Here is a 56,333-nt window from a genome sequence, read left to right on the forward strand (position 1 = left end):
CGGATGACATCCGCTATCGCGGCGTTGACGGATTGCTCGTCGGCAACGTCCATCTCCAGGACCTGGAGCGCACGCCCTTCGGCCTTTTCGACAAGCTCGTCGCGAACACGGCTATTTCTTCCTGCGACGTCGCGCATGGCAGCAACCACCGTGTGACCCCGCCTTGCGAGTTCCGAGACGGTGAGTTTCCCAAAACCACTGCTCGAACCCGTCACAACCACAACTTTTCCGCTCATCTCACGATCTTTCTCTTAAATCCAAGGCACGACGAGCTATAGACAGACCTGTATGTCTTTGCAATCCTTAAATTGACAGAATAGTCTGTCCAGTGACGCAAACGGCTCGGTTAAGGGCGATCGATGGGCACGCTGCTTGATTTCGTGGACGTGGATATTCAACCGCTCGATGCGCTCGCCCCGCGCGAGCGCATTTTGAAGACGGCGTCAGATCTGTTTTACCGGTTCAGCATCAACTCTGTCGGAATCGACCGGATCATCGCCGAAAGCGGCGTGGCCAAGATGACGTTCTACAAGCACTTTCCCTCGAAGGCCGACCTCATCGCCACCTACCTGCGCTACAAGAGCGCCGTCTGGTTTCAGATGCTTTCGACCTCCACCGAGCGAGCCGGTCTCACGCCAGTGGAACGCGTTCTCGCTGTTTTCGACGCACTCGAACAACCGCTCCTTGCGCCCTCATTCCGCGGCTGTCCGTTCGCGAAAGGAATGGCCGAATTCGGCCCGGAGGCAAACTCCCCGGGCGTAGAGGCGACCATCGCAGCGTATTTTACAAAGTTGCACGGCTTCGTTGCGTCACTCATTGAGCCCTTGGCATTGAGCAAACCCGAAAGGGCCGTGATCCAGATCCTGTCGCTGTTCGAAGGCTCGCTCGTGATCGCACAGTCAACGCGTGATCCCGCCATCGTCCAGGCTAACCGCGAGGCAGCCAGAGTGTTGCTGGAAAACGGGATCGCCTCGTCGTTCTGATCCGTAGCCCTTGCGAAACCCATCATGCTTCGTCATCGGCGGACGGTTTGATGGGTTTCGCTGGCGCTCTACTCATCCTACGCGCTCAAGCTAAGCGCCGTCTGAATGCGCTTGGTACAGCCAAAATTTGCAATCTTGGTACTGGTTTCATGACCAGGCGCGACGCATCTAGCTGCTAGTACCGCGACCGAAGCGAACCCGATCGGCAGTCTCAATACGAGTCGGTCAATGCAGACAGCGCAGATCGCGGACACTTTCACACCGCCCGGCAGTTTGTAGATAGCCTTTGTGCTTACGCTGCCAGCAACAGTTGCATCAAGAGACAATGACCGAGGAGGTAATTCCATGAAGGCGATCGTTGTAACGGAACGGGCCGCGGGAACGGCCGGGATGAAGCTGGTGGACCGGCCCGAGCCGCAGGCATCGATAAACGACGTCATTGTTCGGGTTCATGCGTCGGGATTTGTTCCGACCGAGTTGACGTGGCCCTCGACCTGGACAGATCGCCTCGAGCGTGACCGAACGCCGTCGATCCCTGGGCATGAGTTGGCTGGAGTGGTTACCGCTCTCGGATATGGCACTACGGGGTTGTCGGTAGGACAGCGGGTGTTTGGCCTGGCGGACTGGTATCGCGACGGCACGCTTGCCGAGTATGTGGCGATCGAGGCACGCAATCTCGCGCCGCTCCCGGGCGACGTCGACTTCACGGTGGGCGCAAGCCTGCCGGTCTCGGGCCTAACCGCGTGGCAAGGGCTGTTCCAGCATGGCCGTCTCCAGGCGGGGCAGAGCGTCCTCGCACACGGCGCGGCCGGCGCAGTCGGGTCGATGGTGACGCAACTCGCACGAGAGGCCGGCGCCTACGTCATCGGCTCTGGACGCGCCGCCGACCGTCAGACAGTGCTCGACTTCGGCGCGAAGGAGTTCGTCGACCTCGACAACGATGCCCTGGAAGACATCGGCAAAGTCGACCTGGTGTTCGATGTCATCGGCGGTGACATCCAGAAGCGGTCCGCAGGATTGATTGGAGTCGGAGGAACACTGGTCGCCATCGTCGGGCCCGCAGAGGCGCGACCCTCCGACGGCCTGGCGGTCGACTTTGTCGTCGAGGCCGATCGTGCCCAACTGAGTGAGATCGTCCAGCGGGTGCGGGACGGACGATTGCGGACAAACATCGGCAACATCTCGATCTTCGACGATGCGGTCACCGCCTTAAACCCGACCAGGCGACGCAAGGGGAATACGATCATTCGCGTTCGTCCCTGAGGGAGCATGCCCATTGATGCACGCAGCGTGCAGGATGGGCTGAGCCCTTGCGAAACCCATCATGTTTCGTCATTGGCGGACAGTTTGATGGGTTTCGCTCACGCTCTAGCCCATCCTACGAGCTTAGTTGGTCCTCAAGCTCCCGGATGTGCTTCGCGGTCCGCATTAAACGTGATCACCACTCCGATCTCGGGACAATAGTGACGCTTACCAGTGGTGATGGTGCCGCCAGCCATAGTGATGGCCTCGGCCTCTGCCCCAGCCGTAATGATGACCACGGCCGCCGCGATGACCCCAGCCGTGGCCACCGCCATGTCCGTGGCCGCCCTTGACCTCGATGGTGTCAGTCTGAGACGCGCCCAGTGCGTCCGGCTTGGCAACGGGCATCGCCGAAGCAGAGGGTGAGGGTATTAGAGCAACTGACCCCGCCACAAAGCCGATCAAACAAAGCCACTTCATGCAATCGCCTCCCGATAAGAATGAACCAAGGGCCAGCCGCGGCACATTGCGGCCGCGTTCGCGCCCGCTCGTCAACAATGAAGGCGGGAAAAAGTTGCAATGAAATGTGACGCCCTGCGGTTTGGCTGGCGCTCTACCCATCCCACGATTCGAGCAAGCGCCTCGTCCTTCGAGACGACCGCTTCGCGGTCTCCTCAGGATGAGGCTGAGCTGCGTCGGGATTTGTTGCAGGTGCAGCCACGTGTTCCGCCCTCATCCTGAGGGCCCGCCAACGGCGGGCGTCTCGACGGATGTGCCGCGGGGACGCTTACGACTCCCCTAGGCCGGCACGATCACCTTGCCGATCGGCCAGAGCGCGATGCCCGCGAGCTTGAGGTGGGCCCAAGCGAAGGGAATGCCGATGATGGTGATCGCGAGGGCCAGGGCGGTGAGGAGGTGGCCGAGCGCCAGCCACCAGCCGGCCAGCACGAACCAGATGATGTTGCCGATCACCCCGAGCGGCCCGGTGCCGATATCTTCGACACCGGTGACCTCATAGCGGTTGATCGCCCGCGAGCCGAACGGCATCAGCGTGTAGACCGCAATGTTGAACGCGGCCCGCGCCCAGGGCAGGCCGACGATGGTGATCGCCATGATGACCGCGGCGACCAGCCAGCCGAGCGCCATCCAGGCGCCGCCGATGAGAATCCAGAGCAGGTTGAGCAGGATGGAAACGGGAGCCATGGGATGATCCGCGAGACGATGATCCCGCCTATATAGGCTCGGAATCCGTCCCTGCCAGGATGGTATCGACGCACGCAAAGCGTAGATCGACCGCTAGATCTTCCGCCCCGCCTGCTCCCAATAGGGATCGCGCAGGCGGCGCTTGAAGATCTTGCCGGAATCTTCGCGCGGCAGCCCGGTGCGGATCTCGATGTGTTTTGGCACCTTGTAGTCGGCGAGCGACGCCTTCAGCCGCGCGCGGATATCGCCGGCGTCGAGCGCGATGCCCGGCTGGGGCTCGACCACGGCCATCAACGCCTCGCCGAACTCGGCATCGGGGATGCCGAACACCGCGCAATCATGCACGCCGGGCACGGCGTGCAGCACAGACTCGATCTCGGCCGGGTAAATGTTGACGCCGCCCGAGATCACCATGTCGCGCTTGCGGTCGCAGATGAAGACGTAGCCCTCTTCGTCGATATAGCCGACGTCACCCGAGGTGATGAAGCCGTCGCGATCGATCTCGGCGCGCTTCTCCGGCTTGTTGTGGTAGGTGAAATCGGCCATCCCGGCCATGCGCGAATAGATCTCGCCGATCTCGCCTACGCCCAGCACGCGTCCGTCATCGCCGATGAAGCGCAGCTCGGCGCCGGGCGATATTTTGCCGACGGTGCCGGGCTTCCTCAGCGCGTCCTCGGAGGTCGCGAAGGTGACGGCGCTGGATTCGGTCGAGCCGTAGAATTCATAGATCACCGGCCCCCACCATTCGATCATGGCGCGCTTGACGTCCGCCGGACAGGGTGCTGCGGCATGGATGATATGGCGGAGCGAGGAGACGTCGTATTTCTTTCGCACCTCCTCCTGCAGCTTCATCAGCCGGATGAACATGGTCGGCACCATGAAGATGGTGTCGATTTTGTAGCGCTCGATCAGCCCGAGAAATTCCTCGGGCTCGAACCGCGGCATCAGCACCAGTGCGCCGCCGAGCTTGCCGGCGCGAATGCCGAACGAGTTCGGCGCGGAGTGATAGAGCGGACCCGGCAGGATCGTGCGGGCGCCGGGCTTCAGCCCATAGATCATCGCGCGCATGCGCTCGCCGGCAGCCGCCTGCTCCGGCGTCGGCGCATTGCGCCGTACGCCCTTTGGGTGGCCGGTCGTGCCCGAAGTGTAGATCATGTTCATGGGCTGCGGCACGATCGGGCCGCCGTAGGGCTGGTGCTGCGCGAGCCAGGATTCGAAATCGATCGCGAAATCCGGCGTCTTCAGATGATCGGGATCGATCTTGTAGTTGGACAGGATCTCCGGCGGCGTCGGCACGCTGAGCACGGTGACGCCTTTCGGGATCGCGTCGCGCAGAGCATGCAGCATGTCGGCATGGCCAATCAGCACGGATGTGCCGGTGTCGTTCAGGATGTAATTGATCTCCTCCGGCTTGAAGTGCCAGTTGATCGGTACGCCATAGGCGCCCAGCCGCATCGCTGCATAGGCAGCTTCGATGAAGGCGATATCGTTACGCATCAGCATGCAGACGCAATCGCCCTGCCCGACGCCGATCTGGCTGAGGCCGGCGGCGATGCGGTCGGCACGATCAGCGACCTCGGCATGGGAGCGGCTGCGCCCGCCGGAGACGATGCCGAGGAAATTTGAGGTTTCGCTCATTGTTGTTTTTCTTTGTTGTTGACGTTGCCCCCTCATGGTGAGGAGGCGCGAAGCGCCGTCTCGAACCATGAGAGCCCGTGGCCCATCGCTCGAGACGCCGCTTCGCGGCTCCTCGGGATGAGGTCTGCGCTAATCCGCAAACTTGGGCGCGCGCTTCTCCAGATTGGCACGCACCGCTTCGGTCTGGTTGGCGCTGCCGATCAACTTCTGCTGCTCGACGGACTCGGCGAGTAGCGCGGGGCCCGGATCGACCGAGAGATTGTTGAGCATGCGTTTCGCGGCGCGGATCGCATCGGGGCTTTTTCCCGCGATCTCGCGCGCGACGTCGAGGGCGCTCGCGCGCGGGTCGTCGCAGATGCGCGTGGCGAGACCGTAAGCCATCGCCTCCTGCGCGGAGAAGATGCGGCCGGTGTAGGTGAGATCGCGCAAGATGTCATCGCGCACGAGCGAGGCCAGGATCGGCGTGCCCGCCATGTCGGGCACCAAGCCCCATTTTATTTCCATCACCGACATCCGCGCATCCGGGGTGAGGAAGCGCATGTCGGCGCCGAGCGCGAGCTGGAAGCCGCCGCCGAAGGCGACGCCCTGGATTGCCGCGATCACGGGGACCGGAAGCTGGCGCCAGCCCCACACCGCCTGTTGCGCGAAATTCGCCTGGCCGTGCGTGCGCTTGGTGAGGTCGCGATTTTCGCCACCCGGAATTCCGTTGCCGCCCTTTTCCTTCATGGCGGCAAAACGCCCCATGTCGAGACCGGCGCAGAAGGCCCGCCCCTCGCCGGACAGCACGACGGCGCGCACACCTTTTTCCTTCGAAAGCCGATCGGTTGCAGCGACAAGGGCCTCGAACATGGCCTGATCCAGCGCATTCATCTTGTCCGCGCGCACCAGGCGCACGTCGGCGACGCCTTCCGAGATCGAGATCGAGACGCGCTCTTCCATGGATGATTCTCCCCTGGTTCCCGGCTGTTCCTGTTCGGTGCCGCTTTACAGGACGACGGCGGCCGGATTTAGTCAATTGATCAATTAACCGAAAATCGCGACAGGGGAAACTGCCATGTTCAAGGAAAATCTTCTGGCGGGACGGCGCATCCTCGTGACCGGCGGCGGCACCGGGCTCGGCAAGTCGATGGCGGCGCGCTTTCTCCAGCTCGGCGCCGAAGTGCACATCTGCGGCCGGCGCAAGATCGTCTGCGACGAGACCGCGACCGAGCTGATGGCCGAGTATGGCGGCCGCGTCACGAGCCACGGCATCGATATCCGCAACGCGCTCGCGGTCGAGGAGATGATCGAAACCATCTTTCGCGACGGACCCCTCACCGACCTCATCAACAACGCCGCCGGGAATTTCATCTCGCGCAGCGAGGAGCTGTCGCCGCGCGGCTTCGACGCGGTCGCCAACATCGTCATGCACGGCACGTTCTACGTGACGCATGCGGTCGGCAAGCGCTGGATCGCGTTGAAGCAGCCCGGCAACGTCGTCTCGATCACCACGACCTGGGTGCGCAACGGCTCGCCTTACGTGGTGCCGTCGGCGATGAGCAAGTCGGCGATCCATGCGATGACGATGTCGCTCGCCACCGAATGGGGCCGCTACGGCATCCGGCTGAACACGATCGCGCCGGGCGAGATCCCGACCGAGGGCATGAGCAAGCGCATCAAGCCGGGCGACGAAGCCGGCGCGCGCACCAAGGCGATGAACCCGATGGGCCGCGTCGGCACCATGGAGGAATTGCAGAACGTCGCCGTATTCCTGATCTCCGGCGGCTGCGACTGGATCTCCGGCGAGACCATCGCCATGGACGGCGCGCAGGCGCTCGCGATGGGCGGCAATTTCTACCAGCTCCGCGACTGGAGCGACGACGACTGGAAAACCGCGCGCGAGAGCATCATGGCGCAGAACGAGAAGGATCGTGCGAAGCGGGGGTAATTGCTGTCGTCCCGGCGAAGGCCGGGACCCATACACACCAAATCTTGTTTGGCGAAGATCGGTCATGACCAGTCTTCGCCAAATTGCGTTTGATGGTTATGGGTCCCGGCCTTCGCCGGGACGACAATGTTGAAGCCATGGCGTACCTTCCCCGTCTTGTCTTCCCCTGCGGATGACGCCACACTCCGCGACATAAGAACAAGACGATATGGGAGAAACATGACCACACAGCCATTGGCCAATCTCGCCGACATGGTGCGCGAGCGCGCGACGAGCCGCGGCAACGCGATCGCCTTCGAGTTCGAGGGGCGCGCCACCAGCTTTGCCGAATTCGACGTCAAGACGAATAAAGTGGCCAATGCGCTGATCGCGATGGGCGTGAGACGCGGCGAGCGCATCGCCTATCTCGGCAAGAACAGCGACATCTATTTCGAGCTGCTGATGGGCGCCATGAAGGCCGGCGTGGTGATGGCGCCGGTGAACTGGCGGCTCGCGGGCCCGGAGGTCGCCTTCATCGTTGGCGACTGCAAGGCGCCGGTGCTGTTCGTGGGACCTGAGTTCATCACCCAGGTCCGCCAGATCAAGGATCAGTTGCCGGGCGTGCGCAGCGTCGTCACCACCGAAGGCGGCGCGCCGGAATGGCCTGATTATACAGCCTGGCGCGATGCACAGAGTGGCGATGATCCCAAGGTGGGGATCGACACGAAGGACATCGCGATCCAGCTCTATACGTCGGGCACGACGGGCAAGCCGAAGGGCGCGATGCTGTCGCATGCGAACTTCCTCAATCTCGTGCAAACCGGCAATGCCGAGGACAAACCCGAGTGGAATCGGTGGTCGACCGACGACGTGTCGCTGGTCGCGATGCCGATCTTCCATATCGGCGGTTCCGGCTGGGGCGTGATGGGGCTCTATCACGGCGCCCGCGGCGTGATCGCGCGTGAGTTCGATCCGACAAAAGTGCTGGATTTTTTCGAACAGTCCGGCATCACCAAGCTGTTCATGGTGCCCGCGGCGATGCAGTTCGTGGTGCGGCAGCCGCGCGCGAAAACGGTCGATTTCTCGCGGTTGAAATACATGCTCTATGGCGCCTCGCCGATCCCGGCGGCGCTACTGAAGGAATGCATCGAGATCTTCAAATGCGGCTTCGTGCAGATGTACGGCATGACCGAGACCACCGGCACCATCGTCGCGCTGCCGCCGGAGGATCATATCGAGGGGCTGGAGCGGATGCGCTCGGCGGGCAAGGCGCTGCCGGGCGTCGAGATCGCGATCCTTGATGTGGACGGCAAGCCGCTGCCGCCGCGCGAGGTCGGCGAGATCGCGACACGCTCGGGCTCCAACATGGCAGGCTACTGGAACCTGCCGGAAGCGACCGTCGCGACGCTGCGCGGCGACGGCTGGCTGCGCACGGGTGATGCCGGCTACATGGACGAAGACGGCTATCTCTATATCCACGACCGCATCAAGGACATGATCATCTCCGGCGGCGAGAACATCTACCCGGCCGAGGTCGAGAGCGCGCTATGCGATCATCCCGACGTCGCGGAAGCTGCCGTGATCGGCATACCCGACGAGAAATGGGGCGAGGCGGTGAAGGCCGTGGTGGTGATGAAGCCCGGCAAGCAGGCGACCGCCATTGACATCATCAACTTCACCCGCGAGCGCATCGCCGGGTTCAAGACGCCGAAGAGCGTGGAGTTCTTGCCGGCATTGCCGCGGAATCCGTCGGGCAAGATCTTGCGGCGGCAGTTGAGGGAGCCGTACTGGGCGGGGAAGAACCGGCGGGTCAATTAGGCTCGCTTTGAGAAGCGATCGTGCAATCGGGAGTTCCGCCCAAGGCGGCATCTCTGGATTGCTTCGCTTCGCTCGCAATGACGGTGTGGAGGCAGATGCGCGCCTCTCTCCTCCGTCATTGCGAGGAGCCCTTGCGACGAAGCAATCCAGACTGTCTCTCTGGAAAGACTTTGGATCGCTCCGCTCGCGACAATCCTCTAATGCTTCCCGGGCCCCATATAACCGAACAAAAATCCCGCCACTTTGCGGATCTGGATCTCCTCGCTGCCCTCGGTGATCCGGTAGCGGCGGTGATGGCGGTAGATGTGCTCGAACGGCTTGTGGCGTGAATAGCCCATGCCGCCGTGGACCTGCATGGCGCGGTCGGCGGATTCGCAACAGAGGCGGTTTGCCCAATAGTTGCACATGGAGACGCGGTCGGAGAGCGTGCGCTCGATCTGCTCCTCGGTGAGCTTGTCCATTTCCCAGGCGGTCTTGCGGATCAACAGGCGCAGCATCTCGGCCTGGGTCGCAAGCTCGACCAGCGGGAACTGGATCGCCTGGTTCTCGGCCAGCGCCTTGCCGAACGGTTTTCGCTCGCGCGCATACTTCACGCTCTCGTTGATGCAATAAACAGCCGCGCCGAGCGAACTCGCCGCCTGCCGGATGCGGTTCTGGTGGACGAAGCACTGTGCCAGCGACAGGCCGCGGCCGACCTCACCGAACAGCGCGTCCTCCGGTACGAACACGTCGGTGAAGCTGACGCGGGGATGATCGGTCGGCATGTTGAAGGTCCACATGTACTCTTCGATCTTCACGCCGTGGCTCTTGGCCGGAACCAAGAAGCAGGTGATGCCGCGCGCATCGCCGTCATTGCCCGAGGTCCGCGCGAACAGCGCGCAATGGGTGGCGACGTGCATGCCGGTGGTCCACATCTTCTCGCCGTTGATGATCCAGCCCTTGACGTTGTCGCGGGTCGCCGGCACCGCGCGCGTTTCCATGTGGGTGGCGTCGGAGCCATGATTTGGCTCGGTCAGGCCGAAGGTGATGCGGTACTTGCCCTTGATGGAGCCATCGATCATCGCCTTCTGGTCGTCGCGCCCATAGCGATCCAGCATGGTCGCGACAGGGAAATTGCCAACGATGGAGTGCTCGTTCTGGAGATCGTTGTGCAGACCGAGCCCCTTGGCTGCAAAGTGCTCGCGGATGACGGCCATCCAGAGGTTGGAGCCATCCTTGCCGCCATATTGCTTCGGCACCGGAAAGCGCAGATGGCCGGCGGCGTCCGCGAGATCCTTGGCCTTGCGCAGCAGCGCTTCCCATTCGTGCCGCGGCAGGCCGCCATTCTCGAAATCGGTGCGCGCCCATTCGCGGCGATGGTCGAAGAAGCGGATGTTGTCGTCGGCTTCCTCCAGCGGCTTGATCTCGCGTTCGATGAAACGGTCGAGCTCCGCGAGATAGGCGACGAGATCGGCAGGCAATGAGAAATCCACGGCTCTCTCCCGGGTGTCTTTTCGTTTTGTGTTAAGGCGCTGGGCGCAGCTTTACTTCGCACGATTAAGGTGAGAAGAGCGCCGCCAAGTCAAGCAATGCGAGGCGTGTGAGAGGCGCAAGGCGCGCCCGCGCAATTCGATGGTGTTGAAACGCGCCTGCGCGCTAGTATGGCCGCAATATTCCTTCACGAGAAAATGCGGAGCGACCATGGAGCTGAAGTTCTCAAAGGTGGAACGCAAGGGGCCGATCACGATCGTCACACTGTCGCGGCCCGAGGTCTACAACGCGCTGCACACCGACGCGCATTTCGAGCTGCAAAAGGTATTTGACGATTTCTCCGCCGATCCCGAGCAGTGGATCGCGGTCGTCACCGGTAGCGGCGACAAGGCGTTCTGCGCCGGCAACGATCTGAAGTGGCAGGCGGCCGGCGGCAAGCGCGGCTGGGACAAGGGTGGCTTTGCCGGCCTCACCGCGCGCTTCGACTGCGACAAGCCGATCATTGCCGCGGTCAACGGCGTCGCCATGGGCGGCGGTTTCGAGATCGCGTTGGCCTGCGACCTCATCATTGCCTCGGAGAACGCGACCTTCGCCCTGCCCGAGCCGCGCGTTGGGCTGGCCGCGCTTGCCGGAGGCCTGCACCGGCTGCCGCGCCAGATCGGGTTGAAGCGCGCCATGGGCATGATCCTCACCGCGCGCCATGTCAGCGCCAAGGAGGGCCACGAGCTCGGCTTCGTCAACGAGGTGGTGCCGCAGGGCGAGGCGCTCACGGCCGCGCTGCGCTGGGCCGAGATGATCACCAAGAATTCGCCGATGTCGATCCGCGCATCGAAGCAGGCGATCCAGAAGGGCCTCGGCGGGTCGCTGGAGCAGGCGATCGAGGAGCAGCGGGAATATCCGGCGGTGAAGGCGATGGTGGCCTCGCAGGACTACATCGAGGGCCCGAAGGCGTTTGCGGAGAAGCGACCTCCGAAATGGGTGGGGAAGTAGGGCGGTCTCTCTCCGCCCGTCACGACTCCCAACACCACCGGTGTCATGCCCCGGCTTGACCGGGGCATCCAGTACGCCGCGGCTTCTCAGCCCAATCACTGCCGTCTCTGGAATACTGGATCGCCCGCCTTCGCGGGCGATGACCGCGGAGAATTAGGCGCCGCTTACCCGTCTCGCCCCAACTCGCGCTTGTACGATGCATAACTCGGCTGGTCGACGGCAAGTTTGTCCATCGTCGTCTGCCACAGATGCTCGGCGAGGCCCGGCGTTGCCAGATCGACCTCGCCTTTGGCGATGCGCTCGGCGAGCGCGCGGTTCAGGTCCGTGACCGAGCCGTCCATGCCAAGCAACCCGCGCAGCCGCGCCACCTCCGCAGCATCGCTCCCCTCTTCCCGCGTCAACTGCCGTGTCACGAGATCGAGGATGTTGATGGCGACGCGCAGCTTGAAGGCCTGGTGGCCGGAGATCAGCGGCCTGATGTCGTTGCGGAGGAAATCGGCGACTGACTTGGTCAGCTCGATCGGGGTCGGCTCGTCCTGCATGGTCAACTCCCCCGCGGCGCGAGCAGCCGCAACAGATCGATCTCGGTCTCGGAAGCGCGACGGCCGATCATGGCGCGTTCCATCGAATGGTCCGGACTTTCGCGAAAGCGCTGCATCATGCCGCCGCACATGATGCCCCAGCGCAGCGTGCCCATCACTTCCCAGAATTTGACACGCGATGGATCGACCTTCCGCCCAGCCGCCTCATAGCCGGCGAACAGCTCCTCACGCGAGCCAAAGCCGCCGACCGGCTTGTCGATCTCGCCAAAGCGCCAGGAGTTGACGCAGACCCAGCCGAGATCCTCCATGGGATCGCCGAGATGGGCGAGCTCCCAGTCCAGCACCGCACGCACGCCGCCGGCACCGATGATGAGATTGCCGTTGCGGAAATCGCCATGCACCAGCGTCGTCTCGCCGGCGGGACCCGGGTCCTGGTCGCGCAGCCAGCGCAGCGCCAATTCGAACACCGGCTTTGGCCAGTCCAGGCTGCGATAATCGCGTTCGAACTCGCCGATCTCCTGGGTCGCGGACCGGCTGCGCAGCTTGGGCAATTTGTCGCCTGATAGCCTGTGCAGCTTCGCGAGCACGCCGCCGATCTGCCGTGCGAGAAGCGGCCGCGCCGCGGCGAACTCGTCGTCGCGCAGGATCTTGCGCGCGATGGTTTCTCCCTCGACGCGCTGCATGATGAAGCCGGTGCCGAGATCGTCGTCCGGCACCAGCACATGCATCACGCGCGGCGACGGCACGCCGGCCTCATAGGCGAGCTGCATCAGTTGCGCTTCGGCGGCAAGACCCGCCGCGCGCGTCGGCGCCGCGCCATAGCCTTTCGGCGAGCGGCGCAAGATCGCACCGATCGGCCCGTCGGGATGCACGATGTCGAAGCGCCAGGTCTCCTGGCTGGCGCCGCCGGACAGCTTGGCCGCGCCCGTCACGCCGGTCGCCCCCTTGCACCAGCGCGCAACGCTGCGGGAGAGCTCGGGCTCGATCATTTGCCCTTGAACTGCGCAGGACGCTTCTCCAGGAACGCGACGACGCCTTCGCGGAAATCATCCGTGTCGCCGGCGCGGAGCTGGCATTGGAATTCGAGATTGAGCTGATCCTCGAAGGAATTTTCCGGGCTGTCCCAATAGAGCTTGCGGATCAGCGACAGCGCGACCGTCGGGCCGCTGGCGAGGTCGCGCGCGAGCTTCATCGCCTCCTCCATCAGCACGCCGTCATCATAGACGCGGTTGACGAGGCCCCATTCCAGCGCCTTCTCGGCGGGAAGCCGCTCGCCCATCAGCGACAATTCGATCGAGCGGGCCTTGCCGATCAGCCGCGGCAAGAGCCAGGTCGAGCCGCAATCCGGCACGAGGCCGATACGGCGGAAGGCTTGCAGGAAATAGGACGAGCGCGCGCATAAAATCATGTCGCCGAGCAGCGCGAAGCTCATGCCGGCGCCGGCCGCCGGGCCGTTGACCGCAGTCACGATCGGGCAATGCAGATTGCGGATGCGGCGCAGGAAGGGATGAAAGCCGGTCTCGAGCGTCAGGCCGGCCTTGGTCTTCTTCGACTGGTTATTGCGGCCCTGCAGATTGGCGCCGGTGCAGAACGCCCGTCCCGCGCCGGTGAGCACGACGCAGCGCACCTCGTCCTTCTTTTCCTCGATCGCGTCGAGCGCTTCCGCGAGACCGCCCAGCATGTCGACGGAGACCGCGTTCATCACCTCCTGATGGTCGAGCTTGAGGATCGCGACCGAACCATCGAGATCGAGCGTGACGTGTTTGAACTGCATGGTTTCCTCGTGAGTTGCGGCCTGCACCAGTTTCGCAGACCGGAATTGCTTTTGCCGGGGCGCATATTTGATTTTTGGCGCGGTCTTGTCCATGGTGATCGGAGCATAGCAAGCAATCTTGCGCGCAGCGGCTGATGCGCGCCAAGCAAAAACAGGAAACGCGCCATGAACCTTTTCGACCTTTCAGGACGGGTCGCCGTGATCACCGGCGGCAATGGCGGGATCGGACTCGGCATCGCGCAGGCGCTCGCCGGCCAGGGCTGCAACGTCTCGATCTGGGGCCGCAATCCTGACAAGAACAGCAGCGCTGCCGCGAGCCTGGCGGGCTTGCCCGGCAAGGTCGACGCGCGGGTCTGCGACGTCACCGACCCGGCCTCGGTCAATGCCGCGATGAAGGCCACGCTGGACACATTCGGCCGCGTCGACGGCTGCTTCGCCAATGCCGGCATCGGCGGCGGCGGCCGGCGCTCCTTCATCGAACGCACCGAAGAGGAATGGCGCACAATGTTTGCGACCAATCTCGACGGCGTGTTCCACGCGTTCCAGACGGCCGCGAAACACATGACCCAGCGCGCCGAGGCGGGCGATCCCTTCGGCCGGCTGGTGGCGACCTCGAGCCTCGCCTCGATCTTCGGCACCGCCCGCAACGAGCACTACGCGGCGACCAAGGCCGCGATCAACGCGCTGGTCCGCGCGCTCGGCGTCGAGCTGGCGCGCCACGGCGTCACCGCGAATGCGATCCTGCCCGGCTGGATCAAGAGCGACATGACGTCGGGCCTGATGGCTAACGAAAAATTCGTGGCCAACGTGATGCCGCGAATTCCGGTGCGGCGCTTCGGCGAGGCCAGCGATTTCGGCGGCATCGCGGTGTATCTGATGAGCAAGGCGTCGTCGTACCACACGGCGGATACGTTCGTGATCGACGGCGGTTATACGGCGTTTTGATTTTCATAATGAGGGGAACGAGCACATGTTTTCACACGTCATGATCGGCACCAACGACCTCGACAAGGCCAAGGGCTTTTACGACAATTTGCTGTCCACGCTCGAGGTGCGGCCGGCGCGCGTCGACGGCCATCGCATCTTCTACATCACCAAGACCGGCGTGTTCTCGGTCACAAAGCCGATCAACGGCGAAGCGGCGACGCCTGCGAATGGCGGCACCATCGGCTTTGCCGCCAACTCGCCGGAGCAGGTCAATGCATGGCATACGGCCGGCATCGCTGCCGGCGGCATTCCCTGCGAAGATCCTCCCGGCATCCGCCAAGGCCCCGGCGTCAATCTCTATATCGCGTATTTGCGCGACCTGGATGGCAACAAAATCTGCGCGATGCATCGGATGGCGAACTGAGCCAGCCGCAAGCACCACTGTCATGCCCCGGCTTGACCGGGGCATCCAGTACGCCGCGGCTTCTTCATGAATCACCGACGTCACGGAGTACTGGATCGTACGATCAAGTCGGGCGATGACAGCGAGAATGCAGCCCCATTCAAACAACATTTCAAACGCCCGCGATATTCCATCGCATGGCAGGGCTCGCGTTGAAAAAATGCGCGCTCGCACTTTGGCGACGCTGCGACTATTCTCGCGTCCAACACGATCTCAGCGCCCCCGGGAGGAACAATGACAAAACACACCTATATTCCCCGCACCACCAACTACACCCTCAATCCCGGCGACGAGCTCAACGACCTCAGGATGTCGGACCAGGTCCGGCCGCTCTATGATCACGTCAGGAAGTTCATCCGCGACACCGTCGAGCCGATGTCGATCGAGTTCGCCAAGGCCGGCGAAGGCAAGCAAGACCGCTGGAGCTTCACGCCGAAGCAGCTCGAGGTGCTGGAGAAGGCCAAGAACAAGGCCAAGCAGGAAGGCCTCTGGAACTTCTTCCTGCCCGACGACGAGACCGGCCAGGGCCTGAAGAATCTCGACTACGCCTATATCGCCTCCGAGCTCGGCAAGAGCCCGCTGGCCTCGGAGAGCATGAACTGCTCGGCGCCTGATACCGGCAACATGGAGGTGCTAGAGCGCGTCGGCACCAAGGAGCAGAAGGAGAAGTGGCTGAAGCCGCTCATGAACGGCGAGATCCGCTCGGCCTATGTCATGACCGAGCCGAACGTCGCCTCCTCCGATGCCAAGAACATCTCGACGAGTGCAAAGCTCGTCGGCGACGAATGGGTCATCAACGGCGAGAAGTATTACATCTCCGGCGTCGGCGATCCCCGTTGCAAGATCCTCATCGTGATGGTGAAGACCAATCCGGATGCGGCGCCGAGCAAGCAGCAGTCGCAGATCCTGGTGCCGCGCGACACGCCCGGCGTCGAGGTGCTCGGCCCCATGTACGTGTTCGGCCAGGACCACGCGCCGCGCGGCCACATGCATATGCGCTTCAACAATGTGCGCGTGCCCAAGGAGAACATTCTGCTCGGCGAAGGCCGCGGCTTCGAGATCTCGCAGCTTCGGCTGGGCCCGGGCCGCATCCATCACTGCATGCGCACCATCGGCAAGGCGGAGAAGGCGCTCGATTTGATGGTGCAGCGTGGCCTCACCCGCGAAGCCTTCGGCAAGAAGATCGCCCATCTCGGCGGCAATATGCAGATCATCGCGCAGGCGCGCTGCGAGATCGAGGCGATGCGGCTGATGGTGCTGAAGGCCGCCAAGGCCATGGACGTGCTCGGCAACAAGGAGGCTCGCGTCTGGGTCTCCATGGTCAAGGCCATGGTGCCGGAGCGAGCTTGCAAGATCATCGATCAGTCGATCCAGATGCACGGCGCCACCGGCATCTCGCACTGGACCCCGCTCGCCGAAATGTACCAGGATGTCCGCCATCTGCGCTTCGCGGACGGTCCGGACGAGGTGCACTGGATGGTGGTGGGACGCCACGAGCTGAGCATGGCGTAAGGCCCAGCCTCTCCCTCTCCTCGTTCTCACGGGGAGAGGGCGCTAACCGCCCTACGACGCGGCGACCTCGCCGATCTTGTCCTGCGTCTTGGTCTCGAAATCGCCGGCATCATGCCGCTCGTGGAGCTGGCTGGCGGGATCGCCGGAGACGCGGTTGACCATGCGGCCGCGCTTGACGGCCGGGCGCTTGGCGATCTGGTCGGTCCAGCGCTGCACGTGCTTGTAGTCCTGCACCGAGAGGAATTCGCCGGCGCCATAGACCAGCCCCTTGGCGAGCGCGCCGTACCAGGGCCATACCGCCATGTCGGCGATGGTGTATTCGCTGCCGGCGAGATATTCGTTGTCGGCGAGCCGGCGGTCGAGCACGTCGAGCTGGCGCTTGGTCTCCATTGCGAAACGGTCGATGGCATATTCGATCTTGGTCGGCGCGTAGGCGTAGAAATGGCCGAAGCCACCGCCGAGATAGGGCGCGCTGCCCATCTGCCAGAACAGCCACGACATCGCCTCGGTGCGGCTCTTGATGTCCTTCGGCAGGAACGCGCCGAACTTTTCCGCGAGGTAGAAGAGGATGGAGCCGGACTCGAACACCCGGATCGGCTCCGGGCCGGAGCGGTCCATCAGCGCCGGGATCTTGGAATTCGGATTGATGTCGACAAAACCGCTGCCGAACTGGTCGCCGTTGCCGATCTTGATGAGCCAGGCGTCGTATTCCGCGCCCTTGTGGCCGAGCGCCAGAAGCTCCTCCAGCATGACCGTGACCTTCACCCCGTTCGGCGTCGCCAGCGAATAGAGCTGGAAGGGATGCTTGCCGACCGGCAGCTCCTTGTCATGGGTGGGACCGGCGATGGGACGGTTGATACTGGCGAACTGTCCGCCGTTCTCCTTGTTCCAGGTCCAGACCTTGGGCGGCACGTAGGCGGGGGCGTCGGTCATGAGAAGGCTCCGGCGAAAAAGATGCGTCTGCATTAATTAGCCCACGGACGGCCGATGGCAAGCCCTGCCGGCCCTGCGTCCGGCGCGGGCCTCGAGGCCGCGTCATGCATCCGACGTTGCCGAGGACGGCCATCACGAGAATCCGCATCTGTCGAGCCGGGCGTACGGCTTCGCGCAATACGGCGTGTGCACGCAAGATGCGCTGCCGAATCCGGATTGGCATGGCGCAAGACGATGGGCTAGCTCGATGAGCCTTCGCTCAAGATTGCAACAACAGCAACGCGGGGCCGCCGGGAGAGAACGATGAAATCGCCGATCTGCGACATGCTGGGCATCGATTTCCCCCTGCTCGCCTTCAGCCATTGCCGCGATGTCGTCGCCGCCGTCAGCCGCGCCGGCGGATTTGGCGTGTTAGGTGCCACCGTGCACACGCCGGATACGCTGGAGCGCGAGCTGAAATGGATCGACGATCACGTCGACGGCAAGCCCTACGGCATCGATGTGCTGATCCCCGAAAACATCTCGACTGCGGGCGAGAAGGACGTCACCTGGAAGAGCCTTGAAGCACGCGTGCCGCAGGCGCATCGCGACTACACGCGCGATCTCCTGAAGAGATACGACATCGAACTCACGACCACCGAGGTCGCCGACAATCAGCCGCAGCCGTTCGATGGTAGGACCGCGTTGGAGCTGCTGGAGGTCTCGTTCAAGCACCCGATCCGCCTGATCGCCAATGCCTTGGGCGTGCCGCCGAAGGCCATGATCGAGATGGGCAGGAAGCACGGCGTGCCGGTCGCTGCGCTGGTCGGGGCCAAGGAGCACGCGCTGCGCCAGGTCGCGGCCGGCGTCGATATCCTCGTGGTCCAGGGTACCGAAGCCGGCGGCCATTGCGGCGAGGTCTCGACCATGGTGCTGGTGCCCGAGGTGATCAAGGCGATCAAGAATATCCGCGACGTGCCGGTGCTGGCGGCCGGCGGCATCATGACCGGACGGCAGATGGCGGCCTGCATGGCGATGGGCGCGGCCGGCGCCTGGACCGGCTCGGTGTGGCTTGCCACCGTCGAGGCCGAGACCACGGAGATCTTTCGTGAGAAGATGATCGCGGCATCGTCGCGCGATGCGGTGCGCTCGAAGGGCCGCACCGGAAAGCCGGCGCGGCAGCTTCGCTCGGTCTGGACCGACGCCTGGGACCGCGCAGCCGAGAGCCCCGGCGCATTGCCGATGCCGCTGCAAAGCATCGTCAGCCGCGACGCCTTCAACGCGATCGACCGCGCGGCGGCGGGCGGCAACGCGAAGGCCCGCGATCTCGTGAGTTACTTCGTCGGCCAGGGCGTCGGGCTGATCGACAGCGTGAAATCGGCCGGCGCGGTGGTGCAGGAGTTCAAGGAAGAGTTTGCCGAAGCCGTCGAGCACATGAATGCGCTGGTGGCGGAGTGATTGCCACATACCGTCATTGCGAGCGCAGCGAAGCAATCCAGACTACCATCGCGGAAAAACCCTGGATTGCTTCGCTGCGCTCGCAATGACGAAACAACTGACATCGTGAATTGAAGCATGACAGATAAGAAACATACCCCCGAAGACCGCATTCCCGTCATCGTCGGCGTCGGCGAGATCGCCGACCGCCCCAAGGAGATCACCGAAGGCCTCGAACCGCTCGACCTGCTCGAACAGGCGCTGCTGCGCGCGGAAGCAGATGCCGGCGCAAGGCTGCTCGGCGAGGTGCAGTCGCTCGACGTCGTCAACTTCCTGAGCTGGCGCTATCGCGATCCGGAAAAGCTGCTGGCGCAACGGCTCGGCATCTCGCCTTCGCATTGCTATTACGGCCCGGTCGGCGGCGAGAGCCCGATCCGCTACATCCACGAGGCAGCAAAGCGCATCGCGCGGGGTGAATGCAGTGTTGCCGCAGTTTGCGGCGCGGAGGCACAGTCGACGGCGACCAAGGCGGAGCGCGCCGGCGCGAAGCTGCCATGGACGCCGTTCGCCCATGACGTCGAGGAGCCGAAACGCGGCGCGGCGTTCCAGAAACCCTTAGCCGTGAAGTTCGGCGTGTTCCGACCCGTGACGGTCTATCCGTTCTATGAAGCGGCATCGTCCGCCCATTGGGGCCAGACACCGCGCGAGGCGATGGCAGAGTCGGGTACACTCTGGTCACGCTATTCCGAGGCCGCTGCGCAAAATCCCAACGCCTGGCTGAAGCGGCGCTATACGCCCGACGAAATCACGACGCCGACGGCAGACAACCGCCTGATCGCCTGGCCCTACAACAAGCTGATGGTTGCCAACCCGAGCGTCAACATGGGCGGCGCACTGCTGCTCACCAGCCTCACCAAGGCGCGTGCGGCAGGCATCGCCGAGGACAAGCTGGTCTATCCACTCGGCGGCGCCTCGGCGGAAGAACCGCGCGACTATCTCCTCCGCGACCAGTTTTACGAGAGCCATCCGCAGAACGCCGTCTTGAAGGCTGCGATGGATCTCGCCGGCGGCGACGGCAAGAAATTCGATGCGATAGAGCTCTATAGCTGCTTCCCGTGCGTGCCCAAGATGGCGCGGCGGACGCTGGGCCTGGGTGCGGACGTGAAGCCGACCGTAACAGGCGGCCTCACCTTCTTCGGTGCGCCGCTCAACACCTACATGACCCATGCCGCCTGCGCGATGGTGCGGCGTGTGCGCGACGGCGCAAAGCTCGGCCTGCTCTACGGCCAGGGGGGCTTCGTCACCAAGCATCATGCGCTGGTGATATCGAAGGTGCCGCCGCGTGAAGCGCTGGCACAGGAGACGAGCGTGCAGGCGGCGGCAGACAGCAACAAGCGCGCCGTGCCGGAGTTCGTCACGGATGTCTCGGGCAAAGGCAAGGTCGAGACCTTTACGGTGCTCTACGGCCGGGGCGGCGATGTCGAGCATGGCGTGGTGATGCTGCGGACCGAAGATGACAGGCGCACACTGGCGCGGATTCCCGCGAGCGACGCGGCGACGCTGGCGCATCTGCTCGACTTGAACAGGACGCCGGTGGGTTCGCTGGGCGAGATCGCGATGGCTGCGGATGGCGTGCCGGAGTGGCGGGTGGCGTAGCTCTCGTAGGGTGGGCAAAGGCGCTCTTGCGCCGTGCCCACCAATCTTTTTAGGACCGCAGAGAGATGGTGGGCACGCTTCGCTTTGCCCACCCTACGAAATCGAGGCTACCCCTTCGGCGCCTGCTTTTCCGACGCGGTCGCCGGCTTGCCCTTGGCGCCGGCGCCTGTCACGCGGACCTGGTCGCCGTCGGAAAGGCCGTCCGGTGGTGCCGTGATGACGCGGTCGTCCGCTGCAATTCCCGAGGCGAGCTCGATTTCCTTGCCAAGATCGCGCGCGATGGTCACCGGCTTGAACAGCACCTTGTCGTCCGGACCGACGGTTGCGACGCGCAGGCCGCTGCCGTTGAAGATCAGCGCGCTGGCGGGAATGCTGAGCGGCGCGGTGTCGCGCTGCAGGCTGAGCTTCACGCTGGCGTAGCCGCCGGGCATCAGCTCGCCTGAGGAATTATCGAGACCGAGTTGCATGCGTGTCGTGCCGGAGGCGACGTCAACCGCCTGTGAGGAAGCCTCCACCGTCGCCTGGAAGGTCCGGTTCGGATACTCCGGCAGCACGATGGCGGCCTTGGCGCCGATCTTGATCGCGGGCACGTAGTTCTGGGGCACGTTGATATAGACGCGCAGCTTGGTGATGTCGGAGACCACGAACATCGCCGGGCCCGAGCCGCCGCCTGAATTGATCAGCGCACCGACGTCAGTGTCTCGCGCCGTGACAACACCGTCAAACGGAGCGGTGATCTTCTTGTAACCGGCCAGCGCCTCGAGGCGCTCGACATTGGCCTGGCCCGAGCGAACCGCCGCGTTCTTGTTGGAGAGATCGGCGGTACGCTCGTCGATCTCCTGCGCGGAGACGAAATTGGAGGCGACCAGCGTCTTGCGGCGGTTGAGGGTGGCTTCCGACAGCCTGGCGCTGGACTGCTGGCTGGCGAGGTCGGCGCGGGCCTGAAGCAGTTGCTGGTCGAGGTCGGGCGCCTCGATCTCTGCGATCACCTGACCGGCCTTCACCCGCGCACCGATATCGGCGCTCCAGCTTTTGAGATAGCCGGGAACGCGGGCGAAGATCGGCGCGCGATAATAGGCTTCGAGACGGCCCGGCAAGTCGATGGTCGAATTGGGAGCCTTGGCATTGGGCAGCGTCACCGCGACGCTGGGAACGGCCTGGTCATCGGTCCATGCCTTCAGCCTGGAGCCCTGCTCCTCGCGGGCACGGATGCCGGTGCCCACGACCAGCCCCGCCGCGATCAGCGCCACCACGCCGAAAAGGCCCAGTTTCCGGTGCGACACCGGCGAGCGGGGTTCAGTGGGCGACATGCGGGGTCTCCAGGGAGGCGGCGGATTTGGCGCCTTGCTTCTTGTGTACCATGCTGAACACCACGGGAACAAACATCAGCGTGGCGAAGGTTGCAAAGATCAGGCCGCCGATCACGGCGCGGCCGAGCGGCGCATTCTGCTCGCCGCCCTCGCCGAGCCCCAGGGCCATGGGCGCCATGCCGATGATCATTGCGAGCGCGGTCATCAGCACCGGGCGGAACCGGACGAAGCCGGCTTCCAGCGCCGCGGCGATGGGATCGCCGAGCTCCTCGTAGCGCTCGCGCGCGAACGAGATCACGAGCACGCTGTTGGCGGTGGCAACGCCCATGCACATGATGGCGCCGGTCAGCGCCGGTACCGACAGCGTCGTCTCCGTGGCGAACAGCATCCAGACGATGCCGGCGAGCGCGGCAGGCAGCGCGGTGATGATCACGAACGGATCGGACCAGGACTGGAAGTTCACGACGATCAGGAAATAGATCAGGACGACCGCCCCGAGCAGGCCGAACAACAAGCCGGTGAAGGCGCTGTTCATGGTCTGCACCTGGCCGAGCAGCACCACGGAAGAGCCTTTCGGCACCTCCTTGGCGGTGTCGGCGATCACCTGCCGGATGTCGGTCGCGACCGCACCGAGATCGCGGCCCGAGGTCGTGGCGAAAATCTGCACCATCGACTGGATGTCGTATTGCGAGACCACCGCGCTCGAGGTCGAGCGCTTGATGTCGGCGATGCCGCCGAGGATCGGCGACTGCGAATTGCCGGCGGCCGTGATCGGCAACGTCTGAAGCGCGCTGAGCGAATCCATCTGATATTGCGGCGTCTGCATCACGATCGAATAGGACACGCCATTATCCGGATTAAGGTAGTAGGTCGGCGCCACCTGCGATGAGCCGGCAAGATTGACCACGAGACTGTTGGTGACGTCGCGCTCGGTCAGGCCGACATATTGCGCGCGGGTGCGGTCGACATCGATGTTGAAGGTCGGATTGTTCGGCGACTGCTGGATCCGCGCATCGGCGACGCCGGGAATCCTGCGGACCTTGGCCAGCAGATTGTTGGCATACGCGAAGTTGGCGCTGAGATTGGCGCCGCGGATCTGCAGGTCGATCGGCGCCGGCGCGCCGAAGTTCAGGATCTGGCTGACGATGTCGGCCGGCAGGAAGGCGAAGCTGACGCCGGGGAACAGCCGCGGCAGTTGCTCACGCAGCACGCGCACATGCTCCTCGGTCGGCTTGTGGCCTTCCTTCAGCTTGATCTGGATGTCGCCATCCTGCGGGCCGATCACGCCGGTGTTGTTGTAGGTCATGTTGATGCCGGAGATCGGCATGCCGATGTTGTCGGTCAGCGTTTCGATCTCGCCCGGGATCAGCTTGCGGATCGCCTTCTGCACGTCGGCGAGCTGGTTCGCGGTCTCCTCGACGCGGGTGCCGACCTGGGTGCGGACGTGCATCAGGATGTTGCCGGCATCGACCGCGGGGAAGAAGTTGCGCCCGAGGAACGGCACCAGCGCGAAGGACGCGCCGACCACGCAGAGGAAGCCGATCACGAACACCGGACGGTGCGCGAGCGCGAGCCCGAGGAAACTGTGGTAGCCGCCGCGAATACGCTCGAAGCGAGCCTCGAAACCGCGCTGGAACCACACCAGGGGATTGCGCGACTTCGGCGGACCGTCCTCGTGATGGACATGTGCCTGCAACAGATAGTTCGCCATGGTCGGCACCAACGTACGCGACAGCAGGAACGACCAGATCATCGCGAACATCACCGCTTCCGCCATCGGCACGAACAGGAAGCGCGCCACGCCGGTGAGGAAGAACATCGGCACGAACACGATGCAGATGCAGAGCAGCGAGACGAAGGCCGGCGTCACGATCTGGTTGGCGCCGTCGAGGATCGACTGCTCGACCGGCTTGCCCTGCTCCAGATGATAATTGATGTTCTCGATCGTGACGGTGGCGTCGTCGACGAGGATGCCGACCGCGAGAGCCAGGCCGCCGAGCGTCATGATGTTCAGCGTCTCGCCGATCGCCGACAGCATGATGATGGCGCCGAGCACGGAGAGCGGGATCGAGACCGCGATGATGACGGTCGAGCGCCAGCTGCCGAGGAACAGCAGGATCATGATGCTGGTGAGCAGCGCCGCGATCACGCCTTCGAACGCGACGCCTTCGATGGCGCCGCGGACGAACACCGACTGATCACCGATGAAGCCGATCTTGAGCCCGTCCGGCAGCTGATCCTTGACGTCGATCACCTTCTGCTTGATGCCCGCGATGATGTCGAGCGTCGAGGTCGCGCCCGCCTTCAGCACCATCATGAGCACCGAGCGGTTGCCGTCGACGTGGACGATGTTGGTCTGCGGCGGGTTGCCGTCGCGCACGGTCGCGACGTCGCGCACATAGACCATCGCGCCATTGACGGTCTTGATCGGCAGATTGCCGAGCTCGTCGATCTTCAGCGGCGAGTTGTTGAGCTGAATGATGTATTCGAACTGCCCGATCTTCTGGGTGCCGACCGGCGTGATCAGGTTCTGGGCCGCGAGCGCGTTGGCGACGTCCTGGCCGGACAGGCCCCTCGCCTGGAGCGCGGTCGGGTCGAGGTCGATCTGGACCTGGCGCTGCTTGCCGCCAAACGGGTACGGGATAGCTGCGCCAGGCACGGTGACCAGCGGCGTTCGCAGCTGGTTGATGCCGATATCGGCGAGGTTCTGCTCGGTCAGCCCGTCGCCCGACAGCGCCACCTGGACGATCGGCACGGTGGAGGCGGAGTAGTTCAGGATCAGAGGCGGCGTCGCGCCCGGCGGCATCTGCTTGATCAGCGTCTGCGAGATCGCGGTGACCTGCGCATTGGCGGTGCGAATGTCGACGTTCGGCTGGAAGAAGATCTTGATGATGCCAAAGCCGTTATAGGAATTGGCGGTGATGTGCTCGATGTCGTTGACCGTCGTCGTCAGCGCGCGCTGGAACGGCGTGGTGATGCGGCCCGACATCTGGTCGGGCGGCAGGCCGGTGTATTGCCAGACCACGCCGATCACGGGAATGCGGATGTCCGGAAAGATGTCGGTCGGCGTCCGCAGCGCCGCCAGCGGTCCGATGATCAGAAGCAGGAGCGCGAGCACGACAAACGTGTAGGGCCGGCTCAGGGCAATACGGACCAGAGCAATCATTCGCCGGAAAATTCCAGGTCAAGCGAGGATACGGAATCCGCCCCCACGGGGATCCCTCCCTCCCTTTACCCGAGCACCGCCGGAAACGCCAATTTCCGGCATTCACTTCCGTGCTACCGCACTGCGGAACGCGCACTGCGGCCATGCGGCGGCCTCATGCGGCGCGGACCGAGTCCAGGAACTTGCCGACTTCGAGCTTGAGGCGGCTCGAATCGCGAGACAGCATCTGCGCCGCCGACAACACTTGCGAGGACGCCGACCCGGTTTCGGAGGCACCGTGCTGCACCTCGCCGACATTGGCTGACACCTGCTGGGTGCCTTGGGCAGCCTGCTGCACGTTGCGAGCGATCTCCTGGGTGGCCGCGCCCTGCTCCTCCACCGCCGCCGCGATCGCCGAAGAGATTTCCGACAGGCGGGCGATCGTGCCGCTGATCTCGCCGATGGCACCAACCGATTCCTGCGTCGCCGTCTGGATGCCGCCGATCTGCTGGCCGATTTCGCCGGTGGCCTTGGCCGTCTGCTCGGCGAGCGCCTTCACCTCCGAGGCAACGACCGCAAAGCCGCGGCCGGCCTCGCCGGCACGAGCCGCCTCGATCGTCGCATTCAGCGCCAGCAGATTTGTCTGGCCTGCAATGGCGTTGATGAGCTCGACGACGTCGCCGATCCGGGACGCCGCCCGCGACAATTCGCTGACGCGTTCGGTGGTGGATTGCGCCTGGCTGACGGCCTCCCCTGCGATCCGGGCGGATTCCTGCACCTGCCGGCTGATCTCACGCACCGAGGAGGACATCTCTTCGGCGGCGGACGCCACTGAATGGACGTTGGTGGAGGCTTCTTCCGAGGCGGACGCGACCACCGTCGCCAATTCCTGCGCCCGACCGGCGGTCGAGGTCAGCGTCGAGGCCGACGCCTCGAGCTCGGTCGCAGCCGACGATACGGTCTCGACGATTTCGCCGACCGCGGCCTCGAAGCCGTCGGCAAGCTTTGTCATGTCGGCCTTGCGCTGTCCCTCGGCGCGGCGCTGCACCGCCTGCACCTCGTCGCGGCTGAAGCGGATGATCGTCTGCACCGTCTGCAGATTGCGCAGCGACTCGCCGATCTCGTCGTCACGCTCGATCAGGATGCGGTTGTCCAGCTTGTCCTGGACGAGGTTGACCAAGGTGTCGTTGAGCTGCTGCATTGGCCCCTGGACGGCGCGCATGGTCGTAAGGCCGGCAAAGCCGAGGACGGCAGCGCCGGCGACGGCCAGCAGCGCCAGGCTCAGGCTGGTCGTACCGCCGGTCGAGAGCGCTCCGCCGATGCCAAGCGCGAGCACGAACAGCAACTGGAGCGCCATCGTGGTGGCCAGGCGCGCCTTCAGCGTCCTGGTGAAGACCGCAAAATGGTCGAGCAGCGAGCGGCGGCGGATGATGCCGGCGTCAACGCGATAACCATGCGGCTTCTTCTCGCGGATCGCCGCGTAGACCTCTTCGGCCAGCTTGCGCTGGTCGGCTGGCAGTTTGGTGCGGATCGAAGTAAAGCCCGTGACTTGGCCGTTCTCGCGAATCGGCGACGCCGTCGCCAGCACCCAGTAGAAATCGCCGTTCTTGCGGCGGTTCTTCACCGCGCCGAGCCACGGCTTGCCGGCCTTCAGCGTGTCCCAGAGATTGTCGAACGCCTCCGGCGGCATGTCCGGGTGACGGACGATGTTATGCGGCTGGCCCATCAGCTCCGCAGACGTGAAGCCGGCTGCTGCGAGAAAATCGTCGTTGAAGTAAGTGAGCTTGCCCTTGAGGTCGGTCCGGGAGACGATCAGCGTCTCGTCGCTGACGGGATATTCGACATCGGTGACGGGTAAATTCTTGCGCATGTGAGCCCCAGAAGTTGGATGAAATAAGCGGCTATTCCAATCAGGGCTGCAACCGGCGGTCCTTGAGACCATTCTCGTAAGCCGAATTTAACTATCAATGAAGGAGACCACCCGCCCACTTCCGCGGAACCCCCATGATGGTACCTGCTACCGACATCGGGCTACCGGCGCTCGAAAAAAAGAGCGGCGCTTGCGGCGCCGCTCTTTCGTCAATGGATGTTGACGCGGGGGTTTACGCCGCGCGCCTCGGTCGTTACGCCGCGCGGACGTTGGTCAGGAACTTGCTGACTTCGGTCTTGAGCCGGTTCGAGTCGTGCGACAGCATCTGCGCCGCCGACAGCACCTGCGAGGAGGCCGTGCCGGTCTCGGTCGCGCCGCGCTGCACGTCGGTGATGTTGGAGGAGACCTGCTGGGTGCCCTGCGCCGCCTGCTGGACGTTGCGGGCGATCTCCTGGGTCGCCGCGCCCTGCTCTTCCACGGCCGCCGCGATCGCCGACGAGATCTCCGACAGACGCTCGATGGTCGACGAGATCTCCTTGATGGCGCCGACCGAGTCGTTGGTCGCCGCCTGGATGCCGGAAATCTGCTGGCCGATCTCACCGGTCGCCTTCGCGGTCTGCTCGGCGAGCGCCTTCACCTCGGAGGCGACGACCGCAAAGCCGCGGCCGGCTTCGCCGGCGCGCGCGGCCTCGATGGTCGCGTTCAGCGCCAACAGGTTGGTCTGGCCTGCGATGGTGTTGATGAGCTCGACGACGTCGCCGATGCGCGAGGCTGCCTTGGAGAGCTCGCTGACGCGTTCGGTGGTGGTGCGCGCCTGACCGACGGCATCGCCAGCCATCCGCGCAGATTCCTGCACCTGACGGCTGATCTCGCCGACCGATGAGGCCATCTCCTCGGTGGCCGAGGCCACCGACTGCACGTTGGTCGAGGCTTCCTCCGACGCTCCGGCAACCGTGGTCGCCAGCCGCTGGGAGCGGTCGGCGGTCGAGGTCAGCGTCGAGGCGGAGGCCTCCAACTGGGTCGAGGCCGACGACACGGTCTGAACGATCTCGCCGATCATCGTCTCGAATTCGCGGGTGATGTTGTCGACGCGGCGGCCGCGCTCGATCTTGGCTTCGGCATCGGCGGCGGCAGCCTCGTCGGCGGCCTTCTTGGCGATCAGCGCTTCCTTGAAGATCTGGAGCACGTCGGCCATGGCGCCGATCTCGGTCCTCTCACCGCGATGCGGGACTTCGGCGGAAAGTTCGCCCTTGCCCAGCGCCTGCATCGGCTCGATGATCGAATTGATGCCGCTGGAGACGTCCTGGACGAGGTAGAAGCCGACGCCGATGCCGATGATGACGGCGGCGGCGAGAATGATCGAAACCAACATGAAAGCGAAGGAATAGCTGTCAGCGGCATCCTGCGCGGCCTGGTCGCCACCCTTGGTGTTGAGCTCGATGTCCTTGCGCAGGACCTCGTCGGCCTGAAGCCCGATCTTGTTGACCGTCTTGGTGTTCAGCTCATGCGCCTCGTGCGGGACCTTGCCGGCCTCCTTGCGAGACAGCGCCATGACCTCCTGCGTGCCCTTCTTGTACTCGTCCCAGAGCTTGGACCATTCACCGTAGAGTGCCCGCTCTTCAGGCGAGGTGATCATGTCTTCGTAAGTTTTGCGAAACTTGGTGTTGGCCTCGACCACGGTCGCGAGCGTCTTCTCTGCCGCGAGTTTCTCGTCCAGCGTTTCCGACAGCATGTGCTCCCGGATCACATTGCGGTAGGTGATCACGCCGGCCCGGAGATCCCCGAGCACGCGCACGCTGGGCATCCAGCTCGTGGTGATGTCGACGGTGTTGGCATTCATCGACCGCATCTTCATGACGGCGAGCAGGCCCATGCCGGCCATCGCGACCAGCAGGAACGCCACGACACTGATGATCTTGGCGCGGATGGAAATAGTGGCGAGCATATGGAGTCTCTTTGTGCTGGCGCGGCGGCGCGTCCGGAAGCTTTACGAATCAACCTAAGGGAGCAGCACCGACATCCAACACCAGAGCACCTGAGCGGACGTTAACGACGACTCCGTACGAGTACGGAAGCCTGAAACAAGTGAACACGACGCTAAAAATGCCCTGCGCTCAGCGCATGAGCCCAAGCGCGTCGGAGAAAAACTCCGGCCCGCCGAAGTTTCCGGACTTCAAGGCGAGCAGCATGTCGCCTTTTTCAGCACCGACTGCACGCAGCACCGGGACGCCGGCTGCGATCTCCACCCCCACGAGAAATCCGGGAATCTTCAGCCGGTCGACCACGGCGCCGGATGTTTCCCCGCCGGCAACGACCAGGCGCTTGACGCCGGCCCGCACCAGACCCTCGGCAATGTCGGCCATCGCCTGTTCGATGGCGTGACCGGCCGCGTCGCGGCCATGGCGCGCCTGGAGCGCGGCGACCTGATCCGGCGTCGAGCTCGATGCGATCAGGACCGGACCGTCCGCCAGTCGCGGCTTCGCCCAGGCCAGTGCGCGCTGGGCCTCGTCCTCGCCCGTAGTAATACGGTCCGGATCGAGATGCAGCACGGGCATGACACGCTCGGCATTGGCGATCTGCTGAAGCGTCGCCTGCGAGCAGCTTCCGGCCAGGCACGCCGCCGGTCCGCCGACCGCTGCCCCCGCCGCCTCGCTGCTCGCCGCGGTCGATGTGACCTTGCCTGTAGACACCAGCGCCCGCGCCAGCCCAAGGCCCATGCCGGAGGCGCCGACCGACAACCGATGCTGGGCAGCGACGAGGCCGATGGTTTCGAGGTCGCGATCGAACACGGCGTCGATGATCGCCGCGCCAATGCCCTTGCCGGCGAGTTCGGACAGCCGCGCCCGCACGGCATCCGCGCCGCGCGTGACGGTGGCGAGGTCGACGAGGCCGATTTGCGTCTTGCTCTGGCGCGCCAGCACGCGCACCAGGTTGGAATCGTGCATCGGGTTGAGCGGATGGTCCTTCAGCGGGCTCTCGTTCAGCGGCACGGCGCCGACGAACAGATTGCCCTGGTAGACGGTGCGGCCGGTCTCCGGGAAGGCCGGCGTCACCAGCACGGCCGCCTCGCCGCCATCGGCGCGCAGCGCGTCCATCACCGGGCCGATATTGCCGGCATCGGTGGAATCGAAGGTCGAGCAGATCTTGAACAGCACGTGGCTTGCGCCGCGGCCGCGCAGCCATGTCTCGGCCGCGCGCGAGCGCGACACGGCAAGGCCGGCCTCGATCGAACGGCTCTTCAAGGACACCACAACGGCGTCGACCTCAGGCAGCGCGAGATCGTCCGCCGGCACGCCGATGGTCTGCACGGTGCGCAGGCCGGCGCGCGTCAGCGTGTTGGCGAGGTCGGAGGCGCCGGTGTAGTCGTCGGCAATGCAGCCAAGGGATATTTTCGCTGCAACTGTCACGGCTTCACTCCCGCATAAGGCTTGAACCAGGCAAGGCCGTCGGTGGTCTTGCCGCGCGGATTATATTCGCAGCCGACGAAGCCGGCATAACCGAGCCGGTCGAGTTCGTCGAACAGGAACGGATAGTTCAGCTCCTCGCCATCAGGCTCGTTGCGCGAGGGGATGCTGGCGATCTGGATGTGGCCGATGACCGGCATCATCTCACGCAGCCGCATCGTGACGTCGCCATGGATGATCTGGCAGTGATAGATGTCGAACTGGAGTTTCAGATTCGGAAGCCTTAGCTCCTGGATCAGGTCGCGCGCGAACCCGAAATCGTTGAGGAAATAGCCGGGCACGTTCCGTGCATTGATCGGCTCGAGCACGATGTCGATGCCGTGCGGCGCAAAGAACTCGGCGGCCCACGCCACCGATTTGTAGAACGCCTCGATCGCGACGCGCTCGCCACGGTTGGCGATGCCCGCCATCAAATGCAGCCGCTTGACGCCGGTCGCCTTGGCGTAGGGAAGCGCGGTCTCCAGGCTCGCCTTGAGCTCGGGGAATCGCGACGGGAGTGCCGCAAAGCCCTTCTCGCCGGCATTCCAGTCGCCCGGCGGCAGGTTGAACAGCGCCTGAGTCAAGCCGTTGCGCTTGAGCCGCTCGCCGACCGCCTCGGCCGGATGCTCATAGGGAAAGAGAAACTCGACGGCGGTGAAGCCGGCTGCCGCAGCGGCATCGAAGCGGTCGAGGAACGGCACCTCGGTGAACATCATCGAGAGATTGGCGGCAAAACGGGGCATCGGAATCCTCTTTTCCTTACTTGTCGCCGGGCAGTTTCACGCCGGTGACCCGCGCATACATCCGCGCCACCGACGCATCGTCGTCGCGGCCCATACCGGCGGCGGCTGTCATCAAGAACATCTGAAGTGCTGCGGCGGAGACCGGAACCGGGAATCTGGCACTGCGTGCCATGTCCTGGATGATGCCGAGGTCCTTGACGAAAATCTCGACCGCACTGCGCGGGGTGTAATCGCCGTCGAGCACGTGCGGCATGCGGTTCTCGAACATCCAGGAGTTTCCGGCGGACGCCGTGATCACCTCATAAACCTTGCGGATATCGAGCCCCTGCTTGGCCGCGAACGCGATCGCCTCGCTGGCGGCGGCGATATGCACGCCGGCGAGCAACTGGTTGATCATCTTGAAGGCGGCGCCCTGGCCTGCGGCATCGCCAAGTTCGTAGAGCTTTGCGGCCATGGCATCGAGCGCGGGCCGCGCTTTCTCAAACGCAGTTGGACTGCCGGAGGCGAGGATCGTCAGCTCGCCCTGCGCTGCGCGCTGCGCCCCGCCGGAGATCGGTGCATCCAGATAGTGCCGGCCGGTCGCCTCCAACTGCTTGGCGAGACGCCGCGCCACGTCGGGATCCATGGTCGCCGACGACAGGAAGACGCTGTCCTTGGCCATGGTTTCCGCGACGCCATCCTTGCCGAACAGGATCGTCTCGGTCTGCGCGGCATTGACGACGATGCTGACGACGATGTCGGCGCCCTTGGCAGCTTCGGCCGGCGTCGTGGCGCCCGCGCCGCCCTCCGTCACGAAACGAGCCACCGCATCAGCCGAGACGTCGCAGCCGGTGACGACATGACCGGCGCGCTTCAGCGAGGTCGCCATGCCGAACCCCATCGAGCCGAGCCCGATGACGGCGATGCGCTGATTCTGTGACGTGGAGGCGGACATGCAACTGATCCTTGCGACGTTTCCCGGAGGGCCGCCTTTTGCGGCAGCTTGCCAACCGAATAACACGGCTTGGCCGCGCTGCCAAAGCGTGAGACAAACGGACATGACGGCCATGAGCAACGAGACATTGCTGCGCGAAGACATTTGCCGCTTCGGACGGTCCCTGTTCGAGCGTGGGCTGACGCCCGGCTCCTCCGGCAATATCAGCGTCAGGCTGGACGGCGGCGGCTGGCTGGTGACGCCGACCAATGCCTCGCTCGGCTTCCTCGATCCCGCAAAACTGTCGCGGCTGGACGATCAGGGCCGACTGGTTTCGGGCGATGCGCCGACCAAGGAAGTTCCGCTGCACAATGCACTCTATGCCACGCGCGGGAGCGCAAGGGCGATCGTGCATCTGCACTCCACTCATTCGGTTGCGCTGTCGATGCTGCCGGAGATCGACCCGCGCGCCGCGCTGCCGCCGATGACGGCCTATTATCTGATGAAATGCGGCGCCACCGCGCTCGTGCCCTATTACCGCCCCGGCGATCCCGCGGTCGCGGATGCGATCAGGGGGCTGGCGGGAAAATACTCATCCGTGCTGCTCGCCAATCACGGCCCGGTCGTCGCCGGCGATACGCTGGAAGCAGCGGTGTTCGCGACCGAGGAGTTGGAGGAGACGGCGAAGCTGTATCTACTGCTGCGCGGGATGAACCCGCGGTATTTGTCGCCCGAGCAGGTGACGGATCTGGTGAAGGTGTTTGGGGTGGCGCTGCCGGAGCATGGGCACGAGGAATGACCGATCCAGCACGGCCTACACCAAGTGAGATAGTGGCGGCGGCCCGCGTTCTCCACGAAATTGGCTTACACCATCACTGGTGGTCTCCCTATACGAAGACATACGATGAACTGACCGCAATTGATCCGATCGGAAAGGATGAGTTCGACGCAATCGTCGAAGCGGTGTTGCTGGCCGCGGCTCAAGCAAGGCATGGTCCGCAATCGTAGCCCGCATGAGCGAAGCGACATGCGGGACCACTTGCCCCGGATATCGCTTCGCTCATCCGGGCTACGGCAGTGTGCTTGTAGCTACAGCCCCAGATAGGCCTTGCGCACGTCGGGATTGCCCTTGATCTCGCTTGCCGCGCCCTGCATCAGCACGCGGCCGGTTTGCAGGATATAGGCGCGGTCGGCGATCTCGAGACACTCCGCCATGCGTTGCTCCACGATCAGCACGGTCATGCCGGCGTCGCGGATGCGCTTCACAGCCTGGAAGATCTCGTCGACGAGCTTCGGCATGATGCCCTGCGAGGGCTCGTCCAGCATCAACAGCCGCGGGCGCGTCATCAGCGCGCGGCCGATCGCGAGCATCTGCTGCTCGCCGCCGGATAGCGTCTCGGCCCGCTGCTCGAGGCGCTCGGAGAGGCGCGGAAAGAGCTGGAACACGAGATCGAGCGGGCTCTCGCGATCGGCCTCGCCGCGATAGAGATAGCTGCCGAGGCGTAGATTGTCGCGCACGGAGAGGCGCGGAAACAGGCGGCGGTTCTCCGGCACATAGGCGATGCCGGTCGCCGTGATGTGGTGCTGCGCCATGCCGTCGAGGCGCTTGCCGTCGAACGTCACCGTGCCCGATCGCGGGCGCTCGGCGCCGGCGATGGATTTCAGCAGCGTCGACTTGCCCGCGCCGTTGGCGCCGGCGACGCAGACGATCTCGCCCTTGGCGACTTCGATGCTGACCCCGGAGATCGCGACCAGGCCCTGATAGGCGGTCGTGACTTCACGCACCGACAGCATGACGATCTCCCAGATATGCGCTGATCACCTTGGGATCGCGAACGATTTCAGTGGGCTTGCCCTCGACCAGCACCTTGCCGAGGTCGAGCACGATGGCGCGATCGACCAGCGGCATCACGATCTCCATGACGTGCTCGACCATCAGCACGGTGATGCCGGCGTCACGCACCTTGCGCACCAGGGCGACGCCGGTCTGCGCCTCGGTCGGCGTAAGACCAGTGAGGACTTCGTCGAGCAGCAGCAATTTCGGTTCTGTTGCAAGCGCGCGCGCGACTTCAAGGCGGCGCTTTTCGGCCGGCACGAGGTCGCTCGCGAGCACGTTGGCGCGCGCGGCAAGGCCGGTAAATTCGAGCACCTCATGAGCCTTGCGGCGTGCCTCGCGCATTACGGTGTTGCGCACGAGAGCGCCGACGATGACGTTGTCGATAACGGTCATGGTCTCGAAGCTCTTGACGACCTGGAAGGTGCGACCGACGCCGCGCTGGCAGCGCTCGGCGGCCGGCATGCTGGTGACATCCTCGCCGTCGAACCAGATCGAGCCTTGCGTCGGCGGCAGCACGCCGGCGATGAGATTGAACAGCGTCGACTTGCCGGCTCCATTCGGGCCGATCAGGCCGACGATCTCGCCGCGGCCGACCGAGATCGAGACGTCGCTGTTGGCGACGAGGCCGCCGAAGCGCTGCCAGACGCCGCGGGTTTCAAGCAGCGGGGTCATCGCGTGGCTCCCTTCCGCTTCGCACGAGAGAACAGGCTCACCAGACCCTGTGGCAGGGCGAGCGAAATCAGCACGATCAGCGTGCCGTAGACGATGAGATCGACGCCGCGGCCGGAGCCGCCGATATAGGAGCGCGTCAGCTCCGTCATCGGGATCAGGATGGCCGCTCCTAACACGGGCCCCCAGAGGGTGCCGATGCCGCCGAGCACGGCCGGCAACGCCATCAGCAGCGAGAACTGGAAGCTCATGACGCTTTCAGGATCGATATAGGCGAGAAACTGCGCGTAGAAGGCGCCGCCGATCGCAACGAGGAAAGCGGAGACGGCAGCCGCGCCCATCTTGGAGTTGAACACGACGACGCCGAGGCTCTCGGCCGCTTCCGGATTGTCCTTCACCGCGCGCCACCAGAAGCCCCATTTGGAGTCCTCCAACCACCAGGTGACGAACCAGGCGAGGCTGCATAGCACCAATGCGAAATAGAAGTACGGCAGCTTGCTGCGCATGAACTGGAACTTCAGCCAGCTGTCGCCGCGCACCGGAATGGTGATTCCCATCGCGGCCCCCGCCCATTCCCAGTTCTGGAACAGCAGCAGCCCGATCTCGGCGATAACGATGGTCGCGATCACGAAGTAATGGCCGCGCAGGCGGAAGAAGGGATAGCCGAGCCCCATCGCGATCGCGGCCGCGACTGCGCCGCCGGCGAGCATGCCGAACCATGGCAGCACGCCGAATTTGGTGAACAGGAGCTCGGTGGTGTAGGCGCCGATGCCGAAATAGAGCGCGTGTCCCAGCGAGATCTGCCCGCAATAGCCGGAGAGAATGTTCCAGCTCTGCGACAGCGCCGCATACATCAAGGTCAGGATCAGGATGTTCTGGACGTAGACGTCCTTGATGAACAGCGGCGCGAGCGCCGCCAGGGCGGTCAACACCGCGGCGATTATGAGGTCGCGGCGGCGCCGCGCGGCAAAATCCTTGTCCATCACATCGATCCGAACAGGCCGCGCGGCCGGATGAAGACGACCAGCAGGTAGACGGCGTAAATGCCGACCGATTTCAGCGACGGCGGCAGCACCAGCGCGGTGGTGGCCTCGACGAGGCCGACGATGATCCCGCCGGCGAAAGCGCCGAACACGCTGCCGAAGCCGCCGAGCGCGACCGTGACGTAGGCGATCAGCGCAAAGGACGCGCCGACGTCGGGATAAATATAGAAGAAGCTTGCCATGATCGCTCCGGCGAGGCCTACCAGCGCGGCACCAAGCCCCCAGCCGAGTGCGAACACGCGGTTCTTGTCGATGCCGACGAGGGCCACCGCGCCGGGATCTTCACGGGTGGCCTCCAGCGCGCGACCGAAATCGGTGCGATGGATGAAGAAGTAGAGGCCGGCAAAGGCCAGGATCGAAACCAGCGCACCCATGAGCTGCGGCTCCGGCAGGAAGACGCCGGCGATCGAGATCGTCTTGCCGCCGAGCCAGGACTGCGGAACGCTGCGATAGTCAGGCGTGAAGAAGAATTGCGCGAGGCCGCGCATCACGATGGCGAGGCCGAAGGTGGAGAAGATCTGCACCATCCCGGCATTGGCCTTGGCTCGCATAGCGAAGCGTACGATCAACAAATAGACGACCGCTCCGAATACGAACAGCGCGGCGGCCACCAGCGGCGCCGACAGCAAGGGGTCGATGGCGAAGAACGTGAACAGGAAGAAGCTCACATACATCGCGATCATCAGGAACTCGCCATGGGCGAAGTTCACGACGTCCATCAGGCCGAAGATCAGCGCGAGGCCGACGGCGATCAGTCCGTAGAGCAGGCCCATGAGGAGGCCGCTCGCGAGACTTTGGATAATGGTCTGGGCTGTCACCGGTGGTCCCCTACTCGAAATATCATCGTTTGCTCCGTCATTGCGAGCGAAGCGAAGCAATCCAGAATCTCGTCGCGGAGACAGTCTGGATTGCTTCGTCGCTTCGCTCCTCGCAATGACGAGGCTCTTGCGACGATCTCGATTTGCTTCCTTGCTCCCGCTCGCTGTGTCTTACTTCATCGGCCAGATCGCCTCGGCGATCGCGGCCTGCGGCGGGAAGATGGTGACGAACTTGCCGCCGACATATTGCAGCAGCACCGGGTCGGCGTCGTTGTTCTGGCCCATCTCGTCGAACTTGACGCGCTTCCAGGGCATGATGGTCTGCTCGCCCGGGATGTCGGTGGCGGCCAGCGCGTCGCGGATCTTCTCGCCGTCGGTCGACTTGGCGCGGCTGATGGCGTCGGCGAGGATGATCAGGCCCATGAACTGACGCGAGGTGAGATCGTTGAAATCCTTGCCCGACCGTGTCTTGAACATATCGTTGATCTTGCCGACCATCGGGCGCTTCTGCGCGAGATCGAGCGAGAAGGTGCCGCGCGAGATCACGCCTTCGAGCTTGTCGCCGACGGCGTCGTAAAGCGCCTTCTCGGAGAAGCCGGCGTCCTGCGCCACGATCGCGTTCGGCTTGTAACCGAGCTCGCCCATGGTCTTCACCAGCAGGATGCCATCTGTGGTGTAGCTCGAGGGCATCAGCACGTCGGCGTTCGCGCTCTTGAGCTGCTGCACCTCGGCCGAGAGCGAGGGCGAGTTGGCGCGATACTTGATGTCGGAAACGATCTTGTAACCGCGCTCGCCGGCGATCTTGGCCTGGGCATTACCGGAATCGGTGCCGAAGATGGTGTCCTCGTGGAACAGCGACAGCGTCTCGATCTTGGTGCCCTTCTTCTTCAACGCATCGAAGAAGTCGAACATGGCGGCCGAGTACATCTCGTCATGCGGCGCGGCGCGGAAGTAATATTTCAGGCCGCGACGGTGCAGGCTCGGCGAGGAGTTGTCGGCGGAGACGAACGGGATCTGATAGCGCTCGCAGATCTGGCTGACGGTGACGGCGACCGCGCTCTGATAGGTGCCGATGATGGCGGAGACCTTCTCCTGCGTGATCAGGCGCTCGGCCTCGGCGCGGCCCTTCTGCGGATCGGCCTGGTGGTCGGCGAAGACGAGGCGCACTTTTGCCCCGCCGAGACCCGGCAAGCCTTCGCCCTTCGCCAGCGGCAGGTCGAAATCGGTGTCCTTGTTGATGACCTCGAGCGCGGTCTCATAGGCCTTCTGCGCATCGACGCCCTGCTGCGCGCTGCCGCCGGAGAACGGATAGATCACGCCGATCACGACTTCCGAAGTCTGTGCGCGGGCGGCCAGCGGCACCAGCGCGGCCGTAGCGGTGGCTCCCAACAATACGTCGCGGCGAGTGATCGTCATGGCAAAGTCCCCTGTTACTGAATTTCGGCTGATCGAATGAAGCGATTGATGGATGCGGTAAAGCTCGAAGAAGCAGCAAACGCTGCCCACTAAATCACGGCCATGGTCCTGTTCTTGAGATCCGTCACCAGCATCAGGCCGGGCGAATGCGTGATCGCGAACGGCAGCTTTGCGGCGTTGATGACCGATTGCGGTGTCACGCCGCAGGCCCAGAACACCGGGATCTCGTCGTCGGCGACCGGCACCGGATCGCCGTAATCGGGCTTGGCGATGTCCTTGATACCGATCAGGTGCGGATGGCCGAGATGCACGGGCGCGCCGTGCACGGCCGGATAGCGCGAGGTGATCTGCACCGCGCGGATCGCATCCGCCGGCTTGAACGGACGCATCGACACCACCATGGGACCGGCGAAGGGACCGGACTCGCCGCAAGCGATGTTGGTGCGATACATCGGCACGCGCACATTGTGCTCGATGTGGCGGATCGGCATGCCCTCGTCGAGCAGCGCCTCTTCGAACGAGAACGAGCAGCCGAGCACGAAGGTCACGAGATCGTCGCGCCAATGCTTTGTCACATCGGTCGGCTCGTCCACGACCTCGCCGTCGCGCCAGACGCGGTAGCGCGGCACGTCGGTGCGGATGTCGAGATCGGCGCCCAGCGCCGGGATGTGCGGACTGCCCACATCGGACATGCCGATGATGGGGCACGGCTTGGGATTGAACTGGCAGAAGCGGTGAAAGGCGCCGGCATATTCCGCCGGCAGGATCGCCAGATTGCCCTGGACGAAGCCGGGGGCAACGCCGGCGGTGGAGGCGACCAGCCCCTCGCGGTAGGCAAGCCGCGCCTTGCGGCTCGGGAGCGTGTCGGGCGTTTCAGTTTGCTGCACTGCCACCAAAACAGTCATGGGATCGACCTGCCTATAAACTCGACAAAGACAAGCCAACACCACGCGTGCTATAAAGTCTAATCTTCCTTTCTAATCAATATCGATAAATTTCATTTATCGGATGGGAAAATCCTTCCAATGCTGGACTTCAGATCGATCGAGACGTTCCTTTGGGTTGTGAAGCTCGGCAGCTTTCGCGGCGCCGCAGCACGCCTCAACACGACCCAGCCGGCGATCTCCCAGCGCATCGCCCAGCTCGAGCGCGAGATGGGGGTCAAGCTCCTGAATCGCGACCATCGCGTGGCCTCGCCGACGCCGAGCGGCCGGCAGATGATGGTCTACGCGGAGAAGCTGATCGGCTTACGGGCCGCGATGATCGCCGAGATCGGCGACCGCTCGGCGATGCGTGGCGTGATGCGGCTCGGCGTCGCCGAAACCATCGTGCACACCTGGCTGCCGCGGCTGGTGAAGAGCATGAACGAAGTCTACCCGAACCTGTCGCTGGAGATCGAGGTCGACATCACGCCGAACCTGACCGCGCGCCTGCTTGCGCAGGAGATCGAACTTGCTTTCGTCGTGGGTCCGCTCTCGGCCTCCGGGGTGCACAATCGCGTTCTCGCGGACTATCCGATCGGATTTCTCGCCAGCCCCTCGCTCGGCCTCGGCCATGGGCCGGTCACGCGGGCCGAGCTCGCCCGGTTTCCGATCATTACATTTCCGCGGAAGACGCGGCCCTACGAGGTCGTGCGCGAAGTGTTCGACCGGCCGGAGCTTCCGCCGATCCGGCTGCACGCCTCCGCCTCGCTTGCGACCGTGATTCACATGGCGGTCGAGGGCCTCGGCATCGCCGTGATCCCCGACGCCATCGTCGAGAGCGAGCTCGCAGACGGGCGGCTGCAACTGCTCGACACCGATCTCAAAATCGCGCCGCTGACATTCACCGCCAGCTGGCTCGCCTCGCCCGACGTCGTGGCGGTGGAGCGGGTCGCAGAGCTTGCATGTCAGATTGCGCAGGGCAGCCTTACAGTTGACGCGCCCGCGCCGGCGCGTCATTGAAACAGGCGCCGGACAATTGAGAGACTGACCGCATGAGCCGAGCCGCCACCAATTTGCAAATCGATTCCGCCCGCCTCTGGGGCTCCATCCACGAGACCGCGCAGTTCGGCGCGACGGCCAAGGGCGGCGTGCGGCGGCTGACGCTGAGCGCGGAGGACAAGCTGGTGCGCGACTGGTTCCGCAAGGCCTGCGAGGACGCCGGCTTAGAGGTGCACACCGATGCGCTCGGTTCGCAGTTCGGCCTGCGCAAGGGACGCGACATGTCGAAGCCGCCTGTCGGCATCGGCTCGCATCTCGACACGCAACCCACCGGCGGCAAGTATGACGGCATTCTGGGAACGCTCGGAGCACTGGAAGTGATCCGCACGTTGAACGACGCCGGCATTGAGACCGAGGCGCCGATCTGCGTCGTCAACTGGACCAACGAAGAGGGTTCGCGCTTCGCTCCCGCGATGATGGCCTCCGCCGCCTATGTCGGCGACTTCACCACCGACGACATCCTGTCGCGCAAGGACGCCGACGGCACCACCGTCGGCCAGGCGCTCGACAGCATCGGTTATCGCGGCGACAAGCCGGTCGGTTTCCAGAAGCTCGGCTGTTTCGTCGAGTTGCACATCGAGCAGGGCCCGATCCTGGAAGCCGAAGGCAAGACCATCGGTGTCGTCGATTCCGGCCAGGGCGTACTTTGGTACGACGGCAAGATTTCCGGCTTCGAGAGCCATGCCGGGTCGACGCCGATGCCGCTGCGGCGCGACGCGCTGGCGACGCTGTCCGAGATCGTGCTGGCGATGGAGGCCATTGCGAGCAAGCACGGGCCGAAGGCAGTCGGCACCATCGGCGAGGCCGTGATCGCAAACCCGTCGCGCAACGTCATTCCCGGCGAGATCGCCTTCACGATGGATTGCCGCAGTGCAGATGGCGCGATCATGGATGCGCTCGATCGCGATCTGCGCAGCGCGATTGCCGAGATCGCCGCACGCCGCAAGGTCGAGGTGAAGATCGACCTGGTCTGGCGCAAGCCGCCGACGCATTTCGATCCCAAGTTGATTGCGGCCGTCGAGAACGCGGCGAAGACGCTCGGCTACTCCTCTCGCCGCATCACCTCCGGCGCCGGCCACGACGCCTGCAATCTCAACACAATCATGCCGGCCGCAATGGTGTTCGTGCCCTGCAAGGACGGCATCAGCCACAACGAGCTGGAAGACGCCACGCAGCCCGATTGCGCCGCGGGCACCAATGTCCTCATGCACACGGTGCTGGCGATCGCCGGCGTCGCATCCTGACCGGAGAGAGAGAGTCATGCGCGGAGTTTTCGTCGACGCCAACGAAGCCCTGGCCGTGATCATGGAGCGCCTGGAGCAGCCCGGCGATCCCAAGGTGCGGATCCACAGGGATCCCGACATCAAGCCCGAGCAATATCCTGAAATCCTCGACGGCGCCGAGATCGCGATCGTCGACCATACCGCGCTGCCGACCGAGGTCGCAAAGAAGTGCGCGGGGCTGAAACATGTCGTGTTCCTCGGCACCGGTGCACGCAGTTACATGAACCCGGAGGAGCTCGCTGAGCTCGGCATCTCCGTGCACCTGATCAAGGGCTATGGCGACACGGCGGTCGCGGAATGCGCGATCGCGCTGATGTGGGCTTCGGCCCGCGTCATCGCGATGATGGACCGAGAGATGCGCGGCGGAAACTGGCTGCGCGAAGACGGCATGCAGCTCACCGGCAAGACGCTCGGCCTGATCGGCTTCGGCGGCATTGCCGCGGAAGTCGCGCGCATCGCCTCAGGCAGCGGCATGAAGGTGATCGCCTGGAATCGCTCGCCGAAGAGCTATCCGGGCGTGGAATTCGCGGATCTCGACACGGTGTTGGCGAGAGCAGACGTCGTATCGCTGCATCTGCTGCTCAACGACGAAACGCGCGGCATGATCACCCGCGAGATGATCGCGAAGATGAAGCCGGGAGTCATCCTCATCAACACCGCCCGCGCCGCCGTCGTCGACGAGGCAGCCATGATCGATGCGCTGAAGTCGGGCCACATCCGCCATGCCGGCCTCGACGTCTTCAACATCGAGCCCCTGCCCGGCGATCATCCGCTGACAAAACTGCCGAACGTGACGTTGTCGGCGCATTCGGCGTTCCGGACCCCCGAGGCGAGCGAGAACCTCATTCATGCGGCGTGGGAGCACTGCCGTAGAATCGTAAAGGGATAAGAGCACCGACAATGGCCGACTATCGCACCATCAAGGCACAGCCGCTCATCGAAGCCATCAGTGCCATCGTCAAGGCCGGCGGCTCCACGGACCGCGAGGCCGAGCTCGTATCCACCAATCTGGTCGAGGCCAATCTCAAGGGACACGACTCCCACGGCGTCGGCATGATCCCGCGCTATGTCCAGAGCGTCACCACGGGCGGCCTCGCCGTGAACCAGCACGCCAAGATCGTGCTCGACACCGGTCCGCTTCTCACCCTCGACGGCCTCACCGGCTACGGCCAGGTCATCGGCCATGAAGCGATGGAGCTGGCTGCCGAGCGGGCCAAGCGGAACGGCGTGTGCCTCGTCGGCCTCTCGAACTCGCACCATATCGGCCGGATCGGCCACTGGGCCGAGCAGTGCATCGACCACGGACTGGTCTCGATTCACTTCGTCAACGTGATCTCGCGCCCGATCGTTGCGCCGTGGGGCGGCAGCGATGGGCGCCACGGCACCAACCCGTTCTGCGTCGGCATCCCGCGCGCGGGCAAGGACCCCATCGTGCTCGACTTCGCCACCAGCAGGATCGCGCAGGGCAAGACCCGCGTCGCCCACAACAAGGGCGTCGAGCTCGAGCGCGGCACCATCATCGACAATGAGGGCAAGCCGACCACCAACCCGCGCTACACCGTGATCCCGCCGCACGGCGCCATCTTGCCGTTCGGCGAGCACAAGGGGTCGGGGCTCGCGCTTGTGTGCGAAATCCTCGGCGGCGCGCTCTCCGGCGGGCAGGTGGTCAAGGGCCCGTCCGATGGCAAGTACAACGTCCTCAACGGCATGCTCTCGATCATCATCGATCCGACCAAGCTCGGCACCGCGGAGAATCTCGCGCGCGAAGTCGAGAGCTTCGTCGCCTGGCACACCGGCTCACCGCCCGCCGTCGGCGTCGACAAGGTGAAGATCGCCGGCGAGCCCGAGCGCGAGATGAAACAGAAGCGCCTGGCTGAAGGCATTCCGGTCGATCCGACCACCTGGCAGGAGATCTTGGAGGCCGGGAAGAAGTTCGGGCTGGATCAGGCGGCGATCGAGAAGATCGCGGGGTAGTGAGGCGGAGCACGGTGCTCTTACCTTTTCCCCTTGTGGGAGAAGGTGGCGCGAAGCGCCGGATGAGGGGTCTCTCTCCACGAAGAGAAATGCACAATTGAGAGGCCTGTCTCCGCGGAGACAACCCCTCACCCGTCTTCGATGCTTCGCATCGAAGCCACCCTCCCCCACAAGGGGGGAGGGAAAGCAGCGCTCTAATCCACCATATCCGCAACCGCCTTGCCGCAAGCCGTGGTGTCGGCGTTGCCGCCGAGATCCTTGGTGCGGAGCGTGCGCTCTGCCAGCGTGCGCTCGATCGCTTCGACGATCGACTTGCCGGCTTGCTTCTCGCCGAGATGCTCGAGCATCATCGCGCCTGACCAGATTGCGCCGATCGGATTGGCGATGCCCTGCCCCGCGATATCGGGCGCCGAGCCGTGCACCGGCTCGAACACCGACGGGAAATTGCCCTCGGGGTCGATGTTGCCCGACGGCGCGATGCCGATGGTGCCGGTGCAGGCCGGGCCGAGGTCGGACAGGATGTCGCCGAACAAATTGGAGCCGACCACGACGTCGAACCAATCCGGATGCAGCACGAAATTCGCGGTCAGGATGTCGATGTGGTACTTGTCCCACTTCACACTTGGATACTTCTTCGCCATCGCCTCCACGCGCTCGTCCCAATAGGGCATGGTGATGGAGATGCCGTTCGATTTGGTCGCCGAGGTCAGGTGCTTCTTCGGCCGCGACTGCGCGAGTTCGAACGCGAACTTCAGGATGCGATCGACGCCGATGCGGGTCATCACCGTCTGCTGCGTCACGAACTCACGGTCGGTGTCGGGGAACATGCGACCACCGACGGAGGAATATTCGCCTTCGGTGTTCTCGCGCACCACCCAGAAATCGATGTCGCCGGGCTTGCGGTTGGCCAGCGGCGACGGCACGCCGGGCATCAGCCGCACCGGGCGCAGATTCACATATTGGTCGAACTCACGGCGGAACTTGATCAGCGAACCCCAAAGCGAGACGTGATCCGGAATCTTGGCCGGCCAGCCGACCGCGCCGAAATAGATGGCGTCGTGCTTGCCGATCTTATCCTTCCAATCGTCCGGCATCATCTGCCCGTGCTTCTCGTAATAGTCCCAGGACGAGAAGTCGAAATGATCGAAATGAAGGGACACCCCGTGCTTCTTCGCCGCGGTCTCCAGAACGCGCAGACCTTCGGGCATCACTTCCTTGCCGATGCCGTCGCCAGGAATGACCGCGATCCGGTATTGCTTCTTGCTCATCGAGAACGTCCTTGATTGCTCCGGCGGCCGCCGCCTTTTTGACCGCACTGCAATGGACCAAACGCGGCGGCAGTGCAACGCTGCACTGCAATGTTGACCATGGCGCGGCCGACCGCCTACTGATTTTATTCCCGTTCCTCTCCTGCGAGTAACTCCCATGGATCTGCATCTGCGTGGCAAGCGCGTCCTGATCACGGGCGCGTCCAAGGGCATCGGCGCAGCTGCCGCCGAGGCCTTTGCCGAGGAAGGCTGCCATCTCCTCCTCGCCGCCCGCAACGGCGATCAGCTCAAGGCTCTGGCCGAGCGCTTGCGCTCGGCGCACCAGATCGATGCCGCCACGAGCATCGTCGATTTGCGCAAGAGCGAGGATTTGACGCGGCTCGCCAAGGAAGCCGCCGAAATCGACGTCCTCGTCAACAATGCCGGCGACATTCCCGGCGGCTCCATCGACAAGATCGACGAGGCGACCTGGCGCCACGCCTGGGAATTGAAAGTGTTCGGCTACATCAACCTCACGCGCATGATCTATGCGCAGATGAAGGCGAAGGGCGGCGGCGTGATCGTCAACGACATCGGTGCCGCCGGCGAAAAATTCGACGCCAACTACATTTGCGGCAGCGCCGGCAATGCCGCGCTGATGGCCTTCACCCGCGCGCTCGGGGGCAAGAGCCTCGCCGACAACATCCGCGTGGTCGGAATCAATCCCGGCCCTGTGGGCACCGACCGTCACGTCACCTTGCTGAAGACCCGGGCAAAGCACCAGTTCGGCGACGAAAGCCGCTACAAGGAATTCCAGAAGAGCCTGCCGCTCGGCCGGCCTGCGCATGCGCGCGAGATCGGAGATCTCATGGCGTTCCTGGCGTCGAATCGCGCGGGCTACACGTCAGGCGTGATCTACACGGTGGACGGCGGCATCAGCGCGGGATGGGGTTAAGTCTGTCCACGTCATTGCGAGCGAAGCGACTTGTCCGCCGAAGCTTTAACGAAGGCGGATGCAATCCAGAAATGTATCTGCGGCAAAAGTCTGGATTCTTCGTCGTTTCGTTCCTCGCAATGACGGAGCCTAGAACAAGCACAGGAGTAGAATAATTGTCTCAGGACCTGATCCGCGAAACCGCGTGCACCGTCGTCGACAAGCTGCGGTCCGGCGACGTCTCGCCGCTGGAGCTCTTGGATGTGCTGGAGAAGCGCATCGGTCAAGTCGATGGCAAGGTCAACGCGTTGCCGACGCTGTGCTTCGATCGCGCGCGGGATAGCGCAAAGGCGCTGATGCGGAAGCCGGCCGGTGCGCGCGGGCTGCTAGCAGGCCTGCCGGTGCCGATCAAGGACCTGACCGACGTTGCTGGCGTGCTGAACACCCAGGGCTCGCCGATCTTCAAGGACAACATCCCGGCGACGTCCGACATCCTGGTCGAAAATCTCGAGGCCAACGGCGCCGTCATCTATGCCAAGTCGAACACGCCGGAATTCGGCGCGGGCGCCAACACCTTCAACGAGGTGTTCGGCGCAACTCTCAATCCGTGGGATACGTCCAAGTCGGCAGCCGGCTCGTCAGGCGGCGCGGCCGTTGCGCTCGCCACCGGCATGGCCTGGGTGGCGCAAGGCTCCGACATGGGCGGCAGTCTGCGCAGCCCGGCAGCTTTCTGCGGCGTCGTGGGCATGCGGCCGAGCATCGGCCGGGTCGCACATACTCCAAAATCAGCCATCGATCGTAACCTCGGCGTCGTCGGTCCGATGGCACGCAACGTCGAGGATCTCGCGCTGCTGCTCGATGCCATGAGTGGCGACTATGCAGCCGATCCATTGTCGCTTCCCGCGCCTGCGACCTCATTCCTGTCAGCGGCACAATCAGGCAAGAAACCGAAGCGCATCGCCTACTCGCCCGATCTCGGCATTACGCCGGTCGATCCCGAAGTCAAAGCGATCACACGCAACGCGGCTGAACGCTTTGCCGAAGCCGGCGCCATCGTCGAGGAGGCGCACCCGGACTGGCGCGAGGCGCACGAGTGCTTCCACACGTTGCGCGCCTTCGATTTTGCGATCAGCAAGGCCAATCTGTTGCGCACCAAGCGCGACCTGCTCAAGCCCGAAGTGATCTGGAACATCGAGGAAGGCCTCAAGCTCACGATCGAGCAGCTCGAACGCGCCGAGGCGCAGCGCGTCGGCATGACCGCGCGTGCGGTCGAGTTCTTCAAGAGCTACGATCTGCTGCTGGTACCGACCACGATCGTGCCGCCCTTCCCGATCGAGCATCGCTATGTCGCCGAATGCGCCGGCAAGAAGTTCGACAATTACGTCGAGTGGCTCGGCATCGTCTATGCGATCACGCTCGCCTGCTGTCCCGCGCTGTCGCTGCCGTGCGGCTTCACCGCATCGGGACTTCCGGTCGGCCTGCAGGTCGTCGGGGCTCCGCGCGCGGATGCGCATGTGATCGCCGGCGCCAAGGTGCTGGAGGATATTTTGGGCGTGCGCGGCACGACGCCGATTGATCCGCGCGTGAAGAACTAGCCTCTCGTGTCCCGGACGCGGCGCAGCGCTTCTTCAGCGGTGTGCTGCAGAGCCGGGACAAGAGAGATAGTCACCTTCCGCTCGTCGCCTCCAGGCTGCGGCTATACCGCGACATCGCGAAGCAGAAGACAAAATAAATCCCGGCGACGAAGATGTAGACCTCGACGGAGAATTGCTGCCACGCCGGATCGATGATCGCGGTCTTGGCCGTCGTCAGCAAGTCGAAGATACCGATGATCAAGACGAGGCTGGTGTCCTTGAAGAAGGCGATGAAGGTGTTGACCAGCGGCGGGATGACGTGGCGGATCGCCTGCGGCAGGACGATCAGCCGGTTCTTGCGCCAGTAGGACAGGCCGAGCGCGTCGGCGGCCTCGTATTGCCCGCGCGGCACGGCCTGGAGGCCGCCGCGAATCACTTCGGCAAGATAGGCACCCGCGAACAGGATGATCGCGACCTGCGCGCGCAGGAGCTTGTCGATGTTGAATCCGTTCGGCATGAACAGCGGAAACATCACGCTGGCCATGAACAGCAGACTGACCAGCGGCACGCCGCGGATCAGTTCGACATAGAGCACGCTGAGCGAGCGGATCGCCGGCAGCTTTGAGCGCCGGCCGAGTGCGACCAGGATGCCGAGCGGGAAGCCGAAAGCCAGACCAAAGGTCGCCAGGATCAGCGTCACGGGCAAGCCGCCCCACCGGTCCTGCGAGACGAACGACAGGCCGAGTATGCCGCCCCACATCAATATGCTGATCAGCGCGAGAGCAGCGATCCAGAGATAGGCCAGCTCGCGCCGCCATAAGGCGCGGCGGGTGGAGAGATAGAACAGGGCGATGAACAGCAGTACCGCCAGCGCCGGCCGCCACTGCTCGTCGAACGGATAGGTGCCGAACAGGATGAAGCGGTATTTTTCGGGGATGATCGCCCAGCATGCACCGACGCCGCGTACCGCGCGGCAGGCGCTGGAATCGTTCGCGGGGGTGAGCCAGACCGCATTGGCGATGCCCCATTGCGCGAAGCTGAAGATGGCCTTTGCGAGCACCGCCAGCAACACGACGGAAAGGATGCCGTTGGGGATCGACGAGAACAAATTGGTGCGCAGCCAGCGCAGCACCGGATTGCCAATTTGCGGGCGGGCGGTGCGCGGTGCTTCTGGAATGTCGGCGATCGCCGTCATGGTCAGCGCTCCACCAGCGCGATGCGCGAATTGTACCAGTTCATGAAAAAGCTGATGCCGAGGCTGATGGTCAGAAACACCGCCATGATCAAGGCAATGGCCTCGATCGCCTGCCCGGTCTGGTTCAGCGTCGTGTTGGCGACCGAGACGACGTCCTGGTAGCCGATCGCGACCGCGAGCGAGGAGTTCTTGGTGAGGTTGAGGTACTGGCTCGTCATCGGCGGCACGATGACGCGCAGCGCCTGCGGCAGGATGATCTGCCGCAGCATGAAGCTGCGGCGCAGGCCGAGCGCATTGGCGGCGTCCCACTGGCCGCGCGGCACCGACTGGATGCCGCTGCGCACGATCTCGGCGATGAAGGCCGAGGTGTAGGTGACGAGCGCGATCAGCAGCGCGAAATATTCCGGCGCGAGCGTCAGCCCGCCGACGAAGTTGAAGCCGCGCAACCCAGGCCATTCGATCGTCCAGGGCACGCCGAGCAGCACGGACACCGCCGCAGGCAGCCCAACGAGCAACCCGAGTCCAAACGGCCAGGCCGGCCGCGGCTTGCCGTCGCGCATTTGCTGCGCGATGAGCCGCCGCTGGATGACATAGAACACCACAAGCCCGAGCACTGCCGTGCCGAGCACCCAAAGCTGCGGCGTCCCGATCGGAATCGCCGGCAGGATCAGCCCGCGATTAGACAGGAACACGCCCTCGATCGGCCGCCATGCCGCGCGCGCCGCCGGCAGCGCTTGCATCAGCACGTACCAGAACAGGAGCTGGAGCAGCAGCGGGATGTCGCGGAGCGTTTCGACATACACCGCGGCGAGCCGCGACAGCAGCCAGTTGGCCGACAGCCGCGAGATGCCGATCACCGTGCCCAGGATGGTTGCAAGCACGATTCCGATCACGGCGACGCGCAGGGTGTTGGCGATGCCGACAACGAAGGCCCAGAGATATGAGTCTCTCGGATTATAGGCGAGCAGGCTGTCGGCGATGGGCATGCCGGCCTCTCGGCCCAGGAAGGCAAAACCGGTCGTGATGCGGCGCGCGGAGAGATTGGTGACCGTGTTGGACCAGAGGAAGGCGATGACCGCGACTGCGATCCCCACCACCAGGGCCTGCCAGAACAGGCCTTTCAGCTCGCGTTGTCCGAAAGCGCCGAAGAAGCGACGGCGCGGCGGCGGTCTCGGAGCGTCTGACGTCACAGCACAAAAATCCTTCTCAAAACGGCGATTTCCGGCAGCGTACGTCAACTGTTGCACCAAACTCTACTTCGTGCAACAAATGTTTCATGGCCGAGCCCGCCAAATCCTCGCCGCTGAGCGAACTGCGCATTGCATTGCCATCGCTTCCGATGCGGTTGCAGGAGGTCGGGCGTTTCGTCGCGGCCAACGATTACGACGCCACCACGCGTTCGATGCGCGATCTCGCAGCGGTTGCCGGCGCCGATCCCGCCGCCTTCACGCGGCTTGCCAAGGCGATCGGCTATTCGGGCTGGGACGAATTGCGCGCGGCACTGACGGAGGCGCGACGGCCCTCGCAGACAGCGCCCTTCTCCGGCCGCGCCAGGAGCCGCCGCCACGGCCCGAATGCCGATGTCGCGCTCGTCACCGACAAGCTGGAAGCCGAGGCCGCCGGCCTTCCGCGCATCCCGGCCCAGCCGATTGCGGAGGCGGCACGCGCGCTCCACGATGCCAAGCGGGTCTGGATCACCGGCTACCGAAGCTGCCGCAGCGTCGCGGAACTGCTCAACTACGAGCTCCGGCTGTTTCGCCCCGAACAGGTGCAACTCGTCGGCACGTCCGGCCCCGCCGATCTCGACCTCGGCGCGTTCCGGCCCGGCGAAGTCGTCGTCGTCATCGGCTTCATGCCCTACACCCATGCGAGCGTCCGGGTGGCGCAGGCCGCCTATCGTGCCGGCGCCACCCTGATCGCGATCGCCGATAGCCCTTCGGCGCCAATGGCCGAAGGCGCCGACCACGTGCTGCTGTTCGAGGCGGCCTCCTCTCCCGGCTTTTTCCCCAGCCTCACCGGCGCCATTGCGATCGCGCAATCGCTCGCCGCCGTGACGTTTTCGCTCGGCGGCACGGCCGCGAAGAAGCGCCTGGAGAATACGGAGGCGCGGCTGGCCGCGGCCTCAACTTACGTTTCAGAGAAAGGTTGACCCATGGTCGCTCGCACCAGCCGCGTGCTGCATCGCTCGCTGCGCGAAACGCCGCCCAAGGCGATCGGCGGCGAAGGCGTCTACCTCTTCGCCGAGGACGGGCGGCGCATTATCGACGCCTCCGGCGGAGCTGCTGTCTCCTGTCTCGGCCACCAGCATCCGCGCGTGATCGCAGCGATCACGAAGCAGGCTTCGACCCTCGCTTATGCCCATACCGCGTTCTTCTCGTCCGAGCCGGCGGAGGCGCTGGCCGAGAGGCTGGTCGGCCATGAGCCCGGCGGCCTCGCCTACGCCTATTTCGTCAGCGGCGGATCGGAAGCGGTTGAAGCCAGCATCAAGCTCGCGCGGCAATTTTTCATCGAGCGCGGCGAGCCGGAGCGGCAACACTTCATCGCGCGGCGGCAGAGCTATCACGGCAATACGCTCGGCGCGCTCGCGGCGGGCGGCAATGCCTGGCGCCGCGCGCCCTACGCGCCGCTGCTCTCAGACGCCTTCAGCCATGTGACCCCGGCCTTCGCCTATCACGAGAAGCACGAGAGCGAATCCGACGCGCAATTCGTCGCCCGGCTCGCGGCCGAACTCGAAGCCGAGTTTCAGCGCCTCGGTCCCAATACGGTCGCGGCGTTCCTCGCAGAGCCCGTCGTCGGCGCCACCGCAGGTGCCGTGACGGCGCCGGACGGCTACTTCAAGGCGGTGCGCGAGATCTGCGACCGCCACGGCGCGCTGCTCATTCTCGACGAGGTCATGAGCGGCATGGGCCGCACCGGCACCACGCACGCCTGGGAGCAGGAAGGCGTGGCGCCCGACATCCAGGTGATCGCCAAGGGTCTCGGCGGCGGCTACCAGCCGATCGGCGCGATGCTGGCCAGTGGCAGGATCATCGACACAGTCCGCTCAGGTTCGGGCGCCTTCCTGCACGGCCACACTTATCTCGCGCATCCCCTCGCTTGCGCTGCTGCGCTCGCGGTGCAGGACGTGATCCGCGAGGACGGCCTGCTCGACCGGGTCAAGGAGCGCGGCAAGCAGCTCGAGCAGCGGCTCATCGAGCGATTCGGCAATCACCGTCATGTCGGCGATATCAGGGGCCGCGGCCTGTTCTGGGCGATCGAACTCGTCGCCGATCGCGCCAGCCGGACCTCGTTCGATCCCGCGCTGAAGCTGAACCAGAAGATCAAGGCGGAGGCCTTCGCCAACGGTCTCGGCTGCTATCCCGGCGGCGGCACCGTGGACGGCGTCCGTGGCGACCACGTACTGCTGGCGCCGCCCTATATCGCTTCGCCGGAGGAGATCGACCTGATCGTCGACAAGCTCGGCACCGCCGTCGACAACGTATTGCGTCGTGTCAATCACTGAGGAGAGAATAGCATGATGAGGAAAGTGGTTATCGTAGCCGGCGTGCTCGCGGCATCGACGGTGGTCGCGTCGGCGGCAACGCTCGACACGGTGAAGAGCCGCGGCACGCTGATATGCGGCGTTAGCGCCGGTTTTGCCGGCTTCTCCGCGCCGGATTCGCAAGGCAACTACAAGGGTCTCGACGTCGATTATTGCCGCGCGCTCGCCGCCGGCGTGCTCGGCGATGCCAGCAAGGTGCGTTACGTCTCGCTGACCGCGCAGAACCGCTTCACCGCGCTCCAGTCCGGCGAGATCGACGTGCTCTACCGCAACTCGACGCAGACCTATCTGCGCGGTGTCACGCTGGGCCTGCGGCAGGGACCGGTCAACTTCTACGACGGTCAGGGCTTTGTCGTGAAGAAGGACCTCGGCGTGAAGGAGATTAAGGATCTCAAGGGCGCCACCGTCTGCGTCGCGCAGGGCACCACGCATGAGGTCACGCTCGGCGATTACGGCCGCGCCAACGGCATCGACTGGAAGCCGCTGGTGTTCGACCGCGTCGACACCATGTACCAGACCTTCTTCGGCGGCCGTTGCGACGCCATGACCCAGGACGCTTCCGCGCTCGCAGGCGCCGTGACGACCGCGGCGCCGAACGCGGCCGACTACGTCGTGCTGCCGCAGACCATCAGCAAGGAGCCGCTCGGCCCCTTCACCCGCAATGGCGACGAGGTCTGGAGCGACATCATCACCTGGCTGCATTATGGCTTGATCGAGGCCGAAGAGCTCGGCGTCACACAAGGCAATGTCGACGAGATGGCGAAGTCGCAGACGCCCGCGATCCAGCGCCTGCTCGGTGCCTCCGGCGATCTCGGCTCGCGGCTCGGGCTCGACAACAAATGGCTGGTCACAGCCATCAAGGCTACCGGCAATTACGGCGAGATCTATGAGCGCAATGTCGGCAAGGCGAGCCCGCTCAAGCTCGAGCGCGGCCTCAACGGCCTCTGGAGCAAGGGCGGCTTGATGTACGCGGTGCCATTCAAGTAAACGCCTCTCGTGTCCCGGACGCGCTGCGTCCGGGGCACGCGACCTTGCATCAGGTAACGTTCAATGACGTCTCCTCGCATCGCGCTGATCCACGCCCTCAAGCATTCCATCGCCCCGATCGAAGCTGCGTTCGCGAAGGCGTGGCCGGAAGCGCGGTTGATGAACCTGCTCGATGACAGCCTGTCGTCGGATCTGGCGCGTGACGGCAAGCTCAATGATGCCATGACCGAACGCTTCCTTGCGCTCGGCCACTACGCCGCGGCGACAGGCGCGGATGCGATCCTGTTCACCTGCTCGGCCTTCGGTCCCTGCATCGAGGCGGTCGCGCGCGCGCAAGCGCCGATGCCGGTGCTCAAGCCGAACGAGGCCATGATCGAACGGGCGGTGACGATGGGCCAGCGCATCGGCCTGCTCTCGACTTTCGCGCCGACGCTGGCCTCGATGCCGCCGGAGTTTCCTCCCGCTGTCCAGGTCGTGCCGAAACTTGCCGAAGGCGCGCTGGCCGCACTCGACCGCGGCGACCGCGCTAGGCATGACCGGCTGATCGTGGAAGCCTCACATGATTTGCGCGATTGCGACGTCATCGCGCTCGCGCAGTTCAGCATCGCGGCAACGGCGCCCCTCGTGGCAGAAGCCACCGGCCGCCCTGTAGTCACCACGCCCGACAGCGCCGTCGAGAAGCTGATGAAGCTGTTGGCGGCGAAGGCTTAAGCGCCGGCCTTTTTCCGGCGCCGTGCGCCCTTGATTGCCACCGCAAGCGCTGCCTTGGTTTCGCTGACAAAGTCCTCGACCAGGTCTTCGCGCGTGGCATGAGCCGCCTCGCCGGTGAACAGTCCCTGCTCAGCCAGCATCACCACGCCGTGCACCGCCGCCCAGATCTTGAGCGCCTGCCGCTCGCGCAAGTAATCAACAGCCGGAGCTTCCAGTGCCTCGATCACGAGCGCAAACGTTTCGCGGGTCGCTTCGTGCAACTCGCTACCTTTCGCCGCACACGACACCGTGCGAGAGGCGAACATCAAGCGGTAGATGCCATTGCGGCGTAAGCCGAAATCCAGCGTCGCCTGCGCCAACAGCGACAGCTTCGACCGCTTCGACGGCTTTGCCATCGCCGCCCGCAAGATCCCGTTGAGCTGCCGGAACGCCTCCGCCGTCACCGCCGCAAGCAGCGCCTCGCGATCGGCGAAATGCCGGTAGGGCGCCGGCTGCGAGACACCCAGCTGCTTTGCCAGCGCCTTGATGCTGATCGCCTCCGTCCCGCCCTGCTCGGCTTCGCGCAGCGCGGCCTTGATCAAGGCGTCGCGGAGATCGCCATGGTGGTAGGTGTTCTCGGGCTTGCGGGAAAGTTGTGAACGCATGTTGCGCAGAGCCTATAAGTTTGCGCTTGACAGGGGAAGCCCGCCGCGAATGTAATATCCTATAACTTGAATAAGAACTCAGATGGGAGCGCGCGCCGCCTTCAGGGCCGGAGCGCATACGACCGAGGAAGCCGCCATGACAGAGCGACTGAGGGTTCGCGTCGATCCGGACAAATGCCAGGGGCACGCGCGCTGCAAGGCGCTGGCGCCGGAGCTGTTCGAGCTGGACGAATACGGCAACGCCCACGAAGCCGGCGACGGCACCGTCCCATCCGGCCTCGAAGACAGGGCCTGGCTCGCCAAATCCAATTGTCCGGAAATCGCGATCGACGTGATCGAGGAGTAGCGCAGCCGCTGCCCCGCGAGCCTTCCGTGCACACGAGCCCCAAGGGATTTCGAGATGTCCGACGTCAGCCAGCCCGCCGCCCATCCGCCCGTGACCGACTGGGTCCATGATTTCGACCACACCGATCCGCAATGGACGGAAGATCCATTCCCGATCTGGGACGAGCTGCGCGCCGCAAGCCCGGTCGTGCATACCGACCGCTTCCTCGGCTGCTACCTGCCGACGACCTATGAAGCGGTGCGCCAGATCGCCAACGACAGCGAGCATTTCTCCTCGCGCCGCATCATCGTCCGTGACGTTCGGCCGGAGATCACCAGCAGAAACTCCGCCCCGCCGATCACGTCCGATCCGCCGGTGCACAAGCCAGCCAAGCAATTGCTGCTACCGCCGTTCACGCCGGACGCGATGAAGAAGCTGGAACCGCGGGTGCGCGCGATCTGCAACGAGTTGATCGACGGGTTCATCACTGAAGGCGGACTGGACGCGGCAGAGCGCTACACCAAGCACATTCCGGTTCGCGCGATCGCCCACATGCTCGGCATCCCCGAGACAGACAGCGATCTCTTCATCCGCTGGATCCACATGATCCTGGAACTTGGCATCAAGGACGAAAACACGCTGCTCCAGGCGGTGCAAGAGATGACCGTCTATTTCAGCGCCCATATCGAAGCGCGCAAGAACAAGCCGACCGACGACCTCATTTCCTACCTGATGAATGCCAGGGACAAGGAGGGCAATCCGCTCGAGGATTCGCACGTGCTGGGCTCGCTGCGACTGCTCCTGATCGCCGGCATCGACACCACCTGGAGCGCGATCGGCTCCTCGCTCTGGCACCTCGCCCGGACGCCGGCCGACCGCCAGCGCCTGGTCGCCGAGCCCGGACTGGTCCCGACCGCGGTGGAGGAGCTGCTGCGCGCCTATTCGCCGGTGACGATGGCGCGCGAAGTGGTCAAGGAGACCACGATTTCCGGCTGCCCGGTCAAGGCAGGCAACATGGTGCTGCTGTCCTTCCCGGCCGCCAACCGTGACCCGAAAATGTTTCCGGATGCTGACAAGGTCGTGATTGACCGCCGTGAGAACCGCCACGCCGCCTTCGGCCTCGGTATCCACCGCTGCGTCGGCTCGAACCTTGCGCGCATGGAGATGCAGGTTGCGTTGGAGGAATGGCTGAAGCGAATTCCGGACTTCGCCCTCGATCCGGCGGGCACGGTGACCTGGTCACAGGGAACCGTCAGAGGTCCCCGCCAGTTGCCATTTTTGCTTGGAAAGGCGATGTAGACCTCTCCAAACAGCGATGCGGAGAGGCCGGACGTGACTGAGACAAGCAATCAAACCGGCCTCTGAGCATTTTGATATCGCCAGCGCCCAGCGCGGATCAACGCGACCTTCATCGGCTCGATCGGCAACCTCGGCGTAGCATCGGGCATGAGGAGTGGTTCTACTACTATCTCGCTGGTATCATCTGCCTGTCGCTGATCATCTATTCCACCATGCGCGACACCATGCATGCCTCCGCGATGCACCGGCACGAGTAGCTCATGACCGACGAGACGCCATCCGACAGCAAACTGACGCGCACCAAGGAAAAATGGGCGCGCGAAGGCCACTTTTTGACCGGCAAGATCACGCGCCCGGAAGATCAGCGCCTGCCGCCCGGCCAGCATCTGACAAAAGACTGGCCGGTGCTCGATCTCGGCGTCGTGCCGCCGGTTTCGCGCGAGCGCTGGCGGCTCGACGTCTACGGCGCAATCGAGACCCCCGTGTTCTGGACTTTTGCCGAGTTCGCCGCCCAGAAGCAGGCGCGGTTCACCTCCGACATCCACTGCGTCACGACCTGGTCGCGCTACGACAATGAGTGGGAGGGGCTCGCTACGCGCGAGCTGCTCGCGGCCTGCCAGCCGCGCAAGGATGCGCGCTTCGTCGTGCTGCATTCCCATGACGGCTACACCGCCAACCTCGCGCTGGACGACTTTGCAGCCGAGGATGCATTGCTCGCCCATAGCTGGTCCGGTGAGCCATTGTCGGCCGAACATGGCGGCCCGGTGCGGCTGGTGGTGCCGCATCTGTATTTCTGGAAGAGCGCCAAATGGGTTCAGTCGATCGAATTCCTGACCGAGGACGCGCCGGGCTTCTGGGAAGTCCGCGGCTATCATAATCGCGGCGATCCCTGGGCAGAGCAGCGCTATTCGGGCGATTAGGTTCAAGCAAGGACGGGGGAAGCCCATGCCGACAGAG

53 protein-coding genes (2 of these 53 cut by a window edge) are annotated in these 56,333 nt (G+C 64.3%); 26 read left to right on the forward strand and 27 right to left on the reverse strand.

The features are described 5' to 3' along the window. On the reverse strand, window positions 1-236 hold the beginning of the coding sequence (locus IVB48_RS08595) for an SDR family oxidoreductase (RefSeq protein ID WP_247399387.1). The gene continues 637 nt to the left of window position 1, outside the view; only the first 236 of its 873 coding nucleotides appear in the window; it begins with the start codon at window positions 234-236; the stop codon falls past the left edge of the window. A gap of 123 nt (window positions 237-359) precedes the next feature. On the opposite strand from IVB48_RS08595, the gene IVB48_RS08600 reads away from it, so the two are divergent. Then, window positions 360-983: a TetR/AcrR family transcriptional regulator gene (locus IVB48_RS08600; RefSeq protein ID WP_247288642.1), complete on the forward strand. Its 624-nt coding sequence runs from the start codon at window positions 360-362 to the stop codon at window positions 981-983. Window positions 984-1,328: 345 nt separating this feature from the next. After that, window positions 1,329-2,246: an NADP-dependent oxidoreductase gene (locus IVB48_RS08605; RefSeq protein WP_247399391.1), complete on the forward strand. Its 918-nt coding sequence runs from the start codon at window positions 1,329-1,331 to the stop codon at window positions 2,244-2,246. 134 nt (window positions 2,247-2,380) lie between these two features. Here the strand turns inward: IVB48_RS08605 and IVB48_RS08610 are convergent, their stop codons facing one another. The 4 genes from IVB48_RS08610 to IVB48_RS08625 form a co-directional block, all read right to left on the reverse strand. Continuing rightward, window positions 2,381-2,560, reverse strand: a complete 180-nt coding sequence (locus tag IVB48_RS08610) for a hypothetical protein (protein WP_027568964.1) — start codon at window positions 2,558-2,560, stop codon at window positions 2,381-2,383. Window positions 2,561-3,023: 463 nt separating this feature from the next. Beyond that, the gene (locus tag IVB48_RS08615; RefSeq protein WP_247399395.1) at window positions 3,024-3,428 is read right to left on the reverse strand and encodes a YccF domain-containing protein; all 405 of its coding nucleotides are present in this window, start codon (window positions 3,426-3,428) and stop codon (window positions 3,024-3,026) included. 93 nt (window positions 3,429-3,521) lie between these two features. Then, entirely contained in the window at window positions 3,522-5,066 is a 1,545-nt protein-coding gene (locus tag IVB48_RS08620; RefSeq protein ID WP_247399398.1) for an acyl-CoA synthetase, read from the reverse strand. Between the two features lie 129 nt (window positions 5,067-5,195). After that, entirely contained in the window at window positions 5,196-6,005 is an 810-nt protein-coding gene (locus IVB48_RS08625; RefSeq protein WP_247399401.1) for a crotonase/enoyl-CoA hydratase family protein, read from the reverse strand. A 115-nt stretch (window positions 6,006-6,120) separates the two neighbouring features. Here IVB48_RS08625 and IVB48_RS08630 point away from each other — a divergent pair, with 115 nt between their 5' ends. Then, window positions 6,121-6,993 carry an SDR family oxidoreductase gene (locus tag IVB48_RS08630; protein ID WP_247399404.1) on the forward strand — a complete coding sequence of 291 codons (873 nt, stop codon included), beginning with the start codon at window positions 6,121-6,123 and terminating at the stop codon, window positions 6,991-6,993. A 219-nt stretch (window positions 6,994-7,212) separates the two neighbouring features. After that, the gene (locus IVB48_RS08635) at window positions 7,213-8,790 is read left to right on the forward strand and encodes a fatty acid--CoA ligase (protein ID WP_247399407.1); all 1,578 of its coding nucleotides are present in this window, start codon (window positions 7,213-7,215) and stop codon (window positions 8,788-8,790) included. Window positions 8,791-8,987: 197 nt separating this feature from the next. On the opposite strand, the gene IVB48_RS08640 is transcribed toward IVB48_RS08635, so the two are convergent. After that, window positions 8,988-10,262 (reverse strand): acyl-CoA dehydrogenase family protein, encoded by a 1,275-nt coding sequence (locus IVB48_RS08640; RefSeq protein WP_247288630.1) that lies wholly within the window; start codon window positions 10,260-10,262, stop codon window positions 8,988-8,990. Window positions 10,263-10,470: 208 nt separating this feature from the next. Between IVB48_RS08640 and IVB48_RS08645 the strand changes: the two genes are divergently transcribed. Continuing rightward, window positions 10,471-11,250 (forward strand): enoyl-CoA hydratase-related protein, encoded by a 780-nt coding sequence (locus IVB48_RS08645; RefSeq protein ID WP_247399410.1) that lies wholly within the window; start codon window positions 10,471-10,473, stop codon window positions 11,248-11,250. A 164-nt stretch (window positions 11,251-11,414) separates the two neighbouring features. On the opposite strand, the gene IVB48_RS08650 is transcribed toward IVB48_RS08645, so the two are convergent. The 3 genes from IVB48_RS08650 to IVB48_RS08660 are packed head-to-tail and all read right to left on the reverse strand — an operon-like array spanning window position 11,415 to window position 13,566. Continuing rightward, window positions 11,415-11,792, reverse strand: a complete 378-nt coding sequence (locus tag IVB48_RS08650; RefSeq protein ID WP_247399413.1) for a DUF6285 domain-containing protein — start codon at window positions 11,790-11,792, stop codon at window positions 11,415-11,417. A gap of 2 nt (window positions 11,793-11,794) precedes the next feature. Then, window positions 11,795-12,781 carry a phosphotransferase family protein gene (locus tag IVB48_RS08655; RefSeq protein WP_247399415.1) on the reverse strand — a complete coding sequence of 329 codons (987 nt, stop codon included), beginning with the start codon at window positions 12,779-12,781 and terminating at the stop codon, window positions 11,795-11,797. Continuing rightward, entirely contained in the window at window positions 12,778-13,566 is a 789-nt protein-coding gene (locus IVB48_RS08660) for an enoyl-CoA hydratase/isomerase (RefSeq protein ID WP_247399418.1), read from the reverse strand. The genes IVB48_RS08655 and IVB48_RS08660 overlap by 4 nt, the downstream gene beginning before the upstream one ends. Before the next feature lie 165 nt (window positions 13,567-13,731). Here IVB48_RS08660 and IVB48_RS08665 point away from each other — a divergent pair, with 165 nt between their 5' ends. The 3 genes from IVB48_RS08665 to IVB48_RS08675 all read left to right on the forward strand — a co-directional run bounded on the left by IVB48_RS08665 (window position 13,732) and on the right by IVB48_RS08675 (window position 16,468). Further along, on the forward strand, window positions 13,732-14,511 hold the full coding sequence (locus IVB48_RS08665; protein ID WP_027568953.1) for an SDR family oxidoreductase: 780 nt from the start codon (window positions 13,732-13,734) through the stop codon (window positions 14,509-14,511). A gap of 25 nt (window positions 14,512-14,536) precedes the next feature. Further along, entirely contained in the window at window positions 14,537-14,917 is a 381-nt protein-coding gene (locus IVB48_RS08670; protein ID WP_247399420.1) for a VOC family protein, read from the forward strand. A 273-nt stretch (window positions 14,918-15,190) separates the two neighbouring features. Continuing rightward, on the forward strand, window positions 15,191-16,468 hold the full coding sequence (locus IVB48_RS08675) for an acyl-CoA dehydrogenase family protein (protein ID WP_027568951.1): 1,278 nt from the start codon (window positions 15,191-15,193) through the stop codon (window positions 16,466-16,468). A 51-nt stretch (window positions 16,469-16,519) separates the two neighbouring features. Here IVB48_RS08675 and yghU read toward each other — a convergent pair whose 3' ends face one another. Continuing rightward, window positions 16,520-17,401: a glutathione-dependent disulfide-bond oxidoreductase gene (gene yghU / locus IVB48_RS08680; RefSeq protein WP_247399423.1), complete on the reverse strand. Its 882-nt coding sequence runs from the start codon at window positions 17,399-17,401 to the stop codon at window positions 16,520-16,522. A 303-nt stretch (window positions 17,402-17,704) separates the two neighbouring features. On the opposite strand from yghU, the gene IVB48_RS08685 reads away from it, so the two are divergent. Further along, complete coding sequence (locus IVB48_RS08685) at window positions 17,705-18,838, forward strand: nitronate monooxygenase (RefSeq protein WP_247399427.1); 1,134 nt, start codon at window positions 17,705-17,707, stop codon at window positions 18,836-18,838. A 117-nt stretch (window positions 18,839-18,955) separates the two neighbouring features. Next, window positions 18,956-20,473 (forward strand): acetyl-CoA acetyltransferase, encoded by a 1,518-nt coding sequence (locus tag IVB48_RS08690; protein WP_247399431.1) that lies wholly within the window; start codon window positions 18,956-18,958, stop codon window positions 20,471-20,473. Between the two features lie 107 nt (window positions 20,474-20,580). On the opposite strand, the gene IVB48_RS08695 is transcribed toward IVB48_RS08690, so the two are convergent. The 7 genes from IVB48_RS08695 to ltnD all read right to left on the reverse strand — a co-directional run bounded on the left by IVB48_RS08695 (window position 20,581) and on the right by ltnD (window position 31,918). Next, entirely contained in the window at window positions 20,581-21,783 is a 1,203-nt protein-coding gene (locus IVB48_RS08695) for an efflux RND transporter periplasmic adaptor subunit (RefSeq protein WP_247399435.1), read from the reverse strand. Beyond that, window positions 21,770-24,949: an efflux RND transporter permease subunit gene (locus IVB48_RS08700; protein ID WP_247399438.1), complete on the reverse strand. Its 3,180-nt coding sequence runs from the start codon at window positions 24,947-24,949 to the stop codon at window positions 21,770-21,772. The genes IVB48_RS08695 and IVB48_RS08700 overlap by 14 nt, the downstream gene beginning before the upstream one ends. 154 nt (window positions 24,950-25,103) lie before the next feature. After that, window positions 25,104-26,798 carry a methyl-accepting chemotaxis protein gene (locus IVB48_RS08705; RefSeq protein WP_247399444.1) on the reverse strand — a complete coding sequence of 565 codons (1,695 nt, stop codon included), beginning with the start codon at window positions 26,796-26,798 and terminating at the stop codon, window positions 25,104-25,106. A 253-nt stretch (window positions 26,799-27,051) separates the two neighbouring features. Next, window positions 27,052-28,743: a methyl-accepting chemotaxis protein gene (locus IVB48_RS08710; protein ID WP_247399445.1), complete on the reverse strand. Its 1,692-nt coding sequence runs from the start codon at window positions 28,741-28,743 to the stop codon at window positions 27,052-27,054. A 169-nt stretch (window positions 28,744-28,912) separates the two neighbouring features. Then, window positions 28,913-30,205, reverse strand: a complete 1,293-nt coding sequence (otnK, locus tag IVB48_RS08715) for a 3-oxo-tetronate kinase (protein ID WP_247399446.1) — start codon at window positions 30,203-30,205, stop codon at window positions 28,913-28,915. Further along, the gene (otnI, locus tag IVB48_RS08720; protein WP_027516788.1) at window positions 30,202-30,984 is read right to left on the reverse strand and encodes a 2-oxo-tetronate isomerase; all 783 of its coding nucleotides are present in this window, start codon (window positions 30,982-30,984) and stop codon (window positions 30,202-30,204) included. The genes otnK and otnI overlap by 4 nt, the downstream gene beginning before the upstream one ends. 16 nt (window positions 30,985-31,000) lie before the next feature. Further along, window positions 31,001-31,918, reverse strand: coding sequence for an L-threonate dehydrogenase (gene ltnD, locus IVB48_RS08725; protein ID WP_247399448.1), 918 nt, complete (start codon window positions 31,916-31,918; stop codon window positions 31,001-31,003). 103 nt (window positions 31,919-32,021) lie between these two features. On the opposite strand from ltnD, the gene IVB48_RS08730 reads away from it, so the two are divergent. Then, the gene (locus IVB48_RS08730; RefSeq protein WP_247399449.1) at window positions 32,022-32,696 is read left to right on the forward strand and encodes an aldolase; all 675 of its coding nucleotides are present in this window, start codon (window positions 32,022-32,024) and stop codon (window positions 32,694-32,696) included. Beyond that, window positions 32,693-32,905 (forward strand): hypothetical protein, encoded by a 213-nt coding sequence (locus IVB48_RS08735; RefSeq protein WP_247399450.1) that lies wholly within the window; start codon window positions 32,693-32,695, stop codon window positions 32,903-32,905. The genes IVB48_RS08730 and IVB48_RS08735 overlap by 4 nt, the downstream gene beginning before the upstream one ends. Before the next feature lie 81 nt (window positions 32,906-32,986). On the opposite strand, the gene IVB48_RS08740 is transcribed toward IVB48_RS08735, so the two are convergent. From IVB48_RS08740 to IVB48_RS08765, 6 genes are all read right to left on the reverse strand, one after another. Beyond that, window positions 32,987-33,691: an ABC transporter ATP-binding protein gene (locus IVB48_RS08740; RefSeq protein ID WP_027568941.1), complete on the reverse strand. Its 705-nt coding sequence runs from the start codon at window positions 33,689-33,691 to the stop codon at window positions 32,987-32,989. Further along, complete coding sequence (locus IVB48_RS08745; RefSeq protein WP_007593737.1) at window positions 33,675-34,406, reverse strand: ABC transporter ATP-binding protein; 732 nt, start codon at window positions 34,404-34,406, stop codon at window positions 33,675-33,677. The genes IVB48_RS08740 and IVB48_RS08745 overlap by 17 nt, the downstream gene beginning before the upstream one ends. Continuing rightward, entirely contained in the window at window positions 34,403-35,386 is a 984-nt protein-coding gene (locus IVB48_RS08750) for a branched-chain amino acid ABC transporter permease (protein WP_247399451.1), read from the reverse strand. Before IVB48_RS08750 ends, IVB48_RS08745 begins: the two co-directional genes overlap by 4 nt. Continuing rightward, complete coding sequence (locus IVB48_RS08755) at window positions 35,386-36,264, reverse strand: branched-chain amino acid ABC transporter permease (RefSeq protein ID WP_026233279.1); 879 nt, start codon at window positions 36,262-36,264, stop codon at window positions 35,386-35,388. Before IVB48_RS08755 ends, IVB48_RS08750 begins: the two co-directional genes overlap by 1 nt. Before the next feature lie 171 nt (window positions 36,265-36,435). After that, window positions 36,436-37,680, reverse strand: a complete 1,245-nt coding sequence (locus tag IVB48_RS08760; RefSeq protein ID WP_027568940.1) for an ABC transporter substrate-binding protein — start codon at window positions 37,678-37,680, stop codon at window positions 36,436-36,438. A gap of 89 nt (window positions 37,681-37,769) precedes the next feature. Continuing rightward, a complete protein-coding gene (locus IVB48_RS08765) occupies window positions 37,770-38,585 on the reverse strand; it encodes a putative hydro-lyase (RefSeq protein ID WP_247399452.1) in 816 nt (271 codons plus the stop codon). 120 nt (window positions 38,586-38,705) lie between these two features. Here IVB48_RS08765 and IVB48_RS08770 point away from each other — a divergent pair, with 120 nt between their 5' ends. From IVB48_RS08770 to IVB48_RS08785, 4 genes are read left to right on the forward strand one after another with little or no spacing between them, the layout of a single operon-like run. Next, window positions 38,706-39,623 carry a LysR family transcriptional regulator gene (locus IVB48_RS08770; protein ID WP_027568938.1) on the forward strand — a complete coding sequence of 306 codons (918 nt, stop codon included), beginning with the start codon at window positions 38,706-38,708 and terminating at the stop codon, window positions 39,621-39,623. Between the two features lie 32 nt (window positions 39,624-39,655). Next, on the forward strand, window positions 39,656-40,906 hold the full coding sequence (locus IVB48_RS08775) for a Zn-dependent hydrolase (RefSeq protein ID WP_247288605.1): 1,251 nt from the start codon (window positions 39,656-39,658) through the stop codon (window positions 40,904-40,906). Window positions 40,907-40,922: 16 nt separating this feature from the next. After that, a complete protein-coding gene (locus IVB48_RS08780; protein ID WP_247399453.1) occupies window positions 40,923-41,834 on the forward strand; it encodes an NAD(P)-dependent oxidoreductase in 912 nt (303 codons plus the stop codon). A gap of 11 nt (window positions 41,835-41,845) precedes the next feature. Then, window positions 41,846-42,919 (forward strand): malate/lactate/ureidoglycolate dehydrogenase, encoded by a 1,074-nt coding sequence (locus IVB48_RS08785; protein ID WP_247399454.1) that lies wholly within the window; start codon window positions 41,846-41,848, stop codon window positions 42,917-42,919. Between the two features lie 194 nt (window positions 42,920-43,113). Here IVB48_RS08785 and IVB48_RS08790 read toward each other — a convergent pair whose 3' ends face one another. Next, window positions 43,114-44,187, reverse strand: coding sequence for a tartrate dehydrogenase (locus tag IVB48_RS08790; RefSeq protein ID WP_247399455.1), 1,074 nt, complete (start codon window positions 44,185-44,187; stop codon window positions 43,114-43,116). Window positions 44,188-44,344: 157 nt separating this feature from the next. On the opposite strand from IVB48_RS08790, the gene IVB48_RS08795 reads away from it, so the two are divergent. Next, window positions 44,345-45,121 carry an SDR family oxidoreductase gene (locus IVB48_RS08795; protein WP_247399456.1) on the forward strand — a complete coding sequence of 259 codons (777 nt, stop codon included), beginning with the start codon at window positions 44,345-44,347 and terminating at the stop codon, window positions 45,119-45,121. A gap of 155 nt (window positions 45,122-45,276) precedes the next feature. Then, complete coding sequence (locus tag IVB48_RS08800) at window positions 45,277-46,695, forward strand: amidase family protein (protein ID WP_247399457.1); 1,419 nt, start codon at window positions 45,277-45,279, stop codon at window positions 46,693-46,695. A gap of 70 nt (window positions 46,696-46,765) precedes the next feature. Here IVB48_RS08800 and IVB48_RS08805 read toward each other — a convergent pair whose 3' ends face one another. Together IVB48_RS08805 and IVB48_RS08810 are read right to left on the reverse strand one after the other, a co-directional pair. Continuing rightward, window positions 46,766-47,869, reverse strand: a complete 1,104-nt coding sequence (locus IVB48_RS08805; protein WP_247399460.1) for an amino acid ABC transporter permease — start codon at window positions 47,867-47,869, stop codon at window positions 46,766-46,768. Window positions 47,870-47,871: 2 nt separating this feature from the next. Continuing rightward, complete coding sequence (locus IVB48_RS08810; RefSeq protein WP_247399463.1) at window positions 47,872-49,059, reverse strand: ABC transporter permease subunit; 1,188 nt, start codon at window positions 49,057-49,059, stop codon at window positions 47,872-47,874. A gap of 86 nt (window positions 49,060-49,145) precedes the next feature. On the opposite strand from IVB48_RS08810, the gene IVB48_RS08815 reads away from it, so the two are divergent. From IVB48_RS08815 to IVB48_RS08830, 4 genes are all read left to right on the forward strand, one after another. Further along, entirely contained in the window at window positions 49,146-50,018 is an 873-nt protein-coding gene (locus IVB48_RS08815; protein WP_247399464.1) for a MurR/RpiR family transcriptional regulator, read from the forward strand. 3 nt (window positions 50,019-50,021) lie between these two features. Continuing rightward, window positions 50,022-51,371 (forward strand): aspartate aminotransferase family protein, encoded by a 1,350-nt coding sequence (locus tag IVB48_RS08820; RefSeq protein WP_247399466.1) that lies wholly within the window; start codon window positions 50,022-50,024, stop codon window positions 51,369-51,371. Between the two features lie 12 nt (window positions 51,372-51,383). Beyond that, on the forward strand, window positions 51,384-52,397 hold the full coding sequence (locus IVB48_RS08825) for an amino acid ABC transporter substrate-binding protein (protein ID WP_027568927.1): 1,014 nt from the start codon (window positions 51,384-51,386) through the stop codon (window positions 52,395-52,397). Between the two features lie 63 nt (window positions 52,398-52,460). Further along, window positions 52,461-53,108: an aspartate/glutamate racemase family protein gene (locus IVB48_RS08830; RefSeq protein WP_247399468.1), complete on the forward strand. Its 648-nt coding sequence runs from the start codon at window positions 52,461-52,463 to the stop codon at window positions 53,106-53,108. Here the strand turns inward: IVB48_RS08830 and IVB48_RS08835 are convergent. Further along, entirely contained in the window at window positions 53,105-53,752 is a 648-nt protein-coding gene (locus IVB48_RS08835; protein ID WP_247359981.1) for a TetR/AcrR family transcriptional regulator, read from the reverse strand. The two genes, IVB48_RS08830 and IVB48_RS08835, sit on opposite strands and share 4 nt — an antisense overlap. Window positions 53,753-53,888: 136 nt before the next feature. Here IVB48_RS08835 and IVB48_RS08840 point away from each other — a divergent pair, with 136 nt between their 5' ends. The 4 genes from IVB48_RS08840 to IVB48_RS08855 all read left to right on the forward strand — a co-directional run. Then, window positions 53,889-54,098 (forward strand): ferredoxin, encoded by a 210-nt coding sequence (locus IVB48_RS08840; protein WP_247399471.1) that lies wholly within the window; start codon window positions 53,889-53,891, stop codon window positions 54,096-54,098. Window positions 54,099-54,152: 54 nt separating this feature from the next. Continuing rightward, entirely contained in the window at window positions 54,153-55,376 is a 1,224-nt protein-coding gene (locus IVB48_RS08845) for a cytochrome P450 (protein WP_247399473.1), read from the forward strand. Window positions 55,377-55,636: 260 nt separating this feature from the next. Then, window positions 55,637-56,296 (forward strand): sulfite oxidase-like oxidoreductase, encoded by a 660-nt coding sequence (locus IVB48_RS08850; protein ID WP_247399475.1) that lies wholly within the window; start codon window positions 55,637-55,639, stop codon window positions 56,294-56,296. Window positions 56,297-56,321: 25 nt separating this feature from the next. Further along, window positions 56,322-56,333, forward strand: partial view of a bifunctional alpha/beta hydrolase/OsmC family protein gene (locus IVB48_RS08855; RefSeq protein ID WP_247399476.1) — the start only. 1,212 nt of this gene lie beyond the right edge of the window; only the first 12 of its 1,224 coding nucleotides appear in the window; it begins with the start codon at window positions 56,322-56,324; the stop codon falls past the right edge of the window.

The organism is Bradyrhizobium sp. 76, from assembly GCF_023073025.1.
Lineage (GTDB): Bacteria > Pseudomonadota > Alphaproteobacteria > Rhizobiales > Xanthobacteraceae > Bradyrhizobium.

Excerpts from the sequence above, each read along its gene's own strand:
- IVB48_RS08620 (WP_247399398.1), bottom strand. The coding sequence starts at position 5,066 with ATGAGCGAAACCTCAAATTTCCTCGGCATCGTCTCCGGCGGGCGCAGC.
- IVB48_RS08730 (WP_247399449.1), top strand. The coding sequence starts at position 32,022 with ATGACGGCCATGAGCAACGAGACATTGCTGCGCGAAGACATTTGCCGC.
- IVB48_RS08625 (WP_247399401.1), bottom strand. The coding sequence starts at position 6,005 with ATGGAAGAGCGCGTCTCGATCTCGATCTCGGAAGGCGTCGCCGACGTG.
- IVB48_RS08850 (WP_247399475.1), top strand. The coding sequence starts at position 55,637 with ATGACCGACGAGACGCCATCCGACAGCAAACTGACGCGCACCAAGGAA.
- IVB48_RS08615 (WP_247399395.1), bottom strand. The coding sequence starts at position 3,428 with ATGGCTCCCGTTTCCATCCTGCTCAACCTGCTCTGGATTCTCATCGGC.
- IVB48_RS08700 (WP_247399438.1), bottom strand. The coding sequence starts at position 24,949 with ATGATTGCTCTGGTCCGTATTGCCCTGAGCCGGCCCTACACGTTTGTC.
- IVB48_RS08655 (WP_247399415.1), bottom strand. The coding sequence starts at position 12,781 with ATGATCGAGCCCGAGCTCTCCCGCAGCGTTGCGCGCTGGTGCAAGGGG.
- IVB48_RS08665 (WP_027568953.1), top strand. The coding sequence starts at position 13,732 with ATGAACCTTTTCGACCTTTCAGGACGGGTCGCCGTGATCACCGGCGGC.
- otnI (WP_027516788.1), bottom strand. The coding sequence starts at position 30,984 with ATGCCCCGTTTTGCCGCCAATCTCTCGATGATGTTCACCGAGGTGCCG.
- IVB48_RS08740 (WP_027568941.1), bottom strand. The coding sequence starts at position 33,691 with ATGCTGTCGGTGCGTGAAGTCACGACCGCCTATCAGGGCCTGGTCGCG.
- IVB48_RS08765 (WP_247399452.1), bottom strand. The coding sequence starts at position 38,585 with ATGACTGTTTTGGTGGCAGTGCAGCAAACTGAAACGCCCGACACGCTC.
- IVB48_RS08675 (WP_027568951.1), top strand. The coding sequence starts at position 15,191 with ATGACAAAACACACCTATATTCCCCGCACCACCAACTACACCCTCAAT.
- IVB48_RS08840 (WP_247399471.1), top strand. The coding sequence starts at position 53,889 with ATGACAGAGCGACTGAGGGTTCGCGTCGATCCGGACAAATGCCAGGGG.
- yghU (WP_247399423.1), bottom strand. The coding sequence starts at position 17,401 with ATGACCGACGCCCCCGCCTACGTGCCGCCCAAGGTCTGGACCTGGAAC.
- IVB48_RS08785 (WP_247399454.1), top strand. The coding sequence starts at position 41,846 with ATGGCCGACTATCGCACCATCAAGGCACAGCCGCTCATCGAAGCCATC.
- ltnD (WP_247399448.1), bottom strand. The coding sequence starts at position 31,918 with ATGTCCGCCTCCACGTCACAGAATCAGCGCATCGCCGTCATCGGGCTC.
- IVB48_RS08650 (WP_247399413.1), bottom strand. The coding sequence starts at position 11,792 with ATGCAGGACGAGCCGACCCCGATCGAGCTGACCAAGTCAGTCGCCGAT.
- IVB48_RS08795 (WP_247399456.1), top strand. The coding sequence starts at position 44,345 with ATGGATCTGCATCTGCGTGGCAAGCGCGTCCTGATCACGGGCGCGTCC.
- IVB48_RS08750 (WP_247399451.1), bottom strand. The coding sequence starts at position 35,386 with ATGGACAAGGATTTTGCCGCGCGGCGCCGCCGCGACCTCATAATCGCC.
- IVB48_RS08685 (WP_247399427.1), top strand. The coding sequence starts at position 17,705 with ATGAAATCGCCGATCTGCGACATGCTGGGCATCGATTTCCCCCTGCTC.
- IVB48_RS08815 (WP_247399464.1), top strand. The coding sequence starts at position 49,146 with ATGGCCGAGCCCGCCAAATCCTCGCCGCTGAGCGAACTGCGCATTGCA.
- IVB48_RS08605 (WP_247399391.1), top strand. The coding sequence starts at position 1,329 with ATGAAGGCGATCGTTGTAACGGAACGGGCCGCGGGAACGGCCGGGATG.
- IVB48_RS08630 (WP_247399404.1), top strand. The coding sequence starts at position 6,121 with ATGTTCAAGGAAAATCTTCTGGCGGGACGGCGCATCCTCGTGACCGGC.
- IVB48_RS08845 (WP_247399473.1), top strand. The coding sequence starts at position 54,153 with ATGTCCGACGTCAGCCAGCCCGCCGCCCATCCGCCCGTGACCGACTGG.
- IVB48_RS08745 (WP_007593737.1), bottom strand. The coding sequence starts at position 34,406 with ATGACCCCGCTGCTTGAAACCCGCGGCGTCTGGCAGCGCTTCGGCGGC.
- IVB48_RS08830 (WP_247399468.1), top strand. The coding sequence starts at position 52,461 with ATGACGTCTCCTCGCATCGCGCTGATCCACGCCCTCAAGCATTCCATC.
- IVB48_RS08760 (WP_027568940.1), bottom strand. The coding sequence starts at position 37,680 with ATGACGATCACTCGCCGCGACGTATTGTTGGGAGCCACCGCTACGGCC.
- IVB48_RS08645 (WP_247399410.1), top strand. The coding sequence starts at position 10,471 with ATGGAGCTGAAGTTCTCAAAGGTGGAACGCAAGGGGCCGATCACGATC.
- IVB48_RS08710 (WP_247399445.1), bottom strand. The coding sequence starts at position 28,743 with ATGCTCGCCACTATTTCCATCCGCGCCAAGATCATCAGTGTCGTGGCG.
- IVB48_RS08775 (WP_247288605.1), top strand. The coding sequence starts at position 39,656 with ATGAGCCGAGCCGCCACCAATTTGCAAATCGATTCCGCCCGCCTCTGG.
- IVB48_RS08780 (WP_247399453.1), top strand. The coding sequence starts at position 40,923 with ATGCGCGGAGTTTTCGTCGACGCCAACGAAGCCCTGGCCGTGATCATG.
- IVB48_RS08695 (WP_247399435.1), bottom strand. The coding sequence starts at position 21,783 with ATGTCGCCCACTGAACCCCGCTCGCCGGTGTCGCACCGGAAACTGGGC.
- IVB48_RS08805 (WP_247399460.1), bottom strand. The coding sequence starts at position 47,869 with ATGACGGCGATCGCCGACATTCCAGAAGCACCGCGCACCGCCCGCCCG.
- IVB48_RS08770 (WP_027568938.1), top strand. The coding sequence starts at position 38,706 with ATGCTGGACTTCAGATCGATCGAGACGTTCCTTTGGGTTGTGAAGCTC.
- IVB48_RS08825 (WP_027568927.1), top strand. The coding sequence starts at position 51,384 with ATGATGAGGAAAGTGGTTATCGTAGCCGGCGTGCTCGCGGCATCGACG.
- IVB48_RS08600 (WP_247288642.1), top strand. The coding sequence starts at position 360 with ATGGGCACGCTGCTTGATTTCGTGGACGTGGATATTCAACCGCTCGAT.
- IVB48_RS08635 (WP_247399407.1), top strand. The coding sequence starts at position 7,213 with ATGACCACACAGCCATTGGCCAATCTCGCCGACATGGTGCGCGAGCGC.
- IVB48_RS08610 (WP_027568964.1), bottom strand. The coding sequence starts at position 2,560 with ATGGCGGTGGCCACGGCTGGGGTCATCGCGGCGGCCGTGGTCATCATT.
- IVB48_RS08820 (WP_247399466.1), top strand. The coding sequence starts at position 50,022 with ATGGTCGCTCGCACCAGCCGCGTGCTGCATCGCTCGCTGCGCGAAACG.
- IVB48_RS08735 (WP_247399450.1), top strand. The coding sequence starts at position 32,693 with ATGACCGATCCAGCACGGCCTACACCAAGTGAGATAGTGGCGGCGGCC.
- IVB48_RS08790 (WP_247399455.1), bottom strand. The coding sequence starts at position 44,187 with ATGAGCAAGAAGCAATACCGGATCGCGGTCATTCCTGGCGACGGCATC.
- IVB48_RS08690 (WP_247399431.1), top strand. The coding sequence starts at position 18,956 with ATGACAGATAAGAAACATACCCCCGAAGACCGCATTCCCGTCATCGTC.
- IVB48_RS08660 (WP_247399418.1), bottom strand. The coding sequence starts at position 13,566 with ATGCAGTTCAAACACGTCACGCTCGATCTCGATGGTTCGGTCGCGATC.
- IVB48_RS08670 (WP_247399420.1), top strand. The coding sequence starts at position 14,537 with ATGTTTTCACACGTCATGATCGGCACCAACGACCTCGACAAGGCCAAG.
- IVB48_RS08835 (WP_247359981.1), bottom strand. The coding sequence starts at position 53,752 with ATGCGTTCACAACTTTCCCGCAAGCCCGAGAACACCTACCACCATGGC.
- IVB48_RS08705 (WP_247399444.1), bottom strand. The coding sequence starts at position 26,798 with ATGCGCAAGAATTTACCCGTCACCGATGTCGAATATCCCGTCAGCGAC.